The sequence below is a fragment of the Levilactobacillus cerevisiae genome, from assembly GCF_003946245.1.
Classification (GTDB): Bacteria; Bacillota; Bacilli; order Lactobacillales; family Lactobacillaceae; genus Levilactobacillus; species Levilactobacillus cerevisiae.
In genome coordinates this window covers 1-57,671 of record NZ_RHNN01000008.1, presented here as the reverse complement: position 1 = coordinate 57,671, position 57,671 = coordinate 1, and the positions used below count along the sequence as shown (strand labels likewise).

Sequence of the window (57,671 nt, the reverse complement as noted above, 5' to 3'; positions counted from 1 at the left end):
CCCTTGGTCGTTTAGCGGATTGATTATCAGTTCCATCATTACATTTCTGGTTTCATTAATAATCATCTTACTGATATTAATCAGATTTCCCGACCAATACCGCAAATTGATACATCGACAAAAAATTGCGCGAATGTTCATGACGAATAACTGGTATGAGAGTGAGACAAGGAAAAATGATGGCTTTTTTAAAGACTTAGATTTAGGGGGTTCAAAAGAACGAATCTCACGGTTTCCACGAGTTTACTATCGTTTGAAAAATGGTCTGATCCATGTGCAGGTGGAAATTGTAATGAGTCCTTACCAAGATCAACTGATCCATTTGGAAAAGAAACTTGAATCCGGCTTATACTGTGAAATCGTTGATAAAATCCTCCATGATTCATTTGTAGAGTACACGCTACTCTATGATACGATTGGTAATCGAATTTCGATTGAACATGTGAAATGTCAAAAAGGCGCCGTCAACCTTATGAATAATGTTGCTTGGGAATACGATGTTTTGCCCCATATGCTAATCGCTGGCGGCACTGGTGGTGGAAAAACCTATTTTATTCTCACATTGATCCAAGCATTGATTCGCGATGGTAATCAGTTGACCATTCTTGATCCAAAAAATTCCGACCTAGCCGATTTGACCGATGTTATTCCAGATGTTCACTATGAACAAGACGATATGATTGCCGCCGTAGCTCAGTTTTACCAAGAAATGATGGAACGTAATAAAGAGATGAAAAAAATGGCCGGTTACCAAACAGGCAATAACTATGCCGCGCTTGGACTTCCCGCCCATTTTCTAGTCTTTGATGAGTATGTGGCTTTCATGGATATGATCGGACGTGAAGCTGTACAAGTCATGAGTAAGCTTAAACAAATTGTCATGCTTGGCCGTCAATCAGGATTCTTTCTTATCTTGGCCTGCCAGCGCCCTGACGCAAAATATTTAGGTGATGGTATTCGTGATCAGTTTATGTTCCGAGCAGCACTTGGTCGAATGTCGGACCTTGGTTATACCATGATGTTTGGTGAAACCGATAAAGATTTCTTCTTAAAACCCATCAAAGGTCGTGGTTACGTTGATACTGGTATTAGCGTTATTAGTGAGTTTTACACACCACTGGTACCGAAGGGCTATGATTTTCTGGGTGAGATCGATGCTGCCTACCAGAGCAATAACAAAACACTGTAATCGCTTATTCAGGTAGTTATTTATGTTACTCCATACCTGATTTACGGACTAAATCAATCGCTGCATTACACGTAGCTCCAAACTCAATCCCGTGCGCATATTCATTGGGCTTTTGATAAGCAATCCATAATCTTTGAAGACTTGGACTTGTTTTAAGAGCTGTTAATGTTGAAATATAGGTACCTAATTGATTAGTTGTTTCTCTTTTTGCAGAAGTTGCTTGTATTGCCTTTTTTAATACGTCAAACTTTATTTCAGTCTTATCCTGATGATCGAGCAAAAATAAATCGTAAAAATCCTTCAATCGTGTATTAGCATCAGCCCGGCTAACAATCGTCTCCAACTTTTCGGCAATGATGGTTTCAACTGTGTACGCCATAACTTGGACAGTCCGATCCTCAAGTATCATTTTGTGTCCATACTGGATGGCGCGCTCAGTAATCACATCTCCAGTTGATATATCAATCTTAACATCAACTCGTGTGGTATAGATTTGTGCACGGATATGAATCCGGTAACCAGAATACTCATCATCTTCCCTAATTTCGCCAATCCTTACAATTGATAGTTTGATTATATCTTCTGGTAATTCAATGTCACAGATTTCTTGAAACACACTTTTCATTTTATCTTCCGTCACTGGTAAACCAACAATTGAGGTATCAATATCCCGTGTTGAGCGAGTGTCGTTACCAATTAGTGATGCAATCAAGAAGCCACCTTTTAGTACAAGATTTTTTTGGTAAGGCGAATTAGAGATTCTATCAATTAGATCATCCAAAACAATCTCCTGCAACATAATTTGTGGTGTGATTTTTCTTTCTTTTGCTAACTTTCTGATTCTAGCCAAAAATTGCTTCTGGTTAGTAAATTCAAGTTTCACAGTAGGACCTCCATATACGTTCTAATTTCTTCTTCTACCTTAAATGTTCTTGCGTACGCCATTAATTGGCGGAGATTCTTTTCTTTCCGATGGGCGTAACTATTCATTGCTTGTTTAATCGTCTCGGCATCAGACCTATCTCGCGTTCGCAGGATATCACACAAGGTGCGCTCAACATCGTAAACCTTAACTAGGTGTCCACCGGGAGTTTTAGTTGTTGTTATGCCAATTTCATAAAGATCCTTTTTTTGTCGATAAATCTTGATTGGTGCATCGGTTTTTGTACTGTACGCGTATGGCAACGGAAAGTTCATCTCATAGGTACTTGGCGTTCGATCAATCATTCCATAAAGGAATAATGCCGTATCTTTAAAGAAAACACCTTTTGAAAGGCTATATTGTATCGCAGCAATATCGTCACCAAATTCAAGTGGATCAATATAAACACCCGGTGCTAATCTTTCAAGCTGTCCATGAGCATACATGTTGCGCAGCACTCTAGGTGAGATGCCCATTGAATTAGCAGTTTTAGATGTAATTTGACCACCGTTTTTGTTCAAGTACTCAATGATCTCATCTTGTTGGCTCATTATTCCACCTCAATTCAAAAAAATCCGCTTTCTACTCAAATTATAACATATAGTGAGTAAAAAAACGGATAAATTATTTTGGCTTTCATTGACTCTTTCGCTTGCCATACTTTGCTAGAATATCTGCAATGCTATATTCCTTTAGAATGAGCCTATTTTCTAATAATAACTTATGCAGGAGATTATTTTTATTTTCTTGCCTTGAAGTCTTAATATACCGAGTTAATAAACCATTAATTCTATTGAGGCTTTCAGTTTCAATAGAAAGTGACTGATCTCGACCAGGGTAATCCGTGTACCAGTACTCTATAATAACATCACTATTGTATATATCAGCTGTATCGAAAATTGTTCGAAAATATGAGTCGTCAGCTTTTGATAAACTGTGACCTAGGATTACGATTTTATCAACGTTATAATCAAGCCTAACTCTTTTCTTATCAGGAACACATTTTGATAAAACAGTATTCAACTCTGATAGACGAAAGGTCTTAGTGAATAGTGCCATAAAGTCTGTAAATTCTGGATAGTCGAGAATTACTTGATAATCAAATCCAATAATGATTCCAGAATTTTCTTCTGGGACCAACGATTCATTTTCTATTGATCCATGTATGTTTAGTTGATTCCCACAGTAAAGGCTCTTAGATTCCTTCAGTGCAGGTCGAGAATAGTTAAAATTAAGTATTTGAACTTGTTGATTTTGCTGGGTTTCATTGAGAACAGAATACATCAAAGCGTTTGATGCATCTTGATAGTTAAGTCCACTGTTTAGAAGTTTTCCTTGGCGTTCAGCAATGAACTTTGAAAACTCGGATTCCCAAATATTAATGTCTCGTATTAATACGGGTTGAAGAGAATAAAAACTAGGAAATATCCCGGGAATTTGCAGATCTTTTTCAGGATCACTGATATTATCCATTTTTATAGTCTGTGAGGTCTTAACATCACCAGTATGCAAAAAATACGGATTAAAAAGGTCCAATCGAGATGACTTTTCTGTATAAAATTTATTCACTCGATACAACAATAGTAATTGCCAAAAATAACCATTACTCACATGATCTAAGTTGTCAGGAGTAATAGCCAACAATTTATTAAGGTTAACAACTAGCTCAGCATCCAGACCATCCGTATTTCTTAATAGAAATTCATCACGTGATAATACAATGCCCACTTCATCCATTGCCGAAATGATTTTCTCTTCGTCTTCCTTTTTGGATTCAATACCTCTACCAGAAATTAATCCCAAAAAATCTTGATTATATATTACATCAAGGACGGAATCTTTTAAAAATTTTTCAAAGTTCCACCAATCCCAATTGTCATTTTGTTCTTGTTTTCCCCATCCACCATAGGTATGGGTCTCCAGAGCAAGATCAATTATTGTCCAATCTGAAAGTTTAACATTTTCTAACTGTTTACGGCGATAAATACCAAATTCTTTGAAGGTTGATTGCATACCAAGTGCTAAATCAAAACCATTTCCTATAATGAATAATGTTTTTTTCTCGGCCATAACATTCGCCTCACCTAATTTTATAATATATAGTAAAAATTGTAACACTTTTTTTGATATAACAATAACCTTAGACTGATTCGCCCCGCCGTGCTGTGCAGCGCGAAAAGCGCGAGCGGAGGCGGCGGTCGGCGCAAGCCGGCCGCATCAACCCCCGGTATGTAACACGGGGGTAGAAAACTGATACGTCACGGCCGAAAATAGCGTAGAAACGTTGCCGTAACTACAACTTAATAGCTTTACCTAAAGACGACCAGCTTGTGTAAGGTCGCCTTTTTGTATTTTGAAAAGAAAGGAGTTGATTCAATGCCGATTTGGCGTGAACAAATACGGACTAAGCGTAAGCAACTGAATATCACGCAAACAACTTTAGCTCGACGCATCGGGATTACAGTGAGACACGTCCAACGTTTAGAAAACGGCACGCGGAGTCCAAGTAGTTCTTTACAAATGCAAATTGACTATGTATTAGCTCACTGGGGTGAAGATCCAGAATTAACACTCAATTTTGATTATGTGCGTATTCGCTTCCCCACTCATGATGTGGAGACCTTGATTGAAAAGGTGCTCAATCTAAAAATGGATTTCATGCTATTCAATGACTGGGGATTATATGGTTATTCCACTAGCTATGTTTTTAGCAATATCCAAGTGATGGCCTCTACCCCAACCGAAAAAATTGGTACACTATTAGAACTTAAAGGCCAAGGGTGCCGTGAGTTTGAAGGAGTCCTATTGGCTAATGATGAAACTTGGTTTGACTTTTTTCGAAGGTGTTTAGAACTTAAAGCCGTTTTTAAACGAATTGATTTAGCTATTAATGATCACGCTGGTCTCCTCAGTATTCCTGAACTCATTACCAAATGTGAGAAAAATGAATGTATTTCGGTAATGCGTCGATTTGAAGGCCTAAAATCTGGTGCCATGACTGATGAACAAGCCGAAGATCATGGTGCGAGTTTATACGTTGGTTCGATGAAAAGTGATATTTACTTCTGTATCTATGAAAAAGAAGCGGAACAACAACATAAGTTTGGTACTGACTATCAAACGGTCGGAATCAAAAACCGCTTTGAAATACGTTTGAAAAATGATCGCGCCAAGATAGCTATTGAAGATTTACTTGCCTATCGTGATGTTGAGCGAACTGCTTTTGGCATTATTACTCGCTATATTCGTTTTGTTAATCGAGGCAAAAATAAAGATCGGGCTAAATGGCCGCTTAATCCAATCTGGACAGTTTTTTGTGGCAAAGGTAGGCAGCCACTACGACTGACCCTTGATCCCGAGCCCTTTGATCTTCGCCGCACTCGCGCTTGGATAAAAAAGCAAGTTGCTCCAACCCTTAAAGTTCTGCTGAACATTGACGGCTATAACGGTAATAACAGCACGATGGCTATAATCAAGAACACCGAATTAAAGCAAAAGCATCAAACGATACTTGAACAACAAACCCTTGGTATTAGTGAAGTTGGAGGTGATTATTTTGAAAACGACCAAGGAACTGAATAAGCCACTTGCCACCTTTCCCGCTGGAATCAAAGACTATATTTTCAATGTTTATTACTACCGATTACAATTGGTCGGTGTTATCGAAGATCCCAATTTTCTACAATTACATGAACTAGATAAGTATCTAACGCCAACCAGCTATATTGATTGGCGTTTTTCTGTGCATTGGCCGGCGCCGATTTTAGACGTGTACGGTAATCCAATTAAAAGCGAAGAGTTATTGCAATTGCTCTATCAGGTCTCGGCTAAAACCGGTTGGCCGCTACTAACCATTAAATCTTCCCGCAAATATTTTTGAATTTTGAGGTATCATCATGAAATTTTTAGACCTATTTTCTGGCATTGGTGGTTTTAGGCTTGGGATGGAACAAGCCGGGCACACTTGTGTTGGCTATTGCGAAATAGATAAATTTTCGCGTAAAAGCTACGAAGCAATTTTTGATATCAAAGGAGAATGGACTGCCCATGACATCACAACAGTTAGAATTACTGAACTTCCAACCGCAGATATTTGGTGCTTCGGATTTCCATGCCAAGACATCAGCCTTGCTGGAAAATTGCGAGGATTCACCACAGGCCATCGTTCAAGTCTGTTCTTCACAGTTACAAACCTTATTAAGCAGCTACCCGATAATCGCCGACCCACAATTCTATTTATTGAGAACGTTAAAAACCTTCTTAGTATTAACGGCGGACTTGACTTCCTTAGAGTGCAAATTGAATTGTACCAATTGGGGTATGACGTTGAATGGTCAGTTCTCGATTCTGCCGCCCTCGTTCCCCAACACCGCGAGCGTTTATTCATTGTCGGACATCTTAGAACAAAACGTCAGCGACAAGTATTTCCTATCCCAGACAATGGAACAACGACTACTAAAGGACTAGCTCAAGTCAATCCAACTGTGACGCATCAATATGAACGCGTTTATGACCCTGATGGTATCGCACCAACTCTGGTTGCAACCTCTGGCATTAGAACAAAGATCATCACACCAACACAAAAATCACTCAAGGTATCAGATGCCACTCATCGTGGTTACACTAATGCGCATAGTGGTGATGGCATCAGTCTAACCTATCCCACTAGTCAAACTCGACGTGGCCGCGTTGCTCATAAAAAAGCGCACACTTTACTAACTGATGGCAGTGAAGCAGTTGTTGATCAAGCATTACGTATCCGTCGTTTAACGCCACTTGAATACTGGCGCCTACAAGGTTTTCCTGATGAAGTATTTTATAAAGCCAAGGACTCTGGCCTATCTGACGCACAACTTTATAAGCAAGCCGGTAATAGTGTGACGGTACCGATTATCAAAGCTATTGTATCGCGGTTTCAACTATTGAGTGATCAACATAAATAAATCATCTAAGAATGGTCGTGCGTTACCCTGTCAAAAAACGTGCAATCCATAATGGAGTTATTCATAACAATCTTAATCTGACTATATTTTCTAAATGAAAGGATGAACTTCTATGAACTTCGGACAAAATCTCTTCAACTGGTTCACTAGCAACGCCCAGTCTTTAGTGCTGATGGCAATTGCCGTGATCGGTGTTTTCTTAGGCTTTAAACGTGAATTTTCTAAACTGATCGGCTTTCTGATCATTGCATTGATCGCTGTGGGGCTGGTATTTAATACCGCCGGCGTTAAAGATGTGCTATTGAACTTATTCAATCGTGTTGTTGGTGCCTAATTACTGCAAGAAAAGAGGTAGCTAAATGGAAACGGTACGCGTTTTTATCGTCAACTTAGGTTATTACAATCAAGGCAAGACCACAGGTAAATGGTTCACCCCACCGTTATACCCTGATGCCATTGCCGAACAGCTGGAATTGAAAAATGACAGTGAAGAGTACGCGATCCATGATTACGAAGCACCTTTTGAAATTGATCGCTTTGATTCAATAGACGAGATCAATCGTAAGTATGCTGCTTTAGAACGGCTTGAAGAATATGATTTTGGTGCTGACGTTAGTGCCTTGATTGGCGAATGGTTCCGTGATATTGAAGAACTAGCTGAAAACGCTGAGGATATCGTTATCTATAAGGGTGTTTCAGATATGGCCGAGCTAGCTCAAGATGCTGTGGAATCTGGTGCAATTTTCGGTGACCTTCCAGATCAAGTCATCGCTTACCTCGACTTTGAAGCACTGGGTCGCGATATAGAAATTGAAGGTAATTACTTGGTTACCAACAGCGCTATTTATGAATACGCAAACTAAGATTCTTCCCGGGGACTGGTCTAGCAAATGGATCAGTCCTCTTTACCCCAATGAAAGGAGGTCACTTATGAAAAAGATTCGTAGTTACACCAGCATTTGGTCAGTGGAAAAAGTGCTCTACGCGATCAATGATGTTAATCTACCATTCCCCGTCACGTTCACGCAAATGACTTGGTTCATCGTTGCGCTATTTTTGGTCATGTTGCTGGGCGATGTACCACCACTAAGTTTTATTGATGGCGCGTTCCTAAAACATCTCGGTATTCCAGCAGCCATTACTTGGTTCATGAGTCAAAAGACTTTTGATAACAAACGGCCACTAGGTTTTCTTCGCTCGGTGATCACTTATTTTACCGCCCAGAAGATCACGTTTTCCGGACGGCCAGTCAAACCCGTTAAAGCCCATGCCCTTGACCACATCACCCACGTAAGGAGGTTCAACCAGTGAAGTTTCCCATAAAATATATCGAAGACAATTTAGTGTTTAATCGTGATGGCGAATGCTTCGCCTATTACGAACTCGTCCCCTATAATTACTCTTTTCTCTCACCTGATCAAAAAGCGGAAGTCCACGAAAATTTCCGTCAGTTGATCTCACAAAACCGTGACGGTAAACTGCATCTCTTACAACTTGCCACCGAATCCAGTATCAAAGACACGATGCGCCGTTCCAAAGCCACGGTCAAAGGAAATTTAAAAAGTATTGCCGATACGCATATTGACGGTCAAGCCGCCGCGTTGATCGACAATATTGGCGATAATCAAGTTGATTATCGTTTTTTTATTGGTTTTAAACTGCTGTTAAACGACCGCGAGTTATCCGCTAAAGGCGTTTGGCATGATATCATGCTTGGCATTCAGGATTTTCTTCATGAATTCAATGAAAAATACACCGGTGACTTCATGGTCATGAACAACAGCGAAGTTGATCGTTTTCGTAAAGTCGCCCGCTTCCTTGCCGATAAAGTCAGTCGCCGGTTTAAAATTCGACCGTTGATTAAAGATGACTTTGGTTACTTGTTAGAACATCTTTACGGTATGTCAGGGCAAGATTATGAAGACTACCAATACCACCTGCCACGACAAAAAAATGAACAAGATACGGTAATCAAAAAATATGACTTGATCAAGCCAACGCGTTCGTTGATTGAACAAAAGCAGCGTTACTTGATCATCACCCACGGTTTCACCGAATCCTATGTCACCTATATGGCCTTATCCGATATTGTTGGTGAATTAGATTTTCCCGGTAGTGAGATTTTCTACTTCCAGCAACAACAATTCGATTTTCCCATTGATACCTCACTGAATGTGGAAATTGTGACTAACAAAAAGGCACTAACTAAGGTGCGTAACAAAAAGAAAGAATTGAAAGATTTAGATAACCACGCCTATGAATCTAATAACGAAACCACTCGCGGTGTCGCCGATGCCCTTGATTCCGTTGACGACTTGGAGGCTGAGCTTGATCAAACTAAAGACGCGATGTACAAAATTTCCTATGTCATTCGCGTCAGTGGAAAAAGCTACGATGAAATGAAAAAGCGCGCTGATCAAGTCCTCGATTTCTATGATTCATTGAATATTAAATTGGTTCGCCCGTTCGGCGATATGCTGGGGCTACACAGCGAGTTCATGCCCGCTTCAAAGCGCTACATGAATGACTACATTCAATACGTGACTAGTGATTTCATTGCCTCATTAGGCTTTGGTGCTACTCAAGCTTTAGGAGAACGCGAAGGAATTTATGTGGGCTACAACGTGGATACCGGCCGCAATGTTTTCATCAAACCTGACTTAGCCGCGCAAGGCTTAAAGGGAACAGTGACCAATGCTCTTTCGGCCGCTTTCCTTGGTTCACTTGGCGGTGGTAAATCATTTTCTAATAACTTACTCGTTTACTACGCCGTACTCTATGGCGCACAAGCTTTGATACTTGATCCAAAATCGGAACGAACTGATTGGGCGAAAAATTTAGACTTCATGCAAGACGATATTAACATCGTTAACCTGACCAGCGAAGAAGCGAATCGCGGTTTACTTGATCCTTATATCATTCTCAGTAATCCAAAAGATTCTGAAAGTCTGGCGGTCGATACACTCACCTTTTTAACGGGAATCTCTAGTCGTGATGCCGAACGGTTTCCGACTTTACGTAAAGCGATTCGCAACGTCACCCTTGATCCGCAACCCGGATTATTGAAAGTGATCACTGAACTGCGCCGCGAAGGGACCCCGATTGCCAACAATATCGCTGATCATATTGAATCGTTCACCGATTATGATTTTGCCGCCTTACTCTTTTCAGATGGCTCCACTCGCCGTTCGATCGCCTTGGACCGCAAAATCAATATCATTCAAATTGCCGATTTGGTCCTGCCTGATGCGGACAAAACGCAAGATGAATACATCACCGCGGAAATGTTATCCGTCGCCATGTTGATGATCATCTCGACTTTCGCCATCGACTTTATCCATGCCGATCGTTCGCAATTTAAAATTGTCGATCTCGATGAAGCTTGGGCATTTTTGAATGTAGCGCAAGGTAAAGCTCTTTCTATGAAGTTGATCCGTGAAGGCCGTTCAATGAATGCTGGGGTTTATCTAGTCACGCAAAACGCTAATGATCTTCTAGACGAAAAGATGAAAAATAATATCGGTATGAAATTTGCCTTTCGTTCGACCGATATTAATGAAATCAAAAACACCCTCACTTTCTTTGGGCTTGATGCCGAAGATGAAAGTAATCAACACCGCCTACGTTCACTGGATAATGGTGAATGCTTATTTCAAGATATTTGGGGCCACGTCGGTGTCCTACACTTTGATTATATCTTTGAACATCTATACAAGGCCTTCGACACTCGCCCACCAGCGCAGATAACTGGAGGTGAGTAAATGTCGGTACGTAAAAAACGACTTTTATTACTGATCGGCTTTGTGCTAGTCGTGGTGCTAGTGAGTGCTACTTCTCTCCAAAGTGTCCACGCAGCAGGCCTAGTCGATGAAACCGTCAATAATAAACACGAATTTTCCAAATATCCAGTCAATAACTATCAACTAGATTATTTCGTCGATTCATCATGGGATTGGTTGCCATGGAACTGGGGTGACGGCATTGGCAAGTCGGTCATGTACGCTATTTATGCTATCACCAATTTTCTGTGGCTGATCTCCGTCTACCTCTCCTACGCCACGGGTTACCTGATTCAACAAGCTTACTCACTAGATTTCATCAAAGATACCACCGATGCCATTGGTAAAAACATGCAACTACTCGCCGGGGTTTCTAAAAACGGCTTTAGCGCTGACGGCTTTTATCCCGGTATGCTTTTGTTGCTGATATTAGTGCTTGGCGTGTATGTCGCCTATACTGGCCTGATCAAACGTGAATCCTCCAAAGCCATCTCAGCGGTAGCCAATTTTATCGTGATTTTTATTCTGTCGGCAAGCTTCATTGCCTACTCACCCGACTATATTGGCAAGATCAACCAATTTTCCGCCGATATGAGTACCTCAGCTTTAAACACTGGTTCTAAAATGATCATGCAAAATAAACAGTCCACCTCAAAAAACGGGGTTGATGCGATTCGTGAAACGTTATTCAACATTCAAGTCAAACAGCCGTGGACGTTATTACAGTTTGGCGATTCTAATCTCAAGGAGGTTGGCGAGGATCGCGTCAACAAACTGGTCAAAACTGATCCGTTCAAGAACAAAGGTAAAGATCGAACAGAGATCGTCAAGGCTGAAATTGAAGATAAAGAAAACGACAATCTATCAGCGGTCAAAACGATTCAACGTTTAGGTGTGACCACCTTTGTGTGTATCTTCGATATCGCAATCACCATTTTTGTCTTCTTTCTCACAGCGATGATGTTATTTAGTCAAATCCTCTTTATTATTTACGCCATTTTCTTACCGATCAGTTGTCTCTTAGCCATGATCCCAGGATTTAACGGCTTAATGAAAACGGCTGTTTTGCGGCTATTCAATACGATCATGATGCGTGCTGGCGTCACTATTGTCCTAACATTGACGTTCTGCCTTTCCACCATGATCTATGGGCTATCGACCACCACCCCATTCTTTCTGGTCGCCTTTCTCCAAATCGTCATCTTTGCCGGCATCTGGATGAAGCTCGGCGATTTAATGGGCATGATGCAGCTTAAAAGTTCTGACTCCCAAGCTGGTGCTAGTCGCTTGCGCCGCAGTAGTAGCCGTTTGATCCGGCAGGTCATGGGCAACGCCGCAATGGGTGGTATGCTCGCACGCGGTTTAAAACCACGTCCACAGCCGCAGACTGAAACTGGTACTGATGCAACCGGTAAAGGTAATTCAAAACGACCACAGCCCAATAAACGCGATGCCACCACTAGCAAGATGACCCGTGCTGGTAAAAAAGTGGGTGCTGCATTAGATACCAAAAAGAAAATGGCCGCAACTGCGAAACACACCAAAGAACAGTTAAAGGATCTGCCAACCAATACAAAATATGGGTTACATCAAGGTAAAGAAACGGCTAAAAAAGGTATTGGTGATTTCAAAAATGGGTTGAAAAATCAGCGTCAAGACAATCAATCAGAACGCGAACTGGCCGCTAAAAAACGTCGGGAAGAAATGCAACGGCGTAAATTAGTGGTTGATCCGCCAAAGAATCCACGGCAACCGTCTAATTCTGATCCGATCAAGAAAAAGTCGGCAGTTTCTCCAGTCACGCAACCAAAGCCACGCGATCCCAGTACCACTAAACTACCACATACTAAAACACCAATAGAAAAGCCAACATCACGGCCCAAACAATCATTCACGACTGCACCCAAAACTGGTGAGAAACGGCAATTCAAACCGACAACTGACAAGCCACTGAATCTCGTTGTCAATAAAACAACCATGCACCGTAAATTGCTGGTCAAGCCAAGGCAAAAACATGATGAATAAGAAATGGTTAGGCCTAGCCGTTTTGCCGATCATACTCATTAGCTTGTTGTTCTTTTCAGTGGCAATGACGGCCGATGACGATGATAGTGGTGATACGACCGCTTTAGTGGTTGACTCGATGAACCTTTCCGCAGAAGTACTCAAGTACAAAAGTACCGTTGAAAAATATTGCAAGGAGTTTGGTATTCCTGATCAAGTAACGGTGATTCTCGCGATTATGCAAGTTGAATCTGGCGGTAAAGGTAGCGATGTGATGCAGTCTAGTGAATCGCTCGGCCAAGCACCTGGTAGCTTGTCGCCGGACGCTTCGATCAAACAAGGCGTCAAATATTTTGCTAGTTTAATCAAATCCATGAAAGCAACAAAAACCGATTTAAATACCGCTATTCAAAGTTACAACTTCGGTGGCGCCTTTATTAATTACGTGGCTACTCATGGCAAGAAATATTCGCTCCAAATAGCCAGTGATTTTGCTAAAGAAAAAGCCGGTGGTAAAAAAGTCACTTACACCAATCCAGTTTCTGATGAAGGCTGGCGCTACGCTTATGGCAATATGTTCTACGTGAGTTTAGTCAGTCAGTATCTTAACCCAACTGTAGCTAATTTCAGTGATAAAACGGTCAAAGCGATTATGACCGAAGCGCTTAAATATCAAGGCACCCCCTACGTTTTTGGTGGCTCAACACCAACTACTGGGTTTGATTGTTCTGGGCTAACCAGTTGGGCCTATGCCAAAGCTGGCATTAAGCTCCCGCGTACCGCCCAAGCACAATATAATGTGACCCAACATATCAGTATCAAAAACGCCAAGGCCGGTGACTTAGTATTCTTTAAAGGCACTTACGCCACTTCCGACTACATTACCCACGTTGGCATTTATGTCGGTAATATGCGTATGTATAATGCTGGCGATCCTCTTGGTTATGCGAATCTAAACACGGCATACTGGCAAGCCCATCTTGTTGGGGCTGGCCGGATCAAGAAATGAGGTGATTTCCCTGACTAGCTTAAATGAAGATGGTTTTAGCTATGACCACTGGATGGACCTGTTGACCAATGCCATCGACCACACCTTAGTGGAAAGTCGGATCGATTTGAACTACGGCGATAATCGCCTGTTGCGTAACAAACAACTCGATCACGCTTCAGCCGAATGGGAACGCATCAAGTTTTTTGAACAACATGAACCTAACGTTGATGATTTGGTCAAAACAATTGATTACTTTGTTGCCGAATTACCACAATTTGAATTTGGTAAACGTCGTGAGTTCCGTTTAGCTTTAGAACACGAACAGAACGTCAAGGAATGGTTAGGCAATACTAAATTTCGTGAAGCCGACCGCCAATACATTTTGGATCGCGAATTACACCTTGCCGAAGAATTTTTCACCAGCGATGACAAATACGACATCTACAGTGAACTAGACTATCGCGGCTATACCCAAGTTCGCCTACGCCAGTTATTTGATCGATTTCGCAACGACTACCCCGAATTTTATCAATGCTATGAACTCGACCACAACAATCAAAAAAATAATCACCTTACCATCTTGCAACAAAATAGTGTGGCTAATCTCGCCACTAAACTTAAATGGTAAATCTGATCCACAAGGAGGAACAATCCATGGCCCGTCAGGATTATGAAGACTACGACTATGATTACGATGACTACGAAGACCCACGTGATCATCGCTATGAGAAACGACCACGACCACGCTATCATGAAGATTATGAAAATCGACCACCGCAACGAATACAAGAACGGGACGACCGCAACTATCGCCGCCCACCGAATGATTATCGCGATGAACGTTACCCACCCCGCGACTTTGAGCAACAACATGAACTACAGCCACCCTATGATCGAGAAACTGAACGCGATTCACGATATGAATACAACGAACGTCCAGCCAAGCATCAGGTCGCTTCACATAAGAAAGCTCGTCCCAAGCGGCCGCGTGAAAAAATCAAACGGCAACGGCCGCCAAAGCGCCAACCAAAACCAGCAAAAGAAAAAAGGCCCCGCAAGTTAAAGCAACCTCGCGTTGGCATCCGGCGAAAAACTACTTGGCTCTGCTGGTTAATCTTGATCGCTAGTGTGAGTTTTGGCGTGTACAAGAATTTCACCGCCATCAATAAACACACGGTCCATGAACGTGAAGTGGTGAAAGTAAAGTTGACCGATACCAATGCGATCGAAGCCTTTGTCACTGATTTTGCTAAGGTTTACTATACTTGGGAACCTAACCATGAAAAATTAGAAACACGGCAAAAGGACCTCGGTAAATTTATGTTAAATGGATTGGTAACCTTGAATGCCGATGCTTTGCGTTCAGATATCCCGACAACTTCCACTGTGTCTGATATTCGAATTTGGAAAGTTGAGGCTAAGAAGAATCAAGTCAACAAAGTCTTATTCACGGTTAATCAACAAATCAAAAATAGTCAAAAAGAAGATGCCGCAAAAGCAATCGAGTCCACCTACTCATTGAACGTTATGAAAAATAAAGACGGTGATATGGTGATCGTCACTAACCCAACGATTGCGGCAGCCCCAACTAAAGCTAAAGCAACAGAAAAGCAGCTTCAAACGGACAGTTCAATTGATGCTGAAACCACTAATAGCATTACTAAGTTTCTAACAACTTTCTTCACCCTTTATCCAAGCGGCACCGCCAATGAACTGAAATATTATGTCGATGGTGGTGCAAAACCATTAAATAAAGACTATCACTTTGCGGAACTAGTTAATCCGACTTTTCATCGTCAAGGTAACAATATCCAAGTTGACGCTACTGTCAAGTTTCTAGATATAGAAACCGCCATGACCCAATACTCGCAGTACACACTTATTTTAGAAAAGACCGGCTCAAATTGGACAATTAAGTCTGGTTTATAGTAAAAAAAACTTCTAACACTGTAAAATTGACTATCAACAGGATTTGACAGAGAGCCGTAAAAAACACGGCGTTCAAATGAATGCCGTGAATACATAATATGCTTTAAATAACAATTAATTTATTTTATATTTACAATCTTTAGTTGTCAGGATGAGATTACTTAGTATCGAGTTTATAGTCTTCTTCTGCTTGTGTTGAATAAATATACTTGCGTAATGCCTAATATTGGCGATAAATTTCGTGTTCTTTTTTATTATCTTGCGGTGTTCAGTAATATCGGTTTGCGCTCTAGATTTTAAGTTTGAATAAACCCACTACAACATAGAAATGACACACTTCTATTTTATACTTATCCTAGAATCAAAAGCGAAAGGAAGTGAAGTTATGTCACAATGGATTCTAATAGCTCTTATTCTTTTAGCACATCCACTCATGATGCTATTTATGCATAAAGGCATGATGCATGGAAATTCTGGTAGTATGAATGGCTGCGGAAATCATGCTCAACAAAATTCCAGCAACACTGAAAAACCACGTAAAAAAGTCAATTAGCTTGGAGGTATTATATGCAAATATTAACTGGCAGTCATGACAATGAAGTTCATGAACATCTTTATGAAAGTGGTCAAAGACGGATTGGTCATCGTAAATTAAAGAAAAATACCGTGACAAATAATGGCAAATTTCATCCAGTACCTGGAAATATAGTTCTTATTCCTTTGAAAGGAACGGTAAAGTTAACCACACCAGATCAGGAATATACTATTCAAAGCGGTCAAGTTGCCGTGTTAGAATCAACCGATAGTTTTTATTTAACCGCAATAAGTGATGTTGAATTTATCGGCGTAGTTGACATCAAATAATTCAATTTCGAGTGCTTATCTCAAGCACTCCTTTTTTGTATATTTCTCCATATTTATTACACATAAAATTGTTTAAATGAAGTATATTGTATAATTGGAGGACATAAAGTTGAAATTAATGAAGAAAAATGCACCTATTTTAGTTACAGCACTATCATTAACTGGTATTGTACTTTTCACAGGAAAACCAGCTGAGGCAGCTACAACTCAAGCTACAGTTTCCTATCAAATCGGTGCTACTACAGTTTGGAGTAGCCCAAGCTATTCTAGTAAGCCAATTAGTTATTTAGCTCCTAATTCCAAAGTTACCCTTGGTGTTAAAAAAAGTGTTAACAATGTAAACTGGTATCAATTAGCAGAAAATCAATGGGTACCAGAAACATATTTAAAAATGGCTCAGGAAACTACGGTTACGCCCACGGTAACAGCCACAACCAAAACGGTGGTTGCAAACTTAAAAGATGCCGCAATCACTATTTGGACTGATTCAGCTGGTACTACGCCGACTGGAGAATACTTATCTTATGGTACTGCCATAACTATTCAAGAGCAGCAAGAAATAAATGGTGTGACTTGGTTCCGAATTGATCAAGGATGGGTACCAGAAACATACTTAGCGTCTGATAACAATGGAACCCCTTACTATATTAATTCTCAAACAAAACAATTATCAGCGCCGCAACAAAGCGCTACTTCTGAAACAGCTAGTACCAATGATTCAAGCGATGATACGATTGCTCCCACTACAACTTCACAAAGTCCAACTAATTCAAATATTGCGCAAACAACTAAATCGGCTCTACCGCAAGAACAATCGGTCAGCAATCAAAGTTCGGCTGCTGCTAATACAGGAGCACAAAAAACTACTAACACAAACACTGCCTCACAATCTACTATAGAAAATATTATCAATGCAGCAGAAGCACAAATTGGTGTTCCTTATGTGTGGGGGGGAAAAACACCAAGCGGATTCGATTGTTCTGGCCTAGTTGGCTATGCGTTTCGCCAAGCAGGGAAAGAAGTTGGCGGTTACACCGTTGCTCAGGAAAGTTCTGGTACTAAAGTTAGTCTAGATAATCTGCAACCAGGTGATATTCTTTTCTGGGGAGAACCTGGTGCCAGCTACCATGACGCTATCTATATTGGTAATAATCAATATATAGATTCACCAAAACCCGGTGATTCAGTTGGAATTCGCACGATCAATAATTATTTTTCTCCTTCATTCGCAGTTCGTGTCTTTTAATTACGTCGATAAATAAAAATGTTTAAAAATCTAAAAAAACAAGTGCGTCCTTGGGATTATATAATTATTCTCATATTGCTAATAGTTTCCTTTATACCATTAGCAATATTTGGATATTCTCAAAAGCAACAAATGGCCGCAGCAGCCGATAATAATACTAAACCAATTATCTATGCTGAAATTTCTATTGATAAAAAAGTAATAAAAAAAATTAAATTATCAAAAAAAACACCACATAAATTATTTACCTTACACCCACACTCTGGTGAATATAATATTATAGAAGTTGATGGGACACGTATTCGAGACAAGGAAGACAATACACCAGACCAGATTGCTGTCAATACTGGTTGGATCAGTAAACCTGGTCAACAAAGTATTTGTCTTCCTCACCGTCTGATTATAACGATAAAAAGTAGTAATAAGTCTGCCACACCAGACAACTCTCTTGTAAAGCCTTAAACATACAAGCGTTTAAAAAGGCAATCATGAACCTCCAAAAGGATGTACTCCAAATTGGAAATTATGATTGCCTTTTACTATATAGCTATTTTTGCTTACTCATCATTATTAAATGAAGCGTTACAAATTGGTTAGTTGTGGAAACAGGAACTCTAACACGTCTACTGTTACTCGACGTTTTTTACCCTTATAGGGATAGCAATGCATATCCATCATCGGATTATAGTTGGCCTCGATAATTGAGTAGGACTCGCGATTAGAAACCGGAACTAATCTATCTGGAATAATCAAATCAATTCCACATATTTTTGCACCTAAACACTTCACAGCAGCTACAGCTTTTTCCTTGTAAGTAAAGTCAATTTGATCAGTTACATCAATGGAATCACCACCGGAACTGATATTTGAATTTTTTCTAAGATAGGTGCGCTTACCAACCACCGGAACTGAATCAACCGTAAGGTTTTGGCTTATCAACATGGCTTGTTCGACCACACCCAAAGAAATCTTTGTAAGCGGTGTTCGATCATTCAGGCCACGTAAAGTGCTCTTATTTTTAATTGCAACTAACTGTTTTACTGTATGATGCCCATCGCCAATAACATTAGCTGGAATTCGTAATAATACTGCCGTTATTTTATCATTAATTACTAAAAACCGATATTCAGGTCCTGCAAAAAAATTCTCAACCAGTACAGTCGAACATTCAGCAAATGCTCGCCGAATTGCTTGTTGATAATCAGCCAGAGAAGGAGAAAACTGAAATACGGAAACACCCCTACCGTAATTAGCCGACTGGGGCTTGATCACAATCGATTCACCCACAAATCTTGAATAGGCCGCTAAAGCCGTGTCCACGTTAACAAATTCAACTCCGATTGGAACATTAAAACCCGCCGTGACCAAAATCCTTTTAGTAGCCGTCTTATTTTTCATAATCAGCGGCACAATATAACTATCTCGACTTGTCATATTACCATTCTTAACATACTCAATTTGGTGACCCAATTGTAGTTTTAATAACTGATCATTTTCATCGACCACGTCTACCATAATACCTTTTTGAATAGCATCAAACATTAAGATTTGTGTTGATAGCTCCATATTGACAAAGCCATTTAATTGATAAGGTACCTGCGTTGTAACCCTACGATTCTTTAATCCGATTGCTGTTGCCAAATCCGATTGTTTAGTGGCCATTAACCGCTTCGTCATTCGTCCACCAATCGTTTTTGTAACATCTGTGAGCATGTCCTGGGCCTGTTGTAGCACTTCTTCATAACCATTTAAATCCAACTGCTTTGTCATTTTTTTCATTAAATTAATTATTTTAATGCCGTTTGTTCGATAACAGGTTGGTGCTAATGGTGACTCAAGCGCCACCTCATTATTGGTTTGATTACCAGTTGCTATCCAATCATTACCATTTTTCTTCTCATCTGTCCAAAGCATGAATAGCATAAATAGTTCCATAAACACAATCTGATTTTTACTAATTCCATATCGTTCAAATGGATTAATATCGATATTTCTTAACTCAAGATAATCAATTTTTGTTTGTTTACGTCCGACTATATTTTGGCTCTCGCGCAACCTAACTGAAGAATAAAATTCTTTCTCTTCAAGTAAATTACCTTTGCGTATTTGAGATTCGATATCACTGAGATAGATTTTCAATGATTCGAACGATACCTGAACATTTTCTTTATTGCGATAACCGAACTTACTGTTTCTAATGCTTCGAACTATCTTCTGGGGCTTCTCTTCATGGTGCTTAAAGTAGTTATGTTCGGCAACAGGAGATGCACCGAACAAATAAGTAATCACCCAACGGTAATGCAGATAATTACGCGCTATTTTCAAATAGAGAGTTGTTTTAAAACAGGCAAGATCCTTAATTTCACATTGTTGGCGATACAATGCTTCAACCAACACAGCCGGAAGCTCAAAATTAAAATGTAAGCCACTGATCATCTGTTTACGTCGACCATAAGTTTTTGCCAAATAACGTCGATATAAAACATCCTTAAAGTCGGGTAACTTAGCTAGGCTAATCTGATCTTCACAACTTGGCAATGCTGGTGGCATGCTAAGAGGCCACAACATTTCATTAGTTGGTAATGACTGGTAGACCACATCATGTAATGCAGCCAACCAATGGAACAAATCATTCACAGTATCCACTACCGGGGTTACGATTTCTAACTGTGTCTCGGCAAAGTCTGTTTTAATATAGGGATGAAACCGACGACTACCAAATACGATCGGGTGCTCAGTACTAGCTAACTTTCCGTCTAAAGTTACTCGCTGGCTTTCGCGCTCTACACCAATTCTCGAATGCGATATTGCAGATACACTTGGCGTTTGCTGCAATAATTCACTAAAAATAATCAACTATTTTCATCTCTCTTTTTCACACTTTTGCTTTTTAGAAACTATAAATAACTATTATTACATCATAGTCCGCAAATACTACGATATTTTAAGCGTAAATATTATCTCGGTATTCCAAATGGAAAAATGGGATGGAAAAATAAACGGAAAATAAATCTTAAATATTCTAGAATCTAAATGCTTGCACCACCACCGCCAGAGGATCCACCACCTGAAGAACCACCACCAAAGCCACCAAAATGATCATTATTATTATTGAAAAGCCAAGCTATTATTGACCAGAATTGCCAACTGCGACCCCAAGGACTGACTATAAAACCGATAAAAATAAGCAAAACGATTAGTTGCAAAATATTTTTCCAATTGAAAAGATTACGATCAGATTTAACTACATTCTGATTTTCATTACCAGAAATTGCACTTTTATTATTTTTATAGCCATAATGTTTATCAACTAATGTTGCTACGCTATCGAATGTTTTCTGCAATCCCTGGTTTACGATTGTAGAGGAAGTAGATTTCAATTCTGCCGTATTATTGTTCAAAATTTGTCCAGATTGGCTATCTGTAACCACATCTTCTAATCCATAACCAACCTCGATACGAACATTACGTTTCCCACCATTTAAGGCGTAAAGAATTAGAATACCATTATCCGAATTCTTTTGACCAATTCTCCATTTTGAAAATAAATCAGCTGCATACTGGTCTATATCGGTATCGCCAGTAGATTTTACCACAGCCAACATAATTTGTGGTTTAGCCTTGGTTCCTTCATATTGTTGGTTCTTAGCATTAACTAAATTTTGTGTCTGTGAATCTAGCAAATTCACTTGGTCAAAATAATTTTCAGCTGGCGTATTAGGTAAACTGGCTGCCTGAACAAGAGTAGTTTGGAACAGTGACAAAAATGGTAATAATAATAACCACAGCCAGATATTCGTCTTTTTTCGTTTCACTGTGTCCACTTCCTAGTTGTTAAAATCAACTTTAGGAGCCTTGCTTGCATTTGAATTTGCTTTAAATTCAGTCTTTTTACCTAAGCCCATTGTAGATGCAAAAATATTTTTAGGAAAAGTAACCACACTTTGATTATAAGTCTTAACTTGCTGAATATAACGACGTCGTTCAACCGCAATACGATTTTCAGATCCCTCTAGTTGGGTCATTAACGTCGCAACATTGGTATTCGACTTCAAATTAGGATAATTTTCTTGGATCACATTGATCAAAGTACCAACTGAACTATTGATTTTATTATCAGCATTAGCCTTTTCCTTAACTGTTGTCGCACTGCCATAACTCTTCCGTGCATCAGCAATTTGACCAAAAACCTTCTGTTCCTGATTCATGCTTCCTTTAACTGCACTTACCAAGTTTGGAATTAAATCATAGCGTCGTTGCATCACGTTCTCTACTTGACTCCATTGCGCTTCAACTTCTTGATTCTGTTTAGCTAAATTATTATAGGTACCAACACTAATCGCTCCTATAACAACAAAAATGCCTAAAGATACTACTAAAACAACCCACCAAGGCTTAAATCTTCGAGATTGCATTGCTCTCATCCTCTCAAAAAAACTCTACATTTATTGTTTAATGAAATCCCAGAAAATTAAACCAAAAACAGTATAACAAGATTTAAATTTCTACTTCTTTAATTCAAACTCGTAGTTAATTTAACAAGAGTATTCCAGCAAAAATTGCAACAATAGTATAGATAACTGCTACCGCAACTGTTATTACTGTAGATTTCTTTGAATTTTGATTTTCCACTTTATGACCTCCAGTCTCACGCAGTTACAGTGGTTAACTTGGTTTTATTAAGCATCAACGAGCTCGCAACAACGGATAATGAACTCAATGCCATCCCCAAACCAGCCAGCTCTGGGCTTAAGATCAAACCAAGTCCGACAAAAATACCAGCAGCGACAGGAATGCCCAGTGAATTATATATAAATGCCCAGAACAAGTTCAACTTAATTCGATTAAACGTCTTTTGACTTAATTCAAGTGCATTAACAACATCCAATAAGTTATTTTTGACTAAGATAATACCGCCTGATTCAATCGCAATATCTGTTCCTGATCCCATGGCGATTCCAACGTCAGCTGTTGTTAATGCCGGTGCATCGTTAATGCCATCACCAACAAACGCAACTGGTGCCTGTTGTTGAAGCTGTTTTACATGATCGGCCTTATCACCAGGTAGTACATCGGCAATTACTTCATCAATGCCAACCTGATCAGCAATTGCCCGAGCAACTCGTTCATTATCACCAGTTAACATAACTGGACGTAAGCCACGTTTCTTCAAGGCCGCAATTGCTGTAGCTGAGCTTTGCTTTGGCGCATCTTGAATAGCAATTAACCCAACAATTTTATCGTCGTAGCCAACAATTACCACTGTTTTGGCTTCGCTTTGCAACTGTACCATTTTAGCTGTTAATTGATCAGTAAGCTTATAATTATCAAGTAATTTATCATTGCCAATGAAGGCTTTTTTACCATTGATCTGTGCTTGTACACCTTTACCCTCGATTGCTTTGAAATTTTGTGCAGAATTAGGTGTGATGTCTTGTTCCTTAGCTTTTTCTAACACTGCTGCGGCTAAAGGATGTTCCGAAGAAGCCTCAAGATTAGCTGCTATGTCAAGTACCATTTGTTCATCACCAATAATATCCGTTACTTTTGGCTTTCCAACTGTAATCGTACCTGTTTTATCAAAAACAACCGTTTTGATTGTATTGACAGCCTCCAGCACTTCACCGTTTTTAATTAGAATACCCATCTTAGCACTGCGTCCGGTACCAACCATCAAAGCCGTTGGCGTAGCAATTCCTAATGCACAAGGGCAAGCGATGATGATTACCGAAACAGTAAATAGCATGGCAGTTACTACGCTGGCCCCAAGTAAAACATACCAAACGAAAAAGGCCAGAATTGCAATAATTAGAACAGCAGGAACAAAGATATCGGAAATCTTATCAACAGTTTTTTGAATTGGTGCATGACTAGTTTGAGCTTTTTTTACCATTTCAACAATTTGTGCTAGTAATGTATCATTGCCTACTTTACTAGCTTTAAACATAAATGTTCCAGTACTATTCATTGTTGAGCCAATTACCGTATCGCCAACTTTTTTCTCAGTCGGCATACTTTCACCTGTAACCATTGATTCATCAATTGTCGAACTACCTTCAGTAATTACGCCATCTACAGCAATTTTTTGTCCTGGTTTAACACGAAGAATATCGCCTACGATAACTTCAGCCATTGGAACTTTAATAATTTCTCCACCACGCAAAACTTCGGCTTCTTTCGCTTGTAAATCCAATAGCTTTGCCACAGCACCAGACGCATTACGTTTCATGTTTTCTTCAAAAACTTGGCCCAATAAAATTAAGGTGATGACAAGGGCTGCATCTTCGAAGAAAACGTCTTGGTTACTAAACATTGCATAAATACTATATAAATAGGCCGTTCCCGTGCCAATAGCTACTAAAGTGTCCATATTGGCGTGATGATGACGAAATGATGCCCAAGCACTTTGTATAAATGCTCGTCCAGAAATTACCATAACTGCGGTTGTGAGTAGAAACTGTGTCCACATATCTCCCGGCAATTTAAAACCAAACGGGCTAGCAACCATGTTTATTAGTATCGGGGTAGAAACAATTAAAGAGAATATAAAACGATTTCGAATACTCATTTAATAACCACCTTTCCATAAACCATGTCCATCCCACAATGAAATTGATATTCACCGGCCTTATCTGTATTGATCGAGAAAATTTGTTGTTCGTTTATTGGTAAGAAACGCTTAATACCAAATTTTGGAAATACAATCGTATCTACACATCCCTTATCACTGATCCGCTTAAAAATAATTTCCGCGGGAATTCCTTTAGTTAGTTTCACTGTATCTGGATGATAGCCACCATCAACAACCACCACAATACTTTGTTTCTTTTCTGCCATAATAACTACCTCCAATATTTTTATAAGCTAAATTTTCTATTTAACGATCACTTTTCCATGAAACATATTCATTCCACAAGCATAGTTGTATTCACCAGGTTTACTTGTATCAATGTCGATTGCATGATCCTTATTCTGTGGCAAAAAATCATTGATGCCGAAGTCTTCGAAAACAACTTGTTCTAAACAGCTTGAGGGATCTTTACGGTTAAACGTAATTTGGGCGGGAATACCACGTTTCAAAACCACAGTACTAGGTGTATAACCGCCATTAACAACCACACTAACATCTTGTTCATTACCTGTTACATCAGCTGCAACCTCCTTAGTCACATGTTTGCCGAAGAACCACCAGACAATAAACCCAACTAATAGACCGGCTATTATTGTTACCAAAATTTTATCCATAATCAGACTTCCCTCTTATAAAAATTATTTTTCAATCAGTCATATAACAATCATTTTTTCCACTATACAAACAGTTGCAGTTAATTGTGCTAGGCGCATCCTTTAGTTTTTTATCAAGCTGAGCCTGCATACGCTCAATATCACCTTTACTAAGATTTAACTTAGCTAACAGATTAATGATGACGGCTCCTTTTTTCATATCACAGAGATGTTGAAATAATTCCGTCACAGTTTCGTCCATTGCGGCTGTTTCTGGCACGGTAGGTCGATAATTAAAATGACGACCTTCTTTAGTTGTTGCCAAAATATTTTTTTTAGTCAACCGACCAAGTAAAGTTTTGATTGTAGATTCCGACCAATCACGTTTTCGCTGCATCACTTCAATAACATCAAGGCTGCTTACACTTCTCTTAGTCCAAATGATGCGCATCACCTCCCATTCAGAAGGTGTCATGAACGTTATATTAATTTTATCCAGATTAACCACTCCTCGCTTAATTTACACTTGTAAACACAAAGTATCATACCTCTGTCGTTTACATTTGTAAACACAAAGGTTAAAAAATATTTTACTTTCTTTTCGGAACTGCTTGTTGTCGTAATCTCCTTAACCAAATTCCACGATATATAATTTACTAAACAGCGATAAGCGCTCACGTTTTCGCTGTATTCTTGGTACAAAAACACCGATCTCTTCAAGATTAAATCCAGAAATTAAATTATTTTCATTAAAAGCAATTGGATTTTTCAGAATTTTAGGATGCTTATACACAATAGTGACTAATTGATCAAAGGTTAAACTATTATCGAAAGTATATTCTCGAGCAGCCTTTGAACGTGTTGCAATTAAATCATCACTACCATTATCAGACAGCAAAAATAAATGTCTAATTTCTAATTTTGTTAAGCGTTTTTGCATAATATTTCTGGTTTGTGTTTCTATTTTTTGATAATGAAACCAATCCAACATTTTTCTTTTTGCTGGATCACTGGTATGAAAATATAAATTAATCATAATTATAAACATTCCTTTCGCGTACCGCTCAAGGCACAAAACGCAATGAAAAAGCGTTTGCCTGCAGCGGTATTTCTTTGTATATTTAACTTGTGATCGTACCTTGTACACTACAAATCACGTGGAGATTAGTAGCACTGACGTTAGCGTTAGTGCTGAATAATTATATGTGTAGGTTGTCCTTTCAAGCACAAATAAGTGTGACTTTGAGCACGCAAACTTATCTTTGTTTAAACTACTCGTTTAATGCTGGACAACTAGTCCCTACTTTGTGGGATCACAATCTTGAGGGAGGTACAAGACAATGCTAAAAATTGTCTATCAGAACTGTTGTGGCTTAGATGTTCACAAAACTTTTGTGGTTGCTTGTTTGGCCATCACTGATGGCCACGGTATTACCACCTACAAGCGTCACCGCTTCTCGACCTTCACTAACGGCCTGCGGTCGTTAGCTGATTGGTTAGAGCTATACTCATGTTTTGATCTCTGTATGGAATCCACCGGTAAATACTGGATCCCCGTACACAATATTTTAGAAAAACGTGATATTCGGATCACTTTGGCCCACCCCAAGTATGTCAAAGCGATTCGCGGTAAGAAGACCGATAAGAAAGATGCCCAATGGATCGCAGATTTATTTAAACACGATCTCGTTGCTGGTAGCTTTATGCCACCGGCAGATATTCGCCAATTACGTAATCTGCTACGTTATCGGTTTAAACTGACTAATTTTACTTCAAGTGAAAAGAATCGGTTTCAAAATTCATTAACGGTCTCTAACATTCAATTAGCTAGTGTGGTTTCCGACACTTTCGGAAAAAGTGCGTCCAAAATTATTGAGCGCATCCTAGAAAATCCGTTAGAACCTGATGTGGATTTGCCAAGTTTGATTCACGGTAGCCTGAAGAAAAAATTACCAGAATTAGAATTAGCGATTGATGGCGTCATTACTCCTGAACAAGCAGAGAAAATGAAGCTTATCAAGCAACACTATGAACAGCTGGTTGCCAATAAACAAGCATTAGAAACAATCATCCTAGAATTGGCTAAACCTTATGCCAAAGAAATTGAATTGATCCAAAGCACACCGGGCTTTGGTAGTTCTATGATGTCATCCATTAGTGTCATCTCAGAAATTGGTGTTGATATGACTAAGTTCTATTCAGCTAAACATCTTTGTTCTTGGGCCGGCTTAACGCCAACTAATAACGAAAGTGCGGGTAAAAAGCACTCGGTTCGTATCTCACGTGCTGGCTGCTATCTCAAGCCATTACTCGTTCAAATAGCCAATGCAGTTGTTCGGAGTCCGAAACACCCCGAAATTCGCAATCGCTATTTAGCGCTCAAGAAACGGCGCGGCCATAAACGGGCAATAATCGCCATTGCCCGGCAATTATTAACCGCAATTTATCACATGTTGAGTGAACATGTGGTCTATACGCCGCCGGTGATTAAAGAACAAAACCAACCAACACGCGCAATGACCGTTGAAGCCGCAATCCAATTTGCGAAACAGCACGGCTTTAGGGTAACTGCTTGAGGGAGGTCAAATTCTGAGGTTTACCCACCTTTATTTAAGTTGGCCTTTTTTCAATTAATTAGGTTGACTGCTAATATCTGTTTTTTTCAAACTTTAGCCTCATCCTCTATCAGATATTGGTCAGCTGATTAAATAATTAGAGATCTTTTGTTGCTTTCGTCGATAAACGAAGATAACTATCATAACAACAAAAATAACTAATGATAATAATTGTGAGACTCGTACTTGCCCAAATAGATACAAGCTATCAGTCCGCATTCCTTCAACAAAAAACCGACCAAACGAATACCAAATTGCATAGCTTAACGCAATTTCTCCTCGTTTAAAAAGCCCTTTTTTATGTCGTAAGCTAATAAGTAAAATCAATCCAATAAGATTCCATACCGATTCATATAGAAATGTCGGTTGATGGTACGCACCACCGATATACATCTGCTGTATGATAAAATTGGGTAAATGGAGCTGCTGCAGAAAGCCACGTGAGACGACAGTACCAAAAGCTTCCTGATTAATAAAATTCCCCCATCTCCCAATAACTTGTCCTAGCATGATGCCTGGCGTAACAACATCTAAAACTTGCCAAATTGACAGGCCACGTCGCCGGCAGAAGATAATCAATGTAATACCACCAGCAATCAAACCGCCATAAATTGCAATTCCGCCTTGCCAAATTGCAATGATCTCATTTAAATGTTGCGAGTAATATGGCCATTCAAAAATAACATAATAAAGTCGTGCACCTATCAGGCCAATTGGTAAAGCCCAGAGTATCAGATCATAAATATCATCCGTAGAAATCTTTTGCTGCTTAGTCTCCTTAATTGCAAGTAGTACGCCAAGCACTGCACCACTAGCAATAACAATGCCATACCAATGAACCAGAAAAGGTCCTAGTTTAAACGCAATAGGATTTAATGCCCCCATATAATCATTCCCTCTTAGTTATTTAATGGTAGTTTAACTGTAAAAATCGTCCCAACACCTAATTTACTATCAACAGAAACTGAGCCACCATGAGCCACCACAATTGCCTTAACGATTGCTAAACCAATTCCTTGCCCACCTTGTTGTCGATTTCGTGCTGGATCAGCCATATAGAAATGATCAAATATATGTGGTACGTCTTTTTCCGCAATACCACTACCATTATCTTCTACAGTCAAAACAATGTTATTCGATATTCGTTTTAACTTAATTATTATTTTGCCTCTTGTTTGTGTAAATTTTATGGCGTTTGACAATAAATTTGTAATAACCTGATTTATTTTGTCTGGATCTATCACGGCAATAACTTTCTCAGTATGATAATCAAGTGTTATTTTTTTCTCTTCAAGGTTACTCTGAAAGTTACTTAAAACTTGTTGTATTAATTTACTAAGATCAGTATCAACCTTAATTAACTTATCCTCACGATGTTCAATTGAAGCGATATTTTCAATGTTATTGATTAAGTGGGTCAGCCTTATGACTTCATCATTTAAACTAACCAACCTAACCTCACTAATTGGCCAAATACCATCGATCATCGCTTCTAACGAACCTTGAATCGTTGTTAAAGGCGTTCGTAATTCATGGGCAATATCGGAAGATAAACGTTCTCTCAGAGCCTGATTCTTGGATAACTGACGTGAGAGTTCATTAGTTACATTTATTAGTGCATTTATTTCGACAATTTGGGTTTGTTGCGGTAATTGATTTCGATAATCACCAGATGCAACTGCTTGAGTAAAGGATACAATTTGTCGTAATGGCTTACTTAGATCACGGGCTATCCATACCGCAATAATTATCGCAACTAAAAAAACAAAGGCCGAGATACCGGCCAAACTAATTCGTAAATCATTGATAAACGCCACATCATGTCGTGTATAACCTAAAGCGTCATTATGTGAGAATTGTGCTTGAGCAACTTGTTTAGAATTAATCTTGATGGCCTCAGTCGTTTTGTTCATACTATCGATATTTTTAGCATTAGTGGCCTTATGTAACAAGGCCTGACTTGGTTCCCATACGATTTTATTATCAGCGTCTTTTAAAACCAAAATAAGGCCATCCTGTAGCGCTCTAGCGCCAATCTTTTTAACTTTAGATTGTTTCCAATTACCATTGCTAGTCAGATAACTAACCATTAATTCATTTTTATATGCTGTGAGCGTTGTATCATGTTTTTGTTGCACATATTTATCAAAATGATCACTGACCAGGCTCACTGTCATTAAACTAATTGAACCAACGATCAACAACACCAAAAATAGGAAAGAGATTATTAGCTGTGTTCGAATCTGTCGCTTCATTCGTCCTTACTCCCACCAAAACGATAACCGCGACCATGGACAGTTATTATAAAAACTGGCTTAGTGCTATCATCTTCAATTTTTCGCCTTAAATTTTTAATATGCGAGTCAATCATCCGGTCCAGTCCATCATAGTCAATACCTCTTGTCGAATCAATCAGCTGTTCACGGGTGAATATTTGTCGATAATACATCGCCATTATTGAAAGAAGGTCGTATTCTGTATGCGTGAGTGCAATTTCTGTGCCGTAGACAAAAACTTGCTGAGATTCTAGTTTAATTTTTAACTGTCCATTATTAAAAGAAAGTACTTTTTCTGTTTGTTCCTCTGCAACACGTCGCAGGACAGTTTTTATCCGTTCAACTACTACTCGTGGACTAAAGGGCTTAATCACATAATCATCGGCCCCAGATTGTAGTCCGTTAACAACACTCTCGTCACTTGACTTGGCCGTCAACATAATTATTGGCGTCTTACTATCCTGCCGTATTCTTTTGGTCACTTCATTACCATCCAAATCTGGCAGCATAAGATCAAGCACCACTAAATTAGGCTGTCCCTTATAAAACTTTGTTAAGGCTTCCGTTCCGGAATAGGCCACTTCAACTTCAAATTTTTGCGCAATTAGATATGCAGTAACGATATCTACAATTTTCTTTTCATCGTCAACAACTAAAATTTTTGTCAAATTTTTCTACCTCCATATATTTTGCATATAATCTCCATACACATCTGACATAATTATCAAAAAGAAAAAGAAGTGAATAAATATGTGGATGCTAGCGACAATTCTTCTGATTATCCTCTGCCCATTGTTACTATTTATCATGATGCTAGGCTTAATTCCACCGCAACAGCTTGATACCATTAGACAAACTTGGCATAATTTCATTAAGCGAATTAAGTGATATTTACGGCACAACTCTAATTTGACCCATCATTCCAGCCTCTTCATGTTCAAGATTGTGACAATGATACATGAAAACTCCGGTTTGTGTGAATTTAATCAAAATCTTGTATTGGTTACCCGGTCTTGTCATGATCGTATCTTTCCAACCTTGCATATTGCTTGGTGATGCGTTGTTATTAATACTCAATAATCGAAACTGAACACCATGGATATGAAAAGGGTGAATTTCACCCATCATATTATTTTTATTGCGGATCTTCCAAACCTGCGTAGTATTTTGCTTTACTTTCAAATCAATTCGATTCATTGAAAACTGCTTATTATTGATGCTTACCATATGTCCCATACCCGATAAAGTAATATTTTGTGTTACTTTTTGTTCTGACTTAGTGACTGTCTGAAGATTAGTCAGTTGTCGTGGTAATTTTGCTTCCCCGTCATGATTATTCTTCACTTTCATCGTCAGAATGTTGCTGTCTGCCGACTTGAGTTTGACCTGACTCCCCTGTGAGTAGCGACCTAAATCAACAACGATTTCGGCTCGTTCACCCGGTGCAAGCGTAATTTTGTTTTCTTGGACCGGTTTTTTCAAAAATCCTCCATCAGTACTAATCTGGTAAAAGGAACTACGATCATCTAATTTAAAGGTATATTCACGAGCATTGGAACCATTTAATAAGCGTAACCGAACATATTTAGTAGTTGTTTCGATATATGGATTTTGAGTACCGTTTATTAGTAACGTATTACCCAACGTACCATTACTAGATACAACTTTTTTATAATCTAACTGATTATTTTTATCAAAGCTTCGATCTTGTACTACAATTGGAAAATCATCTTTGCCATAATTTCTAGGTAGTTTTAGTTGCCGACTATTTTGGTCATCAACTAACAAAAAACCAGCTAGTCCATTGTAAACTTGACTAGCCGTACTACCAACAGCATGAGGATGATACCAGAGCGTAGCAGCAGGTTGATTAACTTTAAAACTTATCAACTTGCTCTGTCCTGCTGCAACAGTTTGATGTGGACCACCATCACTTGAATCATCTAAAATAGCACCATGCCAATGAAAGGAAGTTGCTTGTTTTAAACGGTTTTGAGTGTGAATATGGATATTCTTTCCTCTTTCAACTCGAATTGTTGGTCCGAGAAACGAGCCATTATACCCATACGTTTTTGTTTTTTTTCCAGATACTAACTGTGTCTTACCCGTTTGTGCTTGCAAAGTGTAATAAACATCGTTAGCATCAGTTGAATCTGGTTTTAATACAGGAGGAATGTTCAATCTTCTTTGCTTTTCCTTATTATTAGTGATTTGTGAACTTGTATTTGGCATCATTCCTGCTTTAACTGGCGATTGTTTGAATTTAATTAACCAAAACACATTTAGTCCGATCACGATAATAATAAAGCCAATGAGTATTAAATAAAGCCGTTTGCGTTGCACATCAATCCCTCCTCGTACTTACTTGCCAATTCGTAATGTCTGCGCATTGATAGCAACAATAATAGTTGAAAGCCCCATAAGAACAGCACCTAAAGCTGGGCTTAATACAATTCCCGCAAATGCCAATACTCCGGCAGCTAATGGAATGGCAAAAATATTATACCCTGCACCAAACCACAAGTTTTGTACCATTTTTCTAGTCGTATGCTTTGCCAACTTTAGAAAATTCAATATGTCAGCCGGATCACTTCGTACCAAAATAATATCGGCAGAATCAACCGCTACATCGGTTCCAGCACCAATTGCAATCCCAACATTTGCCCGAACCAGACTTGGCGCGTCGTTAACACCGTCACCAACCATAGCAACCTTAAGCCCCTTATCTTGATATTGCTTAACTATCTTTTCCTTATCATCAGGCTTTAATTCGGCATGAACATCCTGTTGATTAATTCCAAGACGTTCAGCCACTTGCTGTGCCACCTGTTGATTATCTCCAGTCAACATAACTGGACGAATATGCTGTGCTTTAAGTCCATTGATCAATGCTATTGACGCTGGTTTAATTTGGTCACCTTGGGCTACAAACCCAACATTAATATTTGCAACAAGGAGAAAACTAACTGTGTTACCAGCAGATGCTAACTTACTGGCTGTCTTTTTGTCGTACTTGATTTTATTTTCACGCAAATACTTTTCATTAACAATCGTCATATTTTTTTTATTAATTTCGCCTTGTATTCCTACACCAGGAAGGTTTTGAATATTTTTTGCTTTAATTGTTTTTAAATTTAGCTCTTTTAATTTTGACAAGATGCCAACCGATAATGGATGGCTTGAGCCAGATTCAAGTGAACCCATCAACGATATAATTTGTTCATTTGAATATGCTGTGTCTGTAGCCTTATAGTCATTTACTGCAAAGTTACCTTCAGTCAGAGTACCCGTCTTATCCATAAGAATAGCATCTAACTCAGTAGCATCTTCTAACGCTTGGCGTTTTCTAGTTAACAATCCATTTTGTGCACCAATTGAGGTTGAACGCGCAACTACTAGCGGAATGGCAAGACCTAAAGCATGTGGGCATGCAATAACCAGAACCGTAACGGTACGTTCTAATGCCAGATTAAAGTCACCTGAAACCAATAACCACACAATAAAGGTAAGAATAGCAGCACTAACTGCTGCGTAAACCAATAGTCCTGCAACTTTATCAGCAACACCCTCTGCCTTAGACTGCTCCTTTTGCGCATTACTTACCATTTGCATAACTTGAGCTAAATAGCCAGACTGTCCAGTTCCAGTTACCTTAACCATAATGGCACCTGAGCCGTTAGTGGATCCACCAATAACCTTATCATTTTTCATTTTAGTTACTGCTTTAGATTCACCGGTTACTAAAGCTTCATTTACAGTTGTATTTCCATCAAGAATAATACCATCAGTAGGTATTTTCTCACCTGCCTTAACAATTACTGATTCAGCAATCACAACTTCATTTAGTGGTTTTTCAATATGATCACCGTTATCAGCAACAACAGTAGCAGTATTAGGTAGCAAAGCCGCCATTTTTTCAAGCGCATTTCCTGCTGCCATAACGGCATCCATTTCAATCCAATGACCTAGCAGCATGATATCGATCAATGTAGCTAACTCCCAAAAGAAATCCATAACGTGGGTATCTGCTACAAAAAATTGATTTATAGTGAAAGCATAGAGACTATAGAAATAGGAAACAGTTATACCTAACGCTACAAGCGTCATCATTTCTGGTTTTCTTTCCTTTAATTCGGCTTTTGCACCCTTAATGAATGGTGCACCACCATAAATGTAAAGAAAAGTGGCCAAGATCAATACTAACCACTCTGAACCTGGAAAAGCCAGATTAGGCATAAAACTGAATTTTAGCATAGGTGATAATGCAATGATTGGAAGTGAAAAAATCAGTGATACCCAAAATTTACGTTTCATATTTCCCATATGCATCATTTGTCCACCGTGTTGCATCATATCGCCACCACTGGATTCCATATTCATTTGAGTATGATCCATTGATTGCATATCATTGTCTCCATGATTTTGTTGTTTCTTTTTTTTGTTTTTCATCTTGTTTACATCCCTTATTAATCAAATTTTCATCCTGATATTTACTCTTTATTTCCGGTAAAGTGCCTGCTTGAAGATAGATTAACACTGAACGACTCGCCAAATCAAAATGGGTCTCCTCTACTCCATTAATTGAATGTAACTCAAAAAAAATTCTTTTTACAGCATTTTCACAGCACATTTTATCAAGGGTAAGTTTAAGTTTTTTCATTTATTTTCAGCCCACCAATGTCACTGGAGTTATTTTGGAGATTATTTTCCACAAGTTCTAAGAATTCTTCTTGTGACAAGGTTTCTCGCCTAGAAAGCAACCTTTTGATAAAGGCAGAGACGACTATTGATTCACTATATTGGGCATAATAATGAGCCTGATGATAGTAGGTATTCTTAACAATCAAAGTCTTATTTTCAAGTCGTAATAATAATGTCTTTATAGTACTAAGTTGCCAATTCTTTCGCTTTTTTATTTCCTTACAAATATCTTTGGTTGAAATTCCCGGATAGTGCCAAATAATTCGCAGGACTTCATATTCAGCATTGGTCACACAACAAACTTCGCGATTTAACAAAACCATCACCTCTACTGATGACTACATCTGTAACATAGCATTTATGATTACATTTGTAAACGAAAACGCAAAAAAAATTATTCATGACTCTGAACAGAAGCATGATCAGCAATGTGTTTATTGACAAAGTTCTGTACTTCAACTGAATTACTTTTGAAGATAAAACTAAACCGTTTGTTCCGTTTTGACTGACCCGTGATCACTAAAACTGTTTTATCGGGTGCAATTTGTTTGTTCATCATACTTATTTGTTGAATGTCCTTAAAGTCAATTAAAGTTGGCAACAGACCCGATATCATAAATCCATCCTTAGCGACGCCACTAACCCCCGACATAAGTCCAAGAAGTATTAAAATGGCCAACAATGCACTGAGCAAAATATTATTTCTAGCCGGAATCCACATAATAAAAGCAAGAACTAAAAATAAAATATTACTTATAGCAACAGTTACCATATAATTGGATTTCCATAAAAGTCGTGATTCTTGCCATACATGAAACACAGCCAATGATATAAGCGCTAAAACCATTAATGCTATAATAATCAAAATTAAAAACCTCACTTTCTATATTCATTGTAGATTGTATTTATGGAGTTAATTTGTTGGTTTAGCATTTTAGTTCAACTTTTTTTAAATCAATGAACTTATTGTATTGAAACCTATTCATACAAATATTTTTAATGAAGTCTTTTCCTGAACACCTATATTTAATCAATTGAAATAAAGCAACAGAACTATCCAACACAAAAATGATTATTTACAATTTGTCACAAACATGCACCTAGAACTTATTTTTTTTACTTCCTCGACAAACTAAAATATTTATTGAGATTATTGACTGACTTTATTTTATAATCTATTTATACAAGTTTATAAAACGGTTTCATTTTGCAACAATTTTTAGTATTTGTTTGGTAAAAGGAGGATTTGTTATGTCTGATCAAGATGTCAAACAAGCATTTTCGCATTATGCCAAGCTATCACTGGTAAACAAGACTCGCTCACTTTATGTGGAGGAGCAGCACAAAGTTCCTGAAGTTCCACTAAATGAGGAAACGCTGGAATACCTGATTGATGAGATGCTACCGGGCGTTAAATTAATTAAAGCGGAACAAGCAGCACACCTTGAAGAGTATTTCATCAATGAAAGGCTGGTTATTTCAATAGCCAGATTGACCGATCCACAAAAGAAATTACTCTATTATAAATATGTTGAGCAGCTTTCGGATAAAGCTATCGGACAAATCTTGCACGTTAGTAGTCAAGCGATTTCTAAACAGCATCGCAAGGTCTTAAGCAAAATTGCTGCTACTTTCTTCGACTAATTTAGTCATCAAGATTCGTTCACCCCCTCCTCCATAAGAATTAGACGACCCAAATCTAACTTTACGAGGAGAATAGCGATGAATTATACCGAAACGATTTGTGCAGCTCAACAAGGTGATCCAATTGCCATGGCAAAGCTTATTAAAGAATTTCAGCCATTAATTATCAACATCACTACTTGGGGCCATTCATATTTTGACGAGGATCGTTACCAAATATTAAACGAACACTTTATCCACACTGTTCATAAATTCAATTTAGAACGCTATCTAGAGTAATCACTGAAAGTAAATTAATCTTTTTTTCGATTAATTTGCTTTTTTAATTATTCTTGTGTAGCGGAGTCAACGGATCTTTTTTGTATGCGCAACGAACAGAATTACTGTTTTGAACCACTAATCTGGACAAACAGCTGTTTTCATTTTTTCACACTGAATAACATACGACTCGTATCCGCTTTTAAATCTGGGACATCCATGAAATTGTTAGAAAGCTCTGAACCTTCTTTCAAAAGTCGTTGAAACATAGTGTCTATCATGAAACTACTTGTATTCATATCTGATAATGTAGTTGGATCAGTATTAGTCATCAAACTAAGTTTTTAATCACCAATAATATCGTTCCTTATTTAATTCTGACCATAATTGTCTCTTCTTTCGTGATAACAGCTTTCTTGTATGGTCAAAACTAAAATTGTCTCGTGTACGCCATCAATCCAGACAAAACAAAATGTTTCTCCTACCGCCCCCTAAATAACAAAAAGTCTCAGTTTTACGTAGAATATCACGCTAAGCTAAGATCGTCGTTCACTTTCATATTATAATATGTTTCAAATCCACACCCGTAATTCGAAACAATTTTTTTTGCAAGTAACCAATTCTCTGATGCCACTATAACACCTCTATATAAACAAAAAAGATATCCTATTTTTTCAAAAAAGTATTTTAATAAGATGTGAAATTGTGTCACTCTCTAAAATAATCATCATGCCTAATCCAATATAAATAATTGCCATAATCCAATTACCAAATTTATCTAACAATTTCTTAACAATCTTCACACGCGAAAATTTATCACCCAAATAGACAAGTATGAAGATACAGAATGTAAAAACAATAAACGTCGTTATTAGTTGTTCGATTGTTAACGATACAAAGTAAGGCACAAAAAGTCCAATGTTATCAGAGCCACAAGATGCAACGGTGATTAAAGCAACCGTTGCGATCAAATTTTTGTCTTTTCGCTGTTCGATTTTTTCATCAACCTCAGCGGCTTCATCTTCGTCACTCAGGATATATTTAATCCCAAAGCCAATCGGTATTAAACCTAAAAATCCAAGAATCCACTTAGCAGGCACATAGTGAAGTACTAACGCAAAAAAAAGACTGATTGCTATCAATGTGTATGAACCTAAAAATTGACCAATATAAATTTGTTGCTTATGTTTTGTTGACCGATATTTTGAAAATAATAACATCAGAATAACTAATAAATCAATCGCGGTGGAGGCGTATAGCACAATACCAGTTATAATGGTTTTAATCATAGCAACATCCCATTTCACATATTTATTAACCCGTAATTTTACCTGTGTCTTCTGCTAAACACCAAGCACGTTCTAATAGAATAGCAGTACATTCATCAATAATTTCATAGTTGATGAAATTTCCATCACGTTCAGTTTTCACAATTTTTTGATCAACTAATCGCTGCAACTGGTTAGAAATAGCTGCAGTTTTCATATTAAGCCTAGCCGCAATCTTGCCAACTGATATTTTAGGCTCGCGCGTTAAACAATGTAAAATTCTTAATCTTGTATCATTGGATAGAACTTTAAAAAGTAAGACGATCTCACTTGCGTTCTCTTCACTCAGTAAATCACGGCTAGCTAATTCTGGTTTATCCGGACAACAGTCTACTTTTATCATGCGTATCCTCCTTGTAATACAATTATGTGACGACCAACTATTACATTATATCATGTAATAGTTTAATGGTGAACCATATTTTACACTTAATATTAGTAATTGAAACTCCATCACAAAAATAACTAGGTTATAAAACGCCAACATCCAGTTGACGCTTAAAATATAAGCTTCAACTGGATGTTGGAATATTTTAAATAAATAATTAATATTTCAAACTTTGTTGCTCCCAATTCTGAGTCGCAATCTGTACTGCATCCCAAGGTGAGCCAACTGGTGGTGAATAGGATAAATCTAAATCACTAATTTCCGCCACCGTCATATTATTAAAAATTGCCACTGCAAAAATATCACAACGTTTGGCAACTTCACTACCGTAATAACCAATTACCTGTACGCCTAAAAGTCGGCCGGTATGTTGATCACCGGTAATCCTGATCTTAATCTTATGTGCACCCGGAAAATACGCTTTATGATCATCGACGTCGGTTGTTACAGTAAATGGCGCAAAATCTGCCTGTATGGCCTCCTTTGCTAATAATCCAGTCCGCGCAACTACTAGATCAAATACCTTTAGCACTTGAGTCCCAATGCTACCCTTAAAGGTACGTGGAACACCAGCAACATTGAACCCGGCAGTTCGCCCTTGTTTGTGTGCCGTTGTGCCCAGCGGTAAGTAAGCCTTCCCTAACAAATGATGTTTTGTTTCAACTAAATCACCGGCCGCCCATATATCTGGTAACGTAGTTTGCATATATTGATCAACCTTGACGGCACCAGCAATTCCAGTTTCGGAACCAGCTGCGACTAATAAATCAGTATTCGGCTGAACACCAACCACAACTAAAGCCAAATCAAAATCATAAGTATTTATCTTTTGATCCGCATTCACACCAACAACCTTCACCTTAGTTTCAGTTTCATTAATTTCTGAAACAGTTAAGTTAGTTGCAACCTGAACATCATTAGCAACTAATTTTTGATGAACGATTTGGCCTAAATCAGCATCGACCGTTGATAGTATCTCTGCGCCACGTTGAAAAATAGTCACGTTTAAATGACGTTTCTGCAACGCCTCCGCCATTTCAATCCCAATATAGCCGGAGCCTACGATAGCCACATTTTGCACACTGTTTGTAGTCAAATTCGTTTCAAGCGCAAAATAATCTGCCATCGTATGCAAAACACGAACTTTACTATTCTGCTGTTGTGTACGCGCTAAGTCTATCCCTGTAATACCAGATAATTTTGGCTTGGCTCCAGTGGCTACAACCAAATGATCATAATGATAAATTTGTAATTCACCCGCAAACGAATGCGCGATAACTTCATGTTGCTGCGGATCAATTTTCTTAGCAATCATATTCATTTGAAACTCAACGCCAGTCGACGTTAATTCTTGTAAATCCCGATGAGCTAATGAATGCCAATTGGGTACCTCCCCACTAACTGCATAGGGCAATCCACAAATTGATAAATTAGGGTACTCATCTGCCAATAATACTTGAACTCTTAGTTGCGGTTTAAGTTCTTTGGCCTTTAAGGCCGCTGAAATACCAGCGTCACTACCACCGATGATCAATAATTTTTCTGCATCACGTACCATTTAATTAATTCCTTTCACTCCGGTTAATGAACACGTGCCCGACTTAAATCTTGCTGTAGGTAGTCTGAGAACTCTTGAAAAGTTGGATAATCTTTTTGTTTAACGATTTTACCATTGACCATAGTAATTGGTAAAATTGCGACGCCATACTTTTCTAATAAGTCATGCACTTGTTGACTATGAACAAAGGCATCTGGGTTTTGTGCTAGATTTTTACGTGTGATTCTGTTTTTGCTGTCTGCATTAACATGACGCTGAATTGCAGTCGTTTGAATAAGTTTCTTGTTAACACTTGGCCCACAAACACCAGTTGCGCAACACATTGCTGCTTCAAAAATCTCTATTTTGATCATCTTTTACCTCACCTATCAGGCGGTCAAAATGATCAAACTCTTTCTCCACTTGAGTATAGTCACGAAAATAACTAACCGCTAAATTATCTAGAATTAACTAATTGATTTGCAAAAAGGCCGTTTCCACCTGAGACAAGTTCTGTTGAATTACTAGTTCATGGCTATATTTTAATTCAAGCAGATTAATTTATTGATTGGCTTGAATCAGATACGCCGCAGAAATTGCTTCTATTTCTGCACTTACAACTTGCTTCACCAAAGTATCGATTATGTTTAGACTATTACCCAATGAATTCTGTTGCTCATATTTAGTTTGCATCATAATCAGCTATCCTTCCTTAACCAAAGATACTTAACGATAACCATAAACCACATAGTGTAATGAATAAAACTGGAATCGTGATCGTGATACCAATTTTAAAATAAGTGCCCCAAGCAATCTTAACGTCCTTTTGCGCTAGAACATGTAGCCAAACTAAAGTTGCTAATGAACCGATTGGCGTAATTTTTGGTCCTAGATCAGAACCAATAATATTAGCATAAACTAAGGTTTGGTGCATTAAGCCAGAGACATTCGCCCCTTTGATCGATAAAGCATTGATCATCACAGTTGGCATGTTATTCATGGCCGACGACAAGAACGCAGCCATATAGCCCATGCCCATGGTGGCGACAAAACGCCCACCAGTTGCCATTTTAGCAATGATTCCCGCAAGCAATGCCGTTAAGCCAACGTTTTGTAGGCCATAAACCACCACGTACATTCCAATTGAGAAGAAAACAATATTCCACGGTGCACCTTTAATAACGGCCTTGGTATTGACGTGATGACTTAGCTGACCGACTAGCAAAAAGATCAAGGCAATCGTCAAAGCAATAATCGAAACTGGAATATTTAGGAAGCTACTGCTAAAGTAACCAATCAATAACGCTGCCAGCACGACCCAAGAAAATTTAAATAATCGTTGATCCTTGATCGCCGATTTTGGTTCAGCAACTTGGCTGGCATCATAGTGTTTAGGTAACGCCTTACGAAAATATAAGTACAAAATACCGATGCTAGCAACTAATGAAAAAAGATCCGGTAGCCACATCCGTAGCGCATACTCCGAAAATGTGATACCAAAGAAATCAGCTGATACAATATTGACTAGATTACTGACAACTAACGGTAGTGATGTTGCATCAGCGATGAAGCCACTAGCAATGATAAATGGGAAAACCCGCTTTTCATCGAAATGTAACGCACGGACCATTGCCAAGACGATCGGCGTTAAAATCAACGCTGCACCATCGTTAGCAAATAAGGCGGCGACAATTGCACCTAAAACGGCGATCAGAATGAACATGCGCACGCCATTACCTTTAGCTAGCCGCGCCATATGTAAGGCAGCCCACTCGAAAAAACCAATCTCATCCAAAATTAGTGAGATCAAAATAATTGCGACGAAAGATAAAGTCGCGTTCCAAACGATTCCGGTGACAGTGCCAACATCTTTAAACGTGACCACCCGGAATAATAGTGCTAGAACGGCACCACCAATCGCAGTCCAGCCAATTGATAGTCCCTTAGGTTGCCAAATAACAAATAATAATGTCAGTAAAAATATAAAAACGGCGAAAAAGACTTGCATGGTTCCTCCCAACTACCAAAATCAGGGTATTGCTACCCTGATTAATTGATACCTTTATTTCAAATTTTAATAACGCTAAATCGTTAATAACGCCTGCTCAAAATCTGGTTGCCATTGTTCAACTGCAAAATGACCATTGGAAATCTGCTTAACCTTTTCGATCCATTCAACTTCATTTTGCGCCCGGGCCTGCAAACAAGGATGCGTTGTTTCCGTTGCCAGCATACTTTGATTGACCAACCACCAGGTGTGCGCAATTTGGGCCCGATCTAGATCATCATTCAAGCGCATCGACTCATAAACTGGCGTTGTTTCCGGTAAAGTCACCATTACAATTTCAGTCTGCGCTGGATCTTGTAGCCGCGGTAACAGATCAACGATTGCTTGAGGCACATCACCGGCAGTGCGTTTGACTTCTTTGGCATAGCTTTGAGTCGAATCCAGTAGCAGTAGCGTATGGCCGGTTGGCGCCGTATCGATGACTACAACATCACTATCATTTTGGGCGACAATGTTAGCAAAAGCGCGGAAAACGGCAATTTCTTGCGTACATGGTGAGCGTAGATCCTCAGCCACATAGTCAACATCGGCCGATTTCATGGTTTGACGCGCCGTCGTCAGCACTTCATTTTGATAGTCCTTAAGTACCTGCTGTTCATCAATATGACTGATGGTGATTGCAGGATCATCTGTGTTAAAGAAATCAAGATGATCAGCCGGATCAGTGGTGGCTAAATGAACGGTTTTATGCTGGGCCACCAGCTTTTTAGTGATCTGCACGGCCACCGTAGTTTTACCTACGCCGCCTTTACCCATGGTGAAAATAATTTTTTTGTTAGTCTTAATTAAATCAGCAACAATGGTATCTAAATTAGGATAGTGATTGGTAATTGCCGGATAAGTTGCTAAACTTGGTTGTTCCGGTTGTAAAACTAATCTCAACTTATCTAGGCCAGTAACATTGTACGCTCGTAACGGTACTTCTGCTTGGGGCAACGCCTGTAATGTTGCTGGCATCTGTTGCAAATCAGTCTGCTGCTGCTCAAAAATAGCATGGGAAGCACGATCAGTCGGTGTTTTCAACGTTCCATTAATAATTAATTGTTGATTTTGCATGCCAATATCAGCTAATTCTTGGGCTGCCCGCGCCGCTTCCAGTAATGATGCTTTTTGGGGACGCGTGACTAACATTAAGGTGGTCAATTCGCCATTATTTAAAGTAGCCACAGCCTTGGCGTAAATTGCTTTTTTGTCGCCCATCCCGGCTAGTTGGCCTAAGCATGAAGCCCCACGATCATTTTCCGCCAAGTAATTATTCCAAGCTGAGGGCAATTGCAGCATACGCAACGCATGACCAGTCGGCGCTGTATCAAAAATAATATAATCAAAGCGCTGATCGACAGCGGGATCAGTTAAAAATTTAGCGAATTCATTAAACGATGCGATCTCGACCGTACATGAACCAGACAACTGTTCCTCCATATTTTTGACTGCTGCATCCGGTAACACGCCGCGGTAAGGACCAACGACGCTTTCCCGATATTCACCGGCAGCAGTCACCGGATCAAAGTTAGCGGCAAATAGACCGGGCACACCGGTGATTGCCTTGGGTTTATTGGTCAAATCAGTATCAAATACATCCTGTAAATTACTAGCTGGATCAGTGGAGACCAGCATCACTTGCTGACCGCTATCAGCTAGATTGATGGCGGTGGCACTAGCCGTTGTGGTCTTACCGACGCCCCCTTTACCAGTGAAAAATAAATAATGAGTTAAATTAGCATTTTGTGGTTGATATTCGCGCATATATATTCTCCTAACATAGATAATCATCTATATATAATTTAAAAGAAACGGCTGTGCCATTTCTTGCTTCAACCAAAAAATTAGCAGCAGCCACTTCCACCACAACAGCCGCTTGATTGATCAGCCGGCACGAAAACTAAACCAGTATATTCCGATAACTCATCAATTGTTGGGTAAGCGCCGGTTTTAACAATTTTGCCGTCGACAACAGTGATCGGCAATGTTGCATCGGCATCATCCTTGATTGCAGCTAGAATATCGGCCCGCTGACTAAAGACATCTGGATTATTGCTAAGATTATACCGGTCGGCTTCAACGCTGGAAACACCTTGTAACGCGTCAAACGCTGAAGTGATCATTAATAGATCTTCATTAACCGCTGGCCCACAAACCCCGGTAGAACAGCACATCGCTGGTTCAAATAATTCAACTTTTTTCATTAGTGATAACAACCTTTCTGGAATGACTTGTCTGCTGATCTATGCAATCGTCACCATGACAAACGCATTCTTCATTGCTGGCTAAAAGTAGTTCAGTCCCTTGCCTAAATTTAGCCGTAAATTCAGCCTGCAATGTATAATGCTGCCACTTACCCTCTTTACGTGCCGTGACGATCCCAGCATTTTGTAAAACTTTCATGTGGTGCGATAACGTTGGTTGTGAAAAATCAAAATGTTCTAAAATATCACAGGCACAAAGCGAACCGCAGGAAAGTAAATCAATGATTTTGAGACGATTAGGGTCAGCCATTGCTTTTAGCATTAGCACATAATTTTGATAATCCATTGACGTTCTCCCCTCACAAATATAGACACGTATCTATATCTACAATATAGACCTATATCTATGTAAACGTCAAGCATTATTTCAGCTAATCTTTTTTCGATTAGTTTGCTTTTTGGGTTTCATTTTCTATTTTTATCTGTATGTATATAGTGAGCAGGCAATAACACCTGTGAGTCCTTTGAAAACTGAATATTGCTACCCTGACTTTCTGACTTTACTTGAACTGTTGATCTGCGGACGCCATGACCAGAAGTGCGAGCGCCTCCCACACTTTGATTACGATTTTTAACTGATGATCGTACAAGTTAAGTCAATAATGATACTTCCGCGAGGCTCCCACGTAAGCAGGAGAGGTGAAATTCCTATGTCCGTTAGTGACGGAACTGGGTAGCAAGTTTTCCGACACAATTGAGCTGCACTTATTCCCCAATCCTGTTAATATGGAAGCTAAGATATACGGTCTAGCTTCCAGCGAAAGGAGGCTAATTATGGTTCACGTTGTCACTATGACTAAACATGAACTTGTGGCTTTAGGATATGGACCTTGGGCTTCTAAAGACATTATCAGACGTGCAAAGCTGTTAATGGTCCAGAAAGGCTGTCCATATTACGAGTCACCAAAGCTAGGCCGCGTTCCAGTAACTGCGGTTGAAGAAGTATTAGGTCTTACGCTCAATGCGCGAACTCTTTCAGAGTTAGCTAAAATCGGTGCATCTGCGTCAGAGGAGCAATCATAATGACAAAGACAACCGAAGTAATAAAAAAAGCAAAAGACGGCACCTATTATTTCCGTGCCAACATTGGTGTGGATGAACGAACTGGTAAACGTGTCCAAAAACGCCGTAGCGGATTTAAAACAATGCGTGAAGCAAAGACTGCTTATCGTGATTTAATGGCGAATGGGGTTAAAGAAGGTTCAACAGATCAGATTACCTTTGGTGACTTCTGCCAGCAATTCTTTATTCCTTGGTATGAAGGTCATGTCAAAAAGGCTACTTTTGACAGTCGCGTTAGCGTCTTTCGAAAGCAATTCAAAGGATTTAACAAGTATTTCATTAACAAAATTACGCCGGTGGACATACAGAAATGGCAAATCATGATGAAGAGTCAAGTAAGTAATTCATACACCCGCCTAGTTCAATGCTTGTTATCTTTGGTTTTTGATCGTGCAATTGTACTAGGATTCTGTGAAGAGAATCCAACAAAAATTGTTGGCAATTTAAAGAAGGAAAAGAAGAAAGTCGATTTCTGGACTAAAGCCGAGTTTGAGAAAGTTATTTCCTTAATGGATCTTAATGACTACTATCAGCGTTTCAATTTCACCACAATTTGGCTTCTATTTATGACCGGTGCCCGCATCGGTGAAGCAACCGCTCTTCAGTGGGAAGACGTTGATTTTAAAGCCGGTACGATCCGGATCAACAAAACACTTTATTATTTAAATGCGTTTAACTATGAATTTACTTCACCCAAAACTCGCGCCAGTGCTCGGACAGTTCCGTTAGACAAAAAGACACTTGAATATCTCTCCGAGTGGAAAGAGATTCAAGCGTCTGAAGTTAAAACAGATTTTGTGCTTTCATACAATGGTGTGCCAACTACTCGCGGATCACTGTCTCAAGTAATCAACGTCTATTCTAAGGCCGCGAATGTTCATCGAATTCGTGTCCACGCGCTTCGACATTCTCATGCTTCCTTGTTAATTAGTATTGGGGAAAACCCATTAATTATTAAGGAACGTTTGGGACATGAAGACATTCAAACAACTTTAGGAACTTATGGACATCTATATCCAAATAGTAACTTTGAGACAGCACAACACCTTAATGGTCTAGTTGATTTCACTCCGGCGGATCATTCAGTCGTTGTCCCCACTCGTAATCAGTTTACGGGCAAGAAACACATTACTGGTGCCATTTCGGTGCCAGCAACGGGAAATACAGAAGAAAAGAGTCAAGAAACGCCGGTATAACGGTATTTATATCTTAGCTTCTACTATTCCCACTCAATAGTCGAAGGCGGCTTACTCGTAACATCATACAGTATGCGATTCACATGGTCCACTTCGTTGACGATTCGCACGGAAATTTCCTGCAGAACGTCCCACGGAATGCGGGCGAAGTCGGCGGTCATGCCATCAATGGACGTGACTGCCCGGATGCCGACTGCGTAGTCGTACGTCCGGCCATCACCCATGACCCCAACACTCTTGATGTTTGGTAAGACGGTGAAGTATTGCCAAATATCGCGGTCGAGGCAGGCCTTTTTGATTTCTTCACGCAGAATCAAGTCACTATCGCGGACGATTTGTAACTTTTCTGGCGTGATTTCGCCAAGGACTCGAATCCCTAAACCAGGGCCTGGGAACGGTTGACGCCAAACGAGGTCGCTTGGCATCCCCAGCTTTTCACCCAACTCGCGGGCTTCATCCTTGAACAGTGAACGCAGGGGCTCAATCAGCTGGAAGTGCATGTCTTCCGGCAATCCACCAACGTTATGGTGCGACTTGATGGTCTGCGCCGTGTCGGTTCCACTTTCAATGACGTCGGTGTACAACGTCCCTTGCGCCAGGAAGTCAATGCCGTCGAGCTTTTGCGCCTCGTCGTTAAAGACTTGGATAAATTCATTCCCAATAATCTTCCGTTTCTTTTCGGGCTCAGTCACACCGGCCAGCTTGTTTAAGAAGCGGTCCTGTGCGTCCACCTTGACGATGTTCAGGCCAAATTTGCCCTCCAGGCTCGCCATAACTTGTTCGGCTTCGCCCTTCCGCAACAGGCCGTGATCCACAAAGATACTGGTCAGCTGCGTGCCAATCGCCTTGTGCAACAGCACACCCACGACGGAGGAATCCACCCCACCGGAGAGGCCTAACAAGACGCGCTTGTCGCCGACCATCTCACGAATGTGGTCAATTTGCAGGTCAATGAAATCATCCATTGACCAGTTGGCTTTTGCACCACAGACATCGAAGGTAAAGTGCTTCAAGATATCATTGCCATACTCCGTGTTCCGAACTTCCGCGTGAAATTGAATCCCGTAGAAGTTGCGGTCAACGTCTTGCATGGCAGAAATCGGGCAATTTTCGCTCGTTGCGACGCGTTCAAACCCATCCGGTACCTGGGTCACTAAGTCACCGTGGCTCATCCACACCGTCTGTGTCTTGGGCGTGTCTTTAAACAGCTTCGCATCGTCGCTGAGGACGGTGATGTCTGCGCGACCGTATTCACGGTTATCCGCAGATTCCACCTTGCCACCAGCCAGGCTGTGCGCCATCAGTTGCATCCCGTAACAGATTCCCAAGATTGGAATACCCAATTTAAAAATCTCAGGGTCAACGTTAAAGGCACTACTGTCGTACACGCTATTCGGTCCCCCGGAGAAGATAATCCCCTTGGGGCCCCAAGCTTTGATCTCGGCCGCACTCATGGTGTGCGCCTTCAATTCAGAGTAAACGCCCATGTCACGAATCCGGCGCGTAATCAATTGATTATATTGACTTCCGAAGTCCAAGACGATAATCTTATCGAATTTGGACATATCAACGTTTGCCAAGCCATTCACCCTTTCTTCTTTTTCAACATTGGTTATATCATACCGATTTCTGAAACGCTGGTCAATGTAAATCCACCACAATCGCTTCACCGGGTGATGTAAAATCCGTTGGCAAGCGTCTCCAGACTGGTGTAAATGGGAGCGGTAAGCTGTGGTCAAACGTCCGGCGCCAAAACTAACAGCCAGTAGACTTGACAACTTACAACTGACGATTCAAACCAGTGTCAGCCGCAGTGCGGGGGAAACTGGGCCCAGTCGCGGGAGTGACCAGAGGCGGGGCAAGGATTCCAGCTGTGTCGATGGCCTTAGCTGAGTGATTTTTCTCAGCTTAGCCCATGGGACAACCCTTGAGACCGCTTTTCAGGCTCAAAGTTGAGGTGGAAGCCCGCTTCTCAGACTGGAACCGGCCCCACAGCAGGGCGCCTTGAGCGCGCCGCCGGGAACGGACGCGACCAGGCCCAGTTTTCACTCATCGAGACACCATTTCAACCGCCAGCTGAACTACCAACTTACTATCTGCGGTTCAAACCAGTGTTAGCCGCAGGGCTGGTGAAAATGGGTTCAGCCGTGGGATGACCTGAGAGTTTCACTCAGGTCATGGTGTCTTTGAGACGCGTTCTTGGTGGCTCAAAGCAAGTCTCGAGACCGCCCTTTGGCTCGAGGCGTCCTCCCCGCCGCGTTCCGGCCCAATTTTCACCAGCCCGGAGGCGAAATTTACCTCAATTTCAACCGCAAATGGTAATAAACTTGCCGGTCCAACAACCGGCGTTGCGTGGCGACGAAGCCGAACTCCGCCGCCAGCGTGGCCAGCGAACTTCCCGGCCGGACGTCCATCCCCATTACGGGTTGACCACTCTCTCGGGCACGGTGAATCGCGTCGCCCAGCAGCCACTCGTCAAACCATTTCTGCTGGTAGGTCTTGCCCTTTGAGCGATTGCGGACCGTTAATAAGTCCAAGTACCACTCGTCCGGCAACGCCCGCGGGATCACCACCAGTTGCTGTGGCACCGTTAACTGCTGGCGGCTGAACAGCTCCGCCCACTGATTATCCAGTGTGGCCTCCACTGCCGCCGGATAGCCGTAAACCACGCCGACCGCCACGCCCTGGTTTTGGTACACCCGTGCTTGCGGATACCCGTAGCGAAAATCTGGCTGGTGATAGCCTACAAATAACATTTGCGACAGCTGTTCTTTCGTCACCCGGCGCAATCGTCGGAGCTGGCGGCGTTCGAGTTCGTGGAGCACCAGCATGGCCACGGCGTCCGCATCCACAATGGTTGCGTCTCGTAACATCGCAACGCCCCCTAGTATTTCCGCAGCAACAGGCGATCAATCCGGTGATGGAACGTCTTGTGCAAAATCATATCGGCCCGGTTTCGGGTGGGTAAAATGTATTCCGTTAAATTTTTCAAATCAATGTCGCGCCAAACCTGCTTGCCCTTGGCAATGGCCTCTTCGTGACTGACCGTCGTGTAAGGGTAATAGTAGTTGCTGGGATCCTGAAAAGCCGTTTCCAGCAACAACTCGAACCGTTCCAAAAACCAGCTTTCAATCAGCGACGGTTCAGCATCGACGTACAGGGAGAAGTCGGTAAAATCGCTGACATAAATTTGTTCATTGGTCGGTAATTGCAGTGTATTAATTCCCTCCACAATCAAAACGTCCGGGTGCACGATGTACTCGAACTGGTCCGGCACAATATCATAAACTTTATGCGAGTACACCGGCGCCTTAATTAGCTCCTTACCCGCCTTCACGTCATTTAAAAATTGAATCAACGACGCCATGTCGTAGCTCTCCGGGAACCCCTTGCGCGCCATCAAATTGCGTTTCTTGAGCTCCTCGTTACTATACAGAAAGCCATCGGTCGTAATCAGCTGAATCCGTTGACCGGCAAAATAGTGATTCAGCAACACCTCTAGCAGGCGCGCCGCCGTACTTTTACCGACCGCCACACTCCCGGCAATACCAATGATAAATGGCACCCGGTGGGGTTGTTGCTGGAGAAAAGCCGCCTTATCTTTTTGTAATTGGCGGTAGTGGTCAAATTGTAAGTGTAATAAATGCACCAACGGAATGTACACGTCCTGAACATCTTGCAGGGAAATCCGGTCGTTAAACGCCTTAATTTGCCGCAAACTTTCTTGCGTCAACGGTAGCGTTGCGTCATCGGAAAAGGCCCGCCACTGGGCGCGGGTAAACGCATTGTAATTGATGGGATCACTCATGAAGACACCTCTACTTTGCAAAAAAATCACGTGTTGCTTGGGGTTTCCGCCTGCGGTAGCTAGTTACTCCCAACCTGTGGGGCAACCCTCTGGAGCCCAAAAGCGGTCTCCAGAGGCGGTGGTGAGCCTTGCAAACACCGCAAGTCTCCCCACACGACCCATGCTGTAAGGCCGGAAGTTCACCGGTCTAACACCATCGACACAGGTTTCTGTAACTAGCTGTCTCCGGCTCCAACGCCAAGCAAACGTGCGCATCTGTCCGCTGGTGTCCAAAAAATTTAGAACGGACTACCAGCCACTTCACACGCACAACACGTAAAACAATTAAGTCTTATTATACCGCAGATACCCCCGCTACCGGGCATGATTTCACAAAGTTTGGCAGCGCGTTCACACCTTTTTTCTGCCGATATGAAAACGGCCCCCATCAGCACAGAAATCTGACGAGGGCCGCTTATTTACTTAGGCTTTAAACCATTTCATATTCATCAGTTGGCACATCGCTCAACAGGGGTGACAGCTCTTCCACCGCCACAATACTCAAGCGGTGCATCGCCCGGGAACAGATGGTGTACAACAGTTGTCGTTCGTCATCCGCACTGTAGCGACTGGCCGATGCCTGCCAGACTACCACGCCGTCGAATTCCAAACCCTTGGCCAGGAACGATGGCACGACGATGGTGCCCGGTGCCAGCCGTTGGTTTTCGGATTGAATCAGCGTCACCGCAACGCCGGCCGCCTTCAGCTTCTCCGTGAGATCCCGACAATCCGCCAGGTCCTTGCCAATGATGGCCGTCGTTTCGTCCTCTTCTTCATTTTGCTTGATTTGGGCGATGACCTTCTGCAACGCCGCATCTTCATCCGCCGCCACCGTCATGGTTGGCAGTTCACCCTCACGCGCAAACGCCGTCACGGCTTCCCCATTTTTCAAAATATGCTTGGTGAAGTCGGTGACCTGTTGCGTCGATCGGTAAGACTGGGTCAGTTGGACCACCCGTGTCTTTTCAGGATCGAACATGGTGCTCAGCTCCTGCAACAACGTGCGGCTATTTTCCTTGGTGAAAATGGCTTGGTTGAGGTCCCCCAGCATGGTGAAGCGCGCCCGCGGGAAACTGAACTTCAGGAACGCCAGTTGAAAGGCGTTGTAGTCCTGAATTTCATCCATGAAAACGTAGCGCATGTCCCGCTCGCCGGATTTACCCGTCATCTTGTCGTACAGGTACAGGTACGGCGTGGTATCGACCAGCTGCATCCGGTGGTCCCGCAACTTCGCGACGGACTCCTCGACGCTGGCATTCCAGTCGGCCACCGTCACGTGGTAAGCGCTCAGGTCAATCCGATTTGGCATGTCTCGCAGCATGTGGACGTACTGATTGTTGATGCTCAGGAAACGTGCCCGCACAATCGCCTTGCGAATCGGTTCAAACGCCTGCATAACCACCTTACGTGACAGAAATTGCATTTCCTTTTCGGACGAGTCAAACTCCCGCGGATCATCCCCATAGAGGGTGTCCAGCTGCTGCTTGCTGAGATCCTGGATGGTATCTTCCACCCACTTGGTCTTCATTTCGCTGGAAATCCGGCGATTCAGGATCCGAATCAAGGCTTCCTTGGTGGCCTGCAGTCGGTTACCCAGGTGATAATTACGGTTAAAACTATAGTAGATTTCTTGAATTTTTTCCTTGGTAATGAAGATGTCGCCATTAAACTTGATGTTGCGGAAGACCATGTCGCTGGCTTCCAGGTGGTCGGCGTAACCGGTGACCGCGTCAAAGAACGCTAAACTCCCCTTCAACTGGTTAATCTTCTTTTGTGCTGGCGTGTTGGTCTCGTCAAAGCGTTGCGCCAACGTTTCCACGTCAATCTTCGGCAAGCGGCGACCAGCGTACTGGTAGTACGTCATTTGGACCATGTTGTGCTCACCCAATTCTGGGAGCACCTGGTCAATGTAATCGTTAAATAATTGATTAGGCGAGAAGAGCATGACCTGGCCGGCGTTCAAATGGCCCCGGTACCGGTACAGCAGAAACGCCACTCGCTGCAGGATTGCGGCCGTTTTACCGGACCCCGCTGCCCCTTGCACGAACAGTAAATCAGAGCCGGTGTCCCGGATAATCTGGTTTTGTTCCTTTTGAATCGTGGTGACGATGCTCTTCATCTTGGTGTCGGAGTGTTCGCTCAGCGCCGACAAGAGCATCTGGTCGGTCACCGTCTGATCCGTATCGTACAGGGTGATGATGGTGCCGTCTTCAATTTGAAATTGGCGTTTTAACTTGACGTCCACCGTCTGTTCGCCATCCGGCGTCTGGTAACTCACATTGCCGAGCTCGCCATCGTAGTAAATGCTGGAGATGGGCGCGCGCCAGTCGTAAATCAAGAAGTGGTCAGGCGTGTCAGAGAAGGAACCGAGACCGATGTAGATGCTCTCCACCTTGGCCTTGGGGCCCTCTTGAAAGTCGATCCGGGCGAAGTAAGCCTTTTGCTCCAACCGTTGCAACGTACTCAGTTCCGTGGTCGCATGTTGCCAACTATTCTGTCGTTCGGCTAACATCTGTTGCTGCTGACGTACGGACAGTGCAGTTTCCAAAATACCTTCGTAACTATCCGTCTTGATGCGCAGATCGTTGACAAAGTTCTTCCGGATACCGGCCTCGTCATTTTCGGCAACATCGATCCGTTCCTTCGCTTCTTTTTCGGCGGTCTTGATCTTTGTGACCACCGCGTCTAAATGTTCTTGCTCGTGGGCCTTGATTGAATCTGGCAAGCCAATCCCTCCTCATTTTCCTGGTTTACACGATTTTCCCCAATCACTGGTGTGGTGAGTGCGTTCCGCCTGCGGCCTCTAGGTATTCCACCCCTGTGGGGCAACCTGCCGAAGCCATAAGGCGGTCTTCGACAGCGGTGGCAAGCCTTGTAAAACCCACAAGTCTTTCCACACGACCCGTGTTGTAAGGCCGGAAATTTCACCGGTCTAACAACACCGACACAGGGGATTCCATACCTAGCTGCCTCCGGCTCCACTCACATTGTGATTGGGGGCATCGCTGTTCGTGTCATTTTTTTCTTTCTGTGTATAAGTCCATATCGGACTAGTTCACATCATTTTCGCACATGCTTTAATGCTTACATGACTTTACGTTCGTCATGATTCTTCCCTGGAGGATATGTCATTCTCCCCCACAATTTCCTGTCGCGACAAGTATCTGCCCACTGCACTACCGTCAGCCGATTTTATCAGTCGACTACGCTTGAATTGCGTCCCCAATTACTCGACCGTGACAGTCCGTGGACACATGCGGCACTTGTGCATTGATGTTTCAGCCCTACCATCCAATTTCAGTGGTGCTGGGGCCAGTTTCCTGGTCCGCAACCAAGCATAATTTGACTTACCATTCTACACGTATTCAGCCTATAAATAAAGTAAACCGCCCGTCGTTAAACCAGTTAGTCGTGGCTAACTTTGCTATAATAAAGGGGAACTTTTTTGAGGGGATGAAACGATGGATCAAGTTTCTTTGTTAATTATTCTAACTGCCGCTCTGGTCACGCCGTTAGTCATGGCTAAATTCAAGTTGACCGTTCTACCGACCGCCGTGGTGGAAATTCTCGTGGGTATTCTGTTGGGACCCAGCGTCCTAAACGTTGTCCACAGCAATTCAACCCTGTCACTCCTGTCGAGTACCGGCGTTATTTTTCTCCTGTTCTTAAGTGGGATGGAAATTGATTTCAGCCTGTTCAACCGGCGAAAACGACCGCAGACGCCCCTGGCTGCCAAGGTGGCCGGCAGCGCGCCCAAGTATTCGCCAGTCTTTCTCGCCGTCACCAGTTATCTGGCCATCATGGCGAGTTCGCTCTTGCTGGGATTCATTTGCCAGTGGACCGGGCTGTTCAAGGATCCGTGGTTAGCGGCCATCATCTTCATGACCATTTCGCTGGGAATCGTCATCGCCACGCTAAAGGAAAAGGAACTCCTCAGCAAGCCATTCGGGCAAACGGTCCTGTTAATCGCCGCCCTGGGGGAAATCATCCCCCTCTTTTCCCTGACGATTTACGCCTCCGTCTTCGGTGACAATAGTAAATCTTTGTGGCTACTCCTGCTGGTCTTTCTGGCTGCCGGCGTGTTGTTCCGGCGCTTCCAGCCGTTCTTCACCTTCTTCGACAGTATTAATAAATCAACGACGCAACTTGACATTCGACTGGCCTTCTTCCTGATTTTTAGCTTGGTCGTTCTCGCTGAATCTGTGGGTGCTGAGGGCATCCTGGGTGCGTTCGTGGCCGGTATCGTGATGAAATTGCTGCAACCGCAAGAAAACACCATGGTCCGCCTCGACGGGATTGGCTACGGCTTTTTCATCCCCATCTTCTTCATGATGAGCGGTGCCGAACTCAATCTCCGAACCATCCTGGCCGACCCGGCAACGTTGCTGCTGATTCCTGCCTTCTTTGCCGCCTATCTGCTGGCCAAAGCCGCGGTTTACTTTATCCTGCGCTTGCGTTTCAAACGGGCCAACGCCTTCGCTGGCACCGCCATTTCTGCGACAACCATCACCATGGTCTTGGCGGTCCTGCAGGTGGCAAAATCCATGAAGGTCGTCACCTCGCAACAGTCCGGTGCCTTCCTGTTGGCCGCCATTCTCACTTGTGTGCTCGGCCCGCTGCTCTTTAACACTGGCTATTCCGCTGAAGCCGAGGACCTGAAAAAGTCGACCGTCCACTTTATCGGGACCAACCTCCTGACCGTTCCCGTCGCTCAGCAACTCGCCGACAGTTGGTACGACATCACGATGTACACGGACAAGCCGGACAATTACAAAACGTACAACTCAGAGGTCAATGCGAAATTACTCGACTCTCTGGAGAGTGACTACGTAGAGGGGCAAGACGCCTTCGACGCAGACATCGTGGTTCTTGGCCACTTCAACGCGACAAAAAATTATGAACTGGCCAAAGCCGCCAAGGCGTACGGCGTCACCCGGGTCATTGCCCGCTTCGAGGACCGCAACGTGTTGGACGCCCGGGAAGACGAGCTGACCGACCTCGGCATTGAAGTCTACAACACACCGAACGTCAACATCGCCATGCTCCGTAGCCTGATTGAAACGCCAACGACACTGCGCCTACTGACGGCCTCGACCTCCGCCGTCTACGAAGTCGCGCTCCGCAACCGGCGCTATACCGATCAGGAAATTCACAGTCTGCCGTTTGTTAAGGACATCACCATCAGTCAAATCTTCCGGGATGGCCACTTTGTCCGGCCAACTGGTAGCACCACGCTGAAGCTGAATGACCGCATCATCTTTACCAGCAACGCGGAAACGGCGCATGAGATCCGGCGCGAACTAGGCATTTTAAACTAAGGCCTAAATGCTCAGCTAACAAGGATTGTGCCTACTAAATTGGTTATTCGTGCCCACCTGCGGCTGCCAGAGATTCCGGCTGCTATGGGGACCGCCTGCGGCCTGGGGAACGGTCCTCCGGCTGGGTTTAAAGCCTGACCAGGACCGTCAGTCTCCAAACGCGTCCCACGCTGTAAGCTGGTGCCCAGCTAACACCGTCGTCACAGCAGCCTCCACCTCTGACCTTCTCCGGTTATGATTGTTTGTCACTATTAGATTGACGTAAACGTCGCTGAACGTTCAACGTTTATTCAAAGTCATTGACAACCGTCCATATAGACGTGGGCGAGCCAAATTTAGACTCAGCCTTGGGATTTTCCATGTGGTCTACTAGCGACTTTGAGCCCCGGGTTGGGCGGTTCAAAGCGAGGCTCAAGGCTGTGCTAGGGCTTGGGCCGTCCTACCCCACATCGTTCTGACCTAAATTTGGCGAACGGTAATCCGTCAGTTTTAGACGGCGTGCCGCTTTCAACCTTTGGCTAAAACTGGTAAGCTGTTAAGTGGTCTATCACCTCAAGCCAGGAGTGCATTTGCCTTACTGGCCACTGGTGGTTTCAAGTCTGGATTAAAAACCCAGACTCACGTTGTACCGCCACAGCTATATTATTGAAATGTGAGACAAAAGTTATTTAAGAAGAGGAGAGATTGAAATGGCGACAGTTGAACTTTATTTGGTGCGTCACGGCCAAACTTACTTAAACAAATACCATCGGATTCAAGGGTGGTCTGACTCCCCGCTAACTGCAAAGGGAATCGCCGATGCCAAACGTGCCGGCGAGCGGTTAGCCAAAATTCAGTTTGCGGCGGCTTACGCCAGTGATACGACCCGGGCACAAAATACGGCTAAGAGTATCTTGGCTGCCAACGATGCCCCGGTCACGTTGACCACCGAACCAGCCTTTCGTGAAGAAAACTTTGGCTACTTTGAAGGCCTGGACACTGGCTTGGTCTGGTACACGCTGGGCACGCCGATCGGTTTGGATTCCTTCAACGCCATGATCAAGGAACTGACGATTGAAAAGACTAAGGATATGTTCCACGCCCAAGATCCATTTGGCGACGCTGAGGACAACGCCACCTTCTGGAATCGCGTGCAACCCGGCCTGGATAACGCGATTACCGCAGCGAATGACGGCGACCGCCTCTTAATCGCCACCCATAGCACGACCATCCGGAGCATCGTGTCCAAGTACTCGGACATCGACGTTTCTGTGCCAGTTGACAACGGGAGCATCACCAAGGTGACCGTGAAGGATGGCAAATACAAGGTTAATTATTATAACAACTCTGAAGGCAAGGTTAAGTAACAGCTGCCCATCCACTAGCTAGAAATTGGCTGGTGGATTTTTTAATTGGACTGCGAAAATGTCATCGGAACAGAGTGATAAATCAGAGCGTCGCCTGAACTGCTCTTAGGAGACTTTAAGCCTCTCTGAGCTGCTCATTCATCTATTGCCAAGTCCATTAAGTGGCCGTTCTATGGCCGATGTGCTATATTATAGACAGACGAAAGGGCCGATGAGTGAACACCGACCCTACACGCTGTTTCACAAACGGAGTAAGTAACGACAGATGGGTCGCCCTGAACTCAAACGCTTAAGGGGCGGCTTTTTTATTTACTTTCGATCGTTATGGCGATCGATTAATATCATTAATGTGGCAAATGCCAGCATCAATGACAGCGCCTGAAACACGCTCATAGGCTGTGAAACCTTTCTTCAGATTTTTCCATGTCTCCATAGACATCACCTCGAAAGGAGAAAAGATAGCTTCGTCAAACATCCCCGCATGGTTTGAATATCTGCAGTACATTTCCTACGACCGATTTCATTTTTTCGAGTGTTTTACTTGGCCGTCCAACAGATAATATGCTATATTGTGGGTGTACAAAAAAGGCCGGCGTTTGGACACCGACCTGCATTCCGCTTCGTGTGCGGAGACAGTGACGAGAAATGAGTCGCCCTAAACCTGTTAAAGTATGGTTCTAAAATATCTGTTGTTGGTAATCAAATGAATTTGATTACTGGCAACGGATATTTTTGTATAATCAAAGAATG

At 41.6% G+C, this 57,671-nt stretch carries 56 protein-coding genes (1 of these 56 running past the window's edge); 23 read left to right on the top strand and 33 right to left on the bottom strand.

The window, feature by feature from the left end:
* A protein-coding gene (locus EKM99_RS05050) for an FtsK/SpoIIIE domain-containing protein (RefSeq protein WP_010581077.1) crosses the window boundary here: on the top strand, window positions 1–1,189 show its 3' portion. It extends 179 nt beyond the left edge of the window; the window shows 1,189 of its 1,368 coding nt (coding positions 180–1,368); its start codon lies off the left edge, out of view; it ends in the stop codon at window positions 1,187–1,189.
* 25 nt (window positions 1,190–1,214) lie between these two features.
* On the opposite strand, the gene EKM99_RS05045 is transcribed toward EKM99_RS05050, so the two are convergent.
* The 3 genes from EKM99_RS05045 to EKM99_RS05035 all read right to left on the bottom strand — a co-directional run bounded on the left by EKM99_RS05045 (window position 1,215) and on the right by EKM99_RS05035 (window position 4,181).
* Window positions 1,215–2,072, bottom strand: a complete 858-nt coding sequence (locus EKM99_RS05045; protein WP_010581076.1) for a nucleotidyl transferase AbiEii/AbiGii toxin family protein — start codon at window positions 2,070–2,072, stop codon at window positions 1,215–1,217.
* The gene (locus EKM99_RS05040; protein ID WP_010581075.1) at window positions 2,069–2,662 is read right to left on the bottom strand and encodes a type IV toxin-antitoxin system AbiEi family antitoxin domain-containing protein; all 594 of its coding nucleotides are present in this window, start codon (window positions 2,660–2,662) and stop codon (window positions 2,069–2,071) included. Before EKM99_RS05040 ends, EKM99_RS05045 begins: the two co-directional genes overlap by 4 nt.
* A gap of 85 nt (window positions 2,663–2,747) precedes the next feature.
* Window positions 2,748–4,181 (bottom strand): AbiH family protein, encoded by a 1,434-nt coding sequence (locus EKM99_RS05035; RefSeq protein ID WP_010581074.1) that lies wholly within the window; start codon window positions 4,179–4,181, stop codon window positions 2,748–2,750.
* A 306-nt stretch (window positions 4,182–4,487) separates the two neighbouring features.
* On the opposite strand from EKM99_RS05035, the gene EKM99_RS05030 reads away from it, so the two are divergent.
* The 15 genes from EKM99_RS05030 to EKM99_RS04965 all read left to right on the top strand — a co-directional run bounded on the left by EKM99_RS05030 (window position 4,488) and on the right by EKM99_RS04965 (window position 18,329).
* Window positions 4,488–5,693 (top strand): replication initiation factor domain-containing protein, encoded by a 1,206-nt coding sequence (locus tag EKM99_RS05030; RefSeq protein ID WP_010581073.1) that lies wholly within the window; start codon window positions 4,488–4,490, stop codon window positions 5,691–5,693.
* Window positions 5,668–5,991 carry a hypothetical protein gene (locus tag EKM99_RS05025; RefSeq protein ID WP_010581072.1) on the top strand — a complete coding sequence of 108 codons (324 nt, stop codon included), beginning with the start codon at window positions 5,668–5,670 and terminating at the stop codon, window positions 5,989–5,991. The genes EKM99_RS05030 and EKM99_RS05025 overlap by 26 nt, the downstream gene beginning before the upstream one ends.
* Before the next feature lie 16 nt (window positions 5,992–6,007).
* Window positions 6,008–7,054, top strand: a complete 1,047-nt coding sequence (locus EKM99_RS05020) for a DNA cytosine methyltransferase (protein ID WP_041094396.1) — start codon at window positions 6,008–6,010, stop codon at window positions 7,052–7,054.
* Window positions 7,055–7,166: 112 nt separating this feature from the next.
* Window positions 7,167–7,388 (top strand): hypothetical protein, encoded by a 222-nt coding sequence (locus EKM99_RS05015; protein WP_003678268.1) that lies wholly within the window; start codon window positions 7,167–7,169, stop codon window positions 7,386–7,388.
* A gap of 25 nt (window positions 7,389–7,413) precedes the next feature.
* A complete protein-coding gene (locus tag EKM99_RS05010) occupies window positions 7,414–7,917 on the top strand; it encodes an antirestriction protein ArdA (protein WP_010581070.1) in 504 nt (167 codons plus the stop codon).
* A 67-nt stretch (window positions 7,918–7,984) separates the two neighbouring features.
* Window positions 7,985–8,365: a conjugal transfer protein gene (locus EKM99_RS05005; RefSeq protein ID WP_010581389.1), complete on the top strand. Its 381-nt coding sequence runs from the start codon at window positions 7,985–7,987 to the stop codon at window positions 8,363–8,365.
* A complete protein-coding gene (gene tcpF / locus EKM99_RS05000) occupies window positions 8,362–10,815 on the top strand; it encodes a conjugal transfer ATPase TcpF (RefSeq protein WP_010581390.1) in 2,454 nt (817 codons plus the stop codon). Before EKM99_RS05005 ends, tcpF begins: the two co-directional genes overlap by 4 nt.
* Window positions 10,816–12,858, top strand: coding sequence for a CD3337/EF1877 family mobilome membrane protein (locus EKM99_RS04995; protein ID WP_010581391.1), 2,043 nt, complete (start codon window positions 10,816–10,818; stop codon window positions 12,856–12,858).
* The gene (locus EKM99_RS04990) at window positions 12,851–13,846 is read left to right on the top strand and encodes a bifunctional lytic transglycosylase/C40 family peptidase (protein ID WP_225419792.1); all 996 of its coding nucleotides are present in this window, start codon (window positions 12,851–12,853) and stop codon (window positions 13,844–13,846) included. Before EKM99_RS04995 ends, EKM99_RS04990 begins: the two co-directional genes overlap by 8 nt.
* A 52-nt stretch (window positions 13,847–13,898) precedes the next feature.
* Window positions 13,899–14,456, top strand: coding sequence for a hypothetical protein (locus tag EKM99_RS04985; RefSeq protein WP_225419787.1), 558 nt, complete (start codon window positions 13,899–13,901; stop codon window positions 14,454–14,456).
* 26 nt (window positions 14,457–14,482) lie between these two features.
* Complete coding sequence (locus tag EKM99_RS04980; RefSeq protein ID WP_125581524.1) at window positions 14,483–15,757, top strand: conjugal transfer protein; 1,275 nt, start codon at window positions 14,483–14,485, stop codon at window positions 15,755–15,757.
* Between the two features lie 385 nt (window positions 15,758–16,142).
* Window positions 16,143–16,310 (top strand): DUF2933 domain-containing protein, encoded by a 168-nt coding sequence (locus tag EKM99_RS15775; protein WP_164511528.1) that lies wholly within the window; start codon window positions 16,143–16,145, stop codon window positions 16,308–16,310.
* A 14-nt stretch (window positions 16,311–16,324) separates the two neighbouring features.
* Window positions 16,325–16,621, top strand: a complete 297-nt coding sequence (locus EKM99_RS04975) for a lysophospholipase (protein WP_125581522.1) — start codon at window positions 16,325–16,327, stop codon at window positions 16,619–16,621.
* A gap of 118 nt (window positions 16,622–16,739) precedes the next feature.
* Window positions 16,740–17,867, top strand: coding sequence for a C40 family peptidase (locus EKM99_RS04970; protein ID WP_225419791.1), 1,128 nt, complete (start codon window positions 16,740–16,742; stop codon window positions 17,865–17,867).
* 18 nt (window positions 17,868–17,885) lie between these two features.
* Window positions 17,886–18,329, top strand: coding sequence for a NusG domain II-containing protein (locus EKM99_RS04965; RefSeq protein ID WP_164511527.1), 444 nt, complete (start codon window positions 17,886–17,888; stop codon window positions 18,327–18,329).
* 120 nt (window positions 18,330–18,449) lie between these two features.
* On the opposite strand, the gene gshAB is transcribed toward EKM99_RS04965, so the two are convergent.
* The 8 genes from gshAB to EKM99_RS04925 form a co-directional block, all read right to left on the bottom strand.
* A complete protein-coding gene (gshAB, locus tag EKM99_RS04960) occupies window positions 18,450–20,723 on the bottom strand; it encodes a bifunctional glutamate--cysteine ligase GshA/glutathione synthetase GshB (RefSeq protein ID WP_404819775.1) in 2,274 nt (757 codons plus the stop codon).
* A 173-nt stretch (window positions 20,724–20,896) separates the two neighbouring features.
* Window positions 20,897–21,682: a TPM domain-containing protein gene (locus tag EKM99_RS04955; protein ID WP_164511526.1), complete on the bottom strand. Its 786-nt coding sequence runs from the start codon at window positions 21,680–21,682 to the stop codon at window positions 20,897–20,899.
* A gap of 12 nt (window positions 21,683–21,694) precedes the next feature.
* The gene (locus EKM99_RS04950) at window positions 21,695–22,282 is read right to left on the bottom strand and encodes a LemA family protein (RefSeq protein WP_105450036.1); all 588 of its coding nucleotides are present in this window, start codon (window positions 22,280–22,282) and stop codon (window positions 21,695–21,697) included.
* Window positions 22,283–22,515: 233 nt separating this feature from the next.
* A complete protein-coding gene (locus EKM99_RS04945) occupies window positions 22,516–24,435 on the bottom strand; it encodes a copper-translocating P-type ATPase (RefSeq protein WP_105450035.1) in 1,920 nt (639 codons plus the stop codon).
* Entirely contained in the window at window positions 24,432–24,704 is a 273-nt protein-coding gene (locus EKM99_RS04940) for a cupredoxin domain-containing protein (RefSeq protein ID WP_105450034.1), read from the bottom strand. Before EKM99_RS04940 ends, EKM99_RS04945 begins: the two co-directional genes overlap by 4 nt.
* Before the next feature lie 36 nt (window positions 24,705–24,740).
* Window positions 24,741–25,112, bottom strand: a complete 372-nt coding sequence (locus EKM99_RS04935) for a cupredoxin domain-containing protein (RefSeq protein ID WP_105450033.1) — start codon at window positions 25,110–25,112, stop codon at window positions 24,741–24,743.
* Between the two features lie 31 nt (window positions 25,113–25,143).
* Entirely contained in the window at window positions 25,144–25,566 is a 423-nt protein-coding gene (locus tag EKM99_RS04930) for a CopY/TcrY family copper transport repressor (RefSeq protein ID WP_191983296.1), read from the bottom strand.
* A gap of 153 nt (window positions 25,567–25,719) precedes the next feature.
* Window positions 25,720–26,127, bottom strand: a complete 408-nt coding sequence (locus tag EKM99_RS04925; protein ID WP_125581515.1) for an ArsC/Spx/MgsR family protein — start codon at window positions 26,125–26,127, stop codon at window positions 25,720–25,722.
* A gap of 304 nt (window positions 26,128–26,431) precedes the next feature.
* Here EKM99_RS04925 and EKM99_RS04920 point away from each other — a divergent pair, with 304 nt between their 5' ends.
* Window positions 26,432–27,667 carry an IS110 family RNA-guided transposase gene (locus tag EKM99_RS04920; RefSeq protein WP_125581513.1) on the top strand — a complete coding sequence of 412 codons (1,236 nt, stop codon included), beginning with the start codon at window positions 26,432–26,434 and terminating at the stop codon, window positions 27,665–27,667.
* 120 nt (window positions 27,668–27,787) lie between these two features.
* On the opposite strand, the gene lgt is transcribed toward EKM99_RS04920, so the two are convergent.
* The 8 genes from lgt to EKM99_RS04880 form a co-directional block, all read right to left on the bottom strand.
* A complete protein-coding gene (lgt, locus tag EKM99_RS04915) occupies window positions 27,788–28,591 on the bottom strand; it encodes a prolipoprotein diacylglyceryl transferase (RefSeq protein WP_125581511.1) in 804 nt (267 codons plus the stop codon).
* 14 nt (window positions 28,592–28,605) lie between these two features.
* A complete protein-coding gene (locus EKM99_RS04910; protein WP_225419786.1) occupies window positions 28,606–29,961 on the bottom strand; it encodes a sensor histidine kinase in 1,356 nt (451 codons plus the stop codon).
* On the bottom strand, window positions 29,958–30,650 hold the full coding sequence (locus EKM99_RS04905) for a response regulator transcription factor (protein WP_125581509.1): 693 nt from the start codon (window positions 30,648–30,650) through the stop codon (window positions 29,958–29,960). The genes EKM99_RS04910 and EKM99_RS04905 overlap by 4 nt, the downstream gene beginning before the upstream one ends.
* Window positions 30,651–30,873: 223 nt before the next feature.
* Complete coding sequence (locus tag EKM99_RS04900) at window positions 30,874–32,325, bottom strand: multicopper oxidase family protein (RefSeq protein WP_125581507.1); 1,452 nt, start codon at window positions 32,323–32,325, stop codon at window positions 30,874–30,876.
* Window positions 32,326–32,343: 18 nt separating this feature from the next.
* Window positions 32,344–34,431, bottom strand: a complete 2,088-nt coding sequence (locus EKM99_RS04895; protein WP_125581505.1) for a heavy metal translocating P-type ATPase — start codon at window positions 34,429–34,431, stop codon at window positions 32,344–32,346.
* On the bottom strand, window positions 34,388–34,642 hold the full coding sequence (locus tag EKM99_RS04890; protein ID WP_125581503.1) for a heavy-metal-associated domain-containing protein: 255 nt from the start codon (window positions 34,640–34,642) through the stop codon (window positions 34,388–34,390). Before EKM99_RS04890 ends, EKM99_RS04895 begins: the two co-directional genes overlap by 44 nt.
* A complete protein-coding gene (locus tag EKM99_RS04885; RefSeq protein ID WP_041094429.1) occupies window positions 34,629–35,000 on the bottom strand; it encodes a BlaI/MecI/CopY family transcriptional regulator in 372 nt (123 codons plus the stop codon). The genes EKM99_RS04890 and EKM99_RS04885 overlap by 14 nt, the downstream gene beginning before the upstream one ends.
* A 77-nt stretch (window positions 35,001–35,077) precedes the next feature.
* A complete protein-coding gene (locus EKM99_RS04880; RefSeq protein ID WP_041094431.1) occupies window positions 35,078–35,548 on the bottom strand; it encodes a hypothetical protein in 471 nt (156 codons plus the stop codon).
* Window positions 35,549–35,934: 386 nt separating this feature from the next.
* Between EKM99_RS04880 and EKM99_RS04875 the strand changes: the two genes are divergently transcribed.
* Together EKM99_RS04875 and EKM99_RS04870 are read left to right on the top strand one after the other, a co-directional pair.
* Complete coding sequence (locus EKM99_RS04875; protein WP_010579426.1) at window positions 35,935–36,327, top strand: sigma factor-like helix-turn-helix DNA-binding protein; 393 nt, start codon at window positions 35,935–35,937, stop codon at window positions 36,325–36,327.
* Window positions 36,328–36,405: 78 nt separating this feature from the next.
* On the top strand, window positions 36,406–36,606 hold the full coding sequence (locus EKM99_RS04870; protein ID WP_010579427.1) for a helix-turn-helix domain-containing protein: 201 nt from the start codon (window positions 36,406–36,408) through the stop codon (window positions 36,604–36,606).
* Window positions 36,607–37,259: 653 nt separating this feature from the next.
* Here EKM99_RS04870 and EKM99_RS04865 read toward each other — a convergent pair.
* The 9 genes from EKM99_RS04865 to EKM99_RS04825 form a co-directional block, all read right to left on the bottom strand.
* Window positions 37,260–37,874, bottom strand: a complete 615-nt coding sequence (locus tag EKM99_RS04865) for a CadD family cadmium resistance transporter (protein WP_010579428.1) — start codon at window positions 37,872–37,874, stop codon at window positions 37,260–37,262.
* 25 nt (window positions 37,875–37,899) lie between these two features.
* Window positions 37,900–38,256 carry an ArsR/SmtB family transcription factor gene (locus EKM99_RS04860; protein ID WP_010579429.1) on the bottom strand — a complete coding sequence of 119 codons (357 nt, stop codon included), beginning with the start codon at window positions 38,254–38,256 and terminating at the stop codon, window positions 37,900–37,902.
* 202 nt (window positions 38,257–38,458) lie between these two features.
* A complete protein-coding gene (locus EKM99_RS04855; protein WP_010579430.1) occupies window positions 38,459–39,859 on the bottom strand; it encodes an FAD-dependent oxidoreductase in 1,401 nt (466 codons plus the stop codon).
* Between the two features lie 23 nt (window positions 39,860–39,882).
* The gene (gene arsD, locus EKM99_RS04850; RefSeq protein ID WP_010579431.1) at window positions 39,883–40,212 is read right to left on the bottom strand and encodes an arsenite efflux transporter metallochaperone ArsD; all 330 of its coding nucleotides are present in this window, start codon (window positions 40,210–40,212) and stop codon (window positions 39,883–39,885) included.
* Between the two features lie 187 nt (window positions 40,213–40,399).
* Window positions 40,400–40,534: a hypothetical protein gene (locus EKM99_RS16060; protein WP_010579432.1), complete on the bottom strand. Its 135-nt coding sequence runs from the start codon at window positions 40,532–40,534 to the stop codon at window positions 40,400–40,402.
* Between the two features lie 16 nt (window positions 40,535–40,550).
* A complete protein-coding gene (locus EKM99_RS04840; protein WP_010579433.1) occupies window positions 40,551–41,846 on the bottom strand; it encodes an arsenic transporter in 1,296 nt (431 codons plus the stop codon).
* Between the two features lie 75 nt (window positions 41,847–41,921).
* Window positions 41,922–43,652: an arsenical pump-driving ATPase gene (gene arsA, locus EKM99_RS04835; RefSeq protein WP_125581499.1), complete on the bottom strand. Its 1,731-nt coding sequence runs from the start codon at window positions 43,650–43,652 to the stop codon at window positions 41,922–41,924.
* Between the two features lie 80 nt (window positions 43,653–43,732).
* Window positions 43,733–44,092: an arsenite efflux transporter metallochaperone ArsD gene (gene arsD / locus EKM99_RS04830; RefSeq protein WP_010579435.1), complete on the bottom strand. Its 360-nt coding sequence runs from the start codon at window positions 44,090–44,092 to the stop codon at window positions 43,733–43,735.
* On the bottom strand, window positions 44,079–44,438 hold the full coding sequence (locus EKM99_RS04825; RefSeq protein ID WP_010579436.1) for an ArsR/SmtB family transcription factor: 360 nt from the start codon (window positions 44,436–44,438) through the stop codon (window positions 44,079–44,081). Before EKM99_RS04825 ends, arsD (EKM99_RS04830) begins: the two co-directional genes overlap by 14 nt.
* A 488-nt stretch (window positions 44,439–44,926) precedes the next feature.
* Between EKM99_RS04825 and EKM99_RS04820 the strand changes: the two genes are divergently transcribed.
* Together EKM99_RS04820 and EKM99_RS04815 are read left to right on the top strand one after the other, a co-directional pair.
* The gene (locus EKM99_RS04820) at window positions 44,927–45,175 is read left to right on the top strand and encodes a DUF3173 domain-containing protein (protein WP_010579437.1); all 249 of its coding nucleotides are present in this window, start codon (window positions 44,927–44,929) and stop codon (window positions 45,173–45,175) included.
* Entirely contained in the window at window positions 45,175–46,410 is a 1,236-nt protein-coding gene (locus EKM99_RS04815) for a site-specific integrase (RefSeq protein WP_010579438.1), read from the top strand. Before EKM99_RS04820 ends, EKM99_RS04815 begins: the two co-directional genes overlap by 1 nt.
* A gap of 23 nt (window positions 46,411–46,433) precedes the next feature.
* Here the strand turns inward: EKM99_RS04815 and guaA are convergent, their stop codons facing one another.
* The 4 genes from guaA to helD form a co-directional block, all read right to left on the bottom strand.
* Window positions 46,434–47,975 (bottom strand): glutamine-hydrolyzing GMP synthase, encoded by a 1,542-nt coding sequence (gene guaA, locus EKM99_RS04810; protein WP_191983297.1) that lies wholly within the window; start codon window positions 47,973–47,975, stop codon window positions 46,434–46,436.
* Window positions 47,976–48,704: 729 nt separating this feature from the next.
* Entirely contained in the window at window positions 48,705–49,283 is a 579-nt protein-coding gene (locus tag EKM99_RS04805) for a hypothetical protein (protein ID WP_125581495.1), read from the bottom strand.
* A gap of 11 nt (window positions 49,284–49,294) precedes the next feature.
* A complete protein-coding gene (coaA, locus tag EKM99_RS04800) occupies window positions 49,295–50,218 on the bottom strand; it encodes a type I pantothenate kinase (protein ID WP_125581493.1) in 924 nt (307 codons plus the stop codon).
* Between the two features lie 469 nt (window positions 50,219–50,687).
* Window positions 50,688–52,982, bottom strand: a complete 2,295-nt coding sequence (helD, locus tag EKM99_RS04795; protein WP_125581491.1) for an RNA polymerase recycling motor HelD — start codon at window positions 52,980–52,982, stop codon at window positions 50,688–50,690.
* 736 nt (window positions 52,983–53,718) lie between these two features.
* On the opposite strand from helD, the gene EKM99_RS04790 reads away from it, so the two are divergent.
* On the top strand, window positions 53,719–55,575 hold the full coding sequence (locus EKM99_RS04790; RefSeq protein ID WP_125581490.1) for a cation:proton antiporter family protein: 1,857 nt from the start codon (window positions 53,719–53,721) through the stop codon (window positions 55,573–55,575).
* 689 nt (window positions 55,576–56,264) lie between these two features.
* Window positions 56,265–56,921 carry a histidine phosphatase family protein gene (locus EKM99_RS04785; RefSeq protein ID WP_125581488.1) on the top strand — a complete coding sequence of 219 codons (657 nt, stop codon included), beginning with the start codon at window positions 56,265–56,267 and terminating at the stop codon, window positions 56,919–56,921.
* A gap of 309 nt (window positions 56,922–57,230) precedes the next feature.
* Here the strand turns inward: EKM99_RS04785 and EKM99_RS15990 are convergent, their stop codons facing one another.
* A complete protein-coding gene (locus tag EKM99_RS15990; RefSeq protein WP_225419762.1) occupies window positions 57,231–57,314 on the bottom strand; it encodes a putative holin-like toxin in 84 nt (27 codons plus the stop codon).
* Window positions 57,315–57,671 lie beyond the last annotated feature (357 nt).

Bases quoted from the DNA above. Each gene is read 5' to 3' on its own strand.
- EKM99_RS04910 (WP_225419786.1), bottom strand. From the start codon at position 29,961: ATGAAGCGACAGATTCGAACACAGCTAATAATCTCTTTCCTATTTTTG.
- EKM99_RS05020 (WP_041094396.1), top strand. From the start codon at position 6,008: ATGAAATTTTTAGACCTATTTTCTGGCATTGGTGGTTTTAGGCTTGGG.
- EKM99_RS04820 (WP_010579437.1), top strand. From the start codon at position 44,927: ATGGTTCACGTTGTCACTATGACTAAACATGAACTTGTGGCTTTAGGA.
- EKM99_RS15990 (WP_225419762.1), bottom strand. From the start codon at position 57,314: ATGAGCGTGTTTCAGGCGCTGTCATTGATGCTGGCATTTGCCACATTA.
- EKM99_RS04995 (WP_010581391.1), top strand. From the start codon at position 10,816: ATGTCGGTACGTAAAAAACGACTTTTATTACTGATCGGCTTTGTGCTA.
- EKM99_RS04815 (WP_010579438.1), top strand. From the start codon at position 45,175: ATGACAAAGACAACCGAAGTAATAAAAAAAGCAAAAGACGGCACCTAT.
- EKM99_RS04875 (WP_010579426.1), top strand. From the start codon at position 35,935: ATGTCTGATCAAGATGTCAAACAAGCATTTTCGCATTATGCCAAGCTA.
- EKM99_RS04985 (WP_225419787.1), top strand. From the start codon at position 13,899: ATGGACCTGTTGACCAATGCCATCGACCACACCTTAGTGGAAAGTCGG.
- EKM99_RS16060 (WP_010579432.1), bottom strand. From the start codon at position 40,534: ATGATGCAAACTAAATATGAGCAACAGAATTCATTGGGTAATAGTCTA.
- arsA (WP_125581499.1), bottom strand. From the start codon at position 43,652: ATGCGCGAATATCAACCACAAAATGCTAATTTAACTCATTATTTATTT.
- EKM99_RS04860 (WP_010579429.1), bottom strand. From the start codon at position 38,256: ATGATAAAAGTAGACTGTTGTCCGGATAAACCAGAATTAGCTAGCCGT.
- EKM99_RS04950 (WP_105450036.1), bottom strand. From the start codon at position 22,282: ATGCAATCTCGAAGATTTAAGCCTTGGTGGGTTGTTTTAGTAGTATCT.
- EKM99_RS04855 (WP_010579430.1), bottom strand. From the start codon at position 39,859: ATGGTACGTGATGCAGAAAAATTATTGATCATCGGTGGTAGTGACGCT.
- EKM99_RS04870 (WP_010579427.1), top strand. From the start codon at position 36,406: ATGAATTATACCGAAACGATTTGTGCAGCTCAACAAGGTGATCCAATT.
- EKM99_RS04790 (WP_125581490.1), top strand. From the start codon at position 53,719: ATGGATCAAGTTTCTTTGTTAATTATTCTAACTGCCGCTCTGGTCACG.
- EKM99_RS05005 (WP_010581389.1), top strand. From the start codon at position 7,985: ATGAAAAAGATTCGTAGTTACACCAGCATTTGGTCAGTGGAAAAAGTG.
- EKM99_RS05040 (WP_010581075.1), bottom strand. From the start codon at position 2,662: ATGAGCCAACAAGATGAGATCATTGAGTACTTGAACAAAAACGGTGGT.
- EKM99_RS04890 (WP_125581503.1), bottom strand. From the start codon at position 34,642: ATGAAAAAACTTAAACTTACCCTTGATAAAATGTGCTGTGAAAATGCT.
- EKM99_RS04940 (WP_105450034.1), bottom strand. From the start codon at position 24,704: ATGGCAGAAAAGAAACAAAGTATTGTGGTGGTTGTTGATGGTGGCTAT.
- guaA (WP_191983297.1), bottom strand. From the start codon at position 47,975: ATGTCCAAATTCGATAAGATTATCGTCTTGGACTTCGGAAGTCAATAT.
- arsD (WP_010579431.1), bottom strand. From the start codon at position 40,212: ATGATCAAAATAGAGATTTTTGAAGCAGCAATGTGTTGCGCAACTGGT.
- EKM99_RS04895 (WP_125581505.1), bottom strand. From the start codon at position 34,431: ATGAAAAACAAAAAAAAGAAACAACAAAATCATGGAGACAATGATATG.
- EKM99_RS04965 (WP_164511527.1), top strand. From the start codon at position 17,886: ATGTTTAAAAATCTAAAAAAACAAGTGCGTCCTTGGGATTATATAATT.
- lgt (WP_125581511.1), bottom strand. From the start codon at position 28,591: ATGGGGGCATTAAATCCTATTGCGTTTAAACTAGGACCTTTTCTGGTT.
- EKM99_RS04785 (WP_125581488.1), top strand. From the start codon at position 56,265: ATGGCGACAGTTGAACTTTATTTGGTGCGTCACGGCCAAACTTACTTA.
- EKM99_RS04825 (WP_010579436.1), bottom strand. From the start codon at position 44,438: ATGGATTATCAAAATTATGTGCTAATGCTAAAAGCAATGGCTGACCCT.
- EKM99_RS04920 (WP_125581513.1), top strand. From the start codon at position 26,432: ATGCTAAAAATTGTCTATCAGAACTGTTGTGGCTTAGATGTTCACAAA.
- EKM99_RS04975 (WP_125581522.1), top strand. From the start codon at position 16,325: ATGCAAATATTAACTGGCAGTCATGACAATGAAGTTCATGAACATCTT.
- EKM99_RS04925 (WP_125581515.1), bottom strand. From the start codon at position 26,127: ATGATTAATTTATATTTTCATACCAGTGATCCAGCAAAAAGAAAAATG.
- EKM99_RS04990 (WP_225419792.1), top strand. From the start codon at position 12,851: ATGAATAAGAAATGGTTAGGCCTAGCCGTTTTGCCGATCATACTCATT.
- EKM99_RS05030 (WP_010581073.1), top strand. From the start codon at position 4,488: ATGCCGATTTGGCGTGAACAAATACGGACTAAGCGTAAGCAACTGAAT.
- EKM99_RS04930 (WP_191983296.1), bottom strand. From the start codon at position 25,566: ATGACACCTTCTGAATGGGAGGTGATGCGCATCATTTGGACTAAGAGA.
- arsD (WP_010579435.1), bottom strand. From the start codon at position 44,092: ATGAAAAAAGTTGAATTATTTGAACCAGCGATGTGCTGTTCTACCGGG.
- EKM99_RS04840 (WP_010579433.1), bottom strand. From the start codon at position 41,846: ATGCAAGTCTTTTTCGCCGTTTTTATATTTTTACTGACATTATTATTT.
- EKM99_RS05035 (WP_010581074.1), bottom strand. From the start codon at position 4,181: ATGGCCGAGAAAAAAACATTATTCATTATAGGAAATGGTTTTGATTTA.
- EKM99_RS05010 (WP_010581070.1), top strand. From the start codon at position 7,414: ATGGAAACGGTACGCGTTTTTATCGTCAACTTAGGTTATTACAATCAA.
- coaA (WP_125581493.1), bottom strand. From the start codon at position 50,218: ATGAGTGATCCCATCAATTACAATGCGTTTACCCGCGCCCAGTGGCGG.
- EKM99_RS04945 (WP_105450035.1), bottom strand. From the start codon at position 24,435: ATGAGTATTCGAAATCGTTTTATATTCTCTTTAATTGTTTCTACCCCG.
- EKM99_RS04865 (WP_010579428.1), bottom strand. From the start codon at position 37,874: ATGATTAAAACCATTATAACTGGTATTGTGCTATACGCCTCCACCGCG.
- EKM99_RS04805 (WP_125581495.1), bottom strand. From the start codon at position 49,283: ATGTTACGAGACGCAACCATTGTGGATGCGGACGCCGTGGCCATGCTG.
- EKM99_RS04935 (WP_105450033.1), bottom strand. From the start codon at position 25,112: ATGGATAAAATTTTGGTAACAATAATAGCCGGTCTATTAGTTGGGTTT.
- EKM99_RS05015 (WP_003678268.1), top strand. From the start codon at position 7,167: ATGAACTTCGGACAAAATCTCTTCAACTGGTTCACTAGCAACGCCCAG.
- EKM99_RS04980 (WP_125581524.1), top strand. From the start codon at position 14,483: ATGGCCCGTCAGGATTATGAAGACTACGACTATGATTACGATGACTAC.
- EKM99_RS04970 (WP_225419791.1), top strand. From the start codon at position 16,740: ATGAAGAAAAATGCACCTATTTTAGTTACAGCACTATCATTAACTGGT.
- EKM99_RS15775 (WP_164511528.1), top strand. From the start codon at position 16,143: ATGTCACAATGGATTCTAATAGCTCTTATTCTTTTAGCACATCCACTC.